The 41,216-nt window shown below is 73.9% G+C and carries 34 protein-coding genes and 3 pseudogenes; 24 read left to right on the top strand and 13 right to left on the bottom strand.

The window, feature by feature from the left end:
• From IO40_RS0131085 to egtD, 5 genes are all read left to right on the top strand, one after another.
• On the top strand, positions 1–296 hold a 296-nt coding region (locus tag IO40_RS0131085), incomplete at its 5' end, for a hypothetical protein (protein ID WP_244190327.1).
• Between the two features lie 170 nt (positions 297–466).
• Positions 467–1,870: an ergothioneine biosynthesis glutamate--cysteine ligase EgtA gene (gene egtA / locus IO40_RS0131080; RefSeq protein WP_016471470.1), complete on the top strand. Its 1,404-nt coding sequence runs from the start codon at positions 467–469 to the stop codon at positions 1,868–1,870.
• Entirely contained in the window at positions 1,867–3,219 is a 1,353-nt protein-coding gene (egtB, locus tag IO40_RS0131075) for an ergothioneine biosynthesis protein EgtB (protein ID WP_016471469.1), read from the top strand. Before egtA ends, egtB begins: the two co-directional genes overlap by 4 nt.
• A 67-nt stretch (positions 3,220–3,286) precedes the next feature.
• Positions 3,287–4,033 carry an ergothioneine biosynthesis protein EgtC gene (egtC, locus tag IO40_RS0131070; protein ID WP_016471468.1) on the top strand — a complete coding sequence of 249 codons (747 nt, stop codon included), beginning with the start codon at positions 3,287–3,289 and terminating at the stop codon, positions 4,031–4,033.
• A gap of 68 nt (positions 4,034–4,101) precedes the next feature.
• Positions 4,102–5,073 (top strand): L-histidine N(alpha)-methyltransferase, encoded by a 972-nt coding sequence (gene egtD, locus IO40_RS0131065; RefSeq protein WP_016471467.1) that lies wholly within the window; start codon positions 4,102–4,104, stop codon positions 5,071–5,073.
• A gap of 22 nt (positions 5,074–5,095) precedes the next feature.
• Here the strand turns inward: egtD and IO40_RS39535 are convergent.
• Positions 5,096–7,812 (bottom strand): annotated as a pseudogene (locus tag IO40_RS39535) (SpoIIE family protein phosphatase).
• Positions 7,813–7,943: 131 nt separating this feature from the next.
• On the opposite strand from IO40_RS39535, the gene IO40_RS0131055 reads away from it, so the two are divergent.
• Positions 7,944–8,348 (top strand): tautomerase family protein, encoded by a 405-nt coding sequence (locus IO40_RS0131055; RefSeq protein ID WP_016471464.1) that lies wholly within the window; start codon positions 7,944–7,946, stop codon positions 8,346–8,348.
• Here the strand turns inward: IO40_RS0131055 and IO40_RS0131050 are convergent.
• The 3 genes from IO40_RS0131050 to IO40_RS38120 all read right to left on the bottom strand — a co-directional run bounded on the left by IO40_RS0131050 (position 8,341) and on the right by IO40_RS38120 (position 13,288).
• A complete protein-coding gene (locus IO40_RS0131050; protein ID WP_016471463.1) occupies positions 8,341–9,783 on the bottom strand; it encodes a lanthionine synthetase C family protein in 1,443 nt (480 codons plus the stop codon). The two genes, IO40_RS0131055 and IO40_RS0131050, sit on opposite strands and share 8 nt — an antisense overlap.
• Entirely contained in the window at positions 9,780–12,986 is a 3,207-nt protein-coding gene (locus tag IO40_RS0131045) for a lantibiotic dehydratase (RefSeq protein ID WP_051719328.1), read from the bottom strand. The genes IO40_RS0131050 and IO40_RS0131045 overlap by 4 nt, the downstream gene beginning before the upstream one ends.
• A 137-nt stretch (positions 12,987–13,123) precedes the next feature.
• A complete protein-coding gene (locus IO40_RS38120) occupies positions 13,124–13,288 on the bottom strand; it encodes a hypothetical protein (RefSeq protein WP_016471461.1) in 165 nt (54 codons plus the stop codon).
• 192 nt (positions 13,289–13,480) lie between these two features.
• Between IO40_RS38120 and IO40_RS0131035 the strand changes: the two genes are divergently transcribed.
• The 7 genes from IO40_RS0131035 to IO40_RS0131005 all read left to right on the top strand — a co-directional run bounded on the left by IO40_RS0131035 (position 13,481) and on the right by IO40_RS0131005 (position 21,200).
• On the top strand, positions 13,481–13,945 hold the full coding sequence (locus IO40_RS0131035) for a hypothetical protein (protein ID WP_016471460.1): 465 nt from the start codon (positions 13,481–13,483) through the stop codon (positions 13,943–13,945).
• 257 nt (positions 13,946–14,202) lie between these two features.
• Positions 14,203–15,321, top strand: coding sequence for an ROK family transcriptional regulator (locus IO40_RS0131030; protein WP_174500711.1), 1,119 nt, complete (start codon positions 14,203–14,205; stop codon positions 15,319–15,321).
• 201 nt (positions 15,322–15,522) lie between these two features.
• Positions 15,523–16,857 carry an ABC transporter substrate-binding protein gene (locus IO40_RS0131025; protein ID WP_016471458.1) on the top strand — a complete coding sequence of 445 codons (1,335 nt, stop codon included), beginning with the start codon at positions 15,523–15,525 and terminating at the stop codon, positions 16,855–16,857.
• An 11-nt stretch (positions 16,858–16,868) separates the two neighbouring features.
• Entirely contained in the window at positions 16,869–17,864 is a 996-nt protein-coding gene (locus tag IO40_RS0131020) for a carbohydrate ABC transporter permease (RefSeq protein ID WP_031176572.1), read from the top strand.
• A gap of 3 nt (positions 17,865–17,867) precedes the next feature.
• Positions 17,868–18,806 (top strand): carbohydrate ABC transporter permease, encoded by a 939-nt coding sequence (locus IO40_RS0131015; protein ID WP_031176571.1) that lies wholly within the window; start codon positions 17,868–17,870, stop codon positions 18,804–18,806.
• A gap of 7 nt (positions 18,807–18,813) precedes the next feature.
• Positions 18,814–20,079: a 6-phospho-beta-glucosidase gene (locus IO40_RS0131010; protein WP_031176570.1), complete on the top strand. Its 1,266-nt coding sequence runs from the start codon at positions 18,814–18,816 to the stop codon at positions 20,077–20,079.
• Positions 20,070–21,200 carry an N-acetylglucosamine kinase gene (locus IO40_RS0131005; RefSeq protein WP_031176569.1) on the top strand — a complete coding sequence of 377 codons (1,131 nt, stop codon included), beginning with the start codon at positions 20,070–20,072 and terminating at the stop codon, positions 21,198–21,200. Before IO40_RS0131010 ends, IO40_RS0131005 begins: the two co-directional genes overlap by 10 nt.
• Before the next feature lie 105 nt (positions 21,201–21,305).
• Here IO40_RS0131005 and IO40_RS34355 read toward each other — a convergent pair.
• Positions 21,306–22,164: pseudogene (locus IO40_RS34355) on the bottom strand (maleylpyruvate isomerase family mycothiol-dependent enzyme).
• A gap of 71 nt (positions 22,165–22,235) precedes the next feature.
• Positions 22,236–23,006: a GNAT family N-acetyltransferase gene (locus IO40_RS0130995; RefSeq protein ID WP_030405678.1), complete on the bottom strand. Its 771-nt coding sequence runs from the start codon at positions 23,004–23,006 to the stop codon at positions 22,236–22,238.
• A gap of 334 nt (positions 23,007–23,340) precedes the next feature.
• Between IO40_RS0130995 and IO40_RS0130990 the strand changes: the two genes are divergently transcribed.
• The gene (locus IO40_RS0130990) at positions 23,341–23,856 is read left to right on the top strand and encodes a DUF6083 domain-containing protein (RefSeq protein ID WP_051719327.1); all 516 of its coding nucleotides are present in this window, start codon (positions 23,341–23,343) and stop codon (positions 23,854–23,856) included.
• A gap of 161 nt (positions 23,857–24,017) precedes the next feature.
• Here IO40_RS0130990 and IO40_RS0130985 read toward each other — a convergent pair whose 3' ends face one another.
• A complete protein-coding gene (locus IO40_RS0130985; RefSeq protein WP_031176567.1) occupies positions 24,018–25,529 on the bottom strand; it encodes a hypothetical protein in 1,512 nt (503 codons plus the stop codon).
• Between the two features lie 554 nt (positions 25,530–26,083).
• Between IO40_RS0130985 and IO40_RS34350 the strand changes: the two genes are divergently transcribed.
• From IO40_RS34350 to IO40_RS0130970, 3 genes are all read left to right on the top strand, one after another.
• The gene (locus tag IO40_RS34350; RefSeq protein ID WP_016471449.1) at positions 26,084–26,581 is read left to right on the top strand and encodes a hypothetical protein; all 498 of its coding nucleotides are present in this window, start codon (positions 26,084–26,086) and stop codon (positions 26,579–26,581) included.
• A 124-nt stretch (positions 26,582–26,705) separates the two neighbouring features.
• Complete coding sequence (locus tag IO40_RS0130975) at positions 26,706–27,350, top strand: DUF5134 domain-containing protein (protein WP_016471448.1); 645 nt, start codon at positions 26,706–26,708, stop codon at positions 27,348–27,350.
• A gap of 185 nt (positions 27,351–27,535) precedes the next feature.
• A complete protein-coding gene (locus tag IO40_RS0130970; protein ID WP_016471447.1) occupies positions 27,536–28,474 on the top strand; it encodes a M56 family metallopeptidase in 939 nt (312 codons plus the stop codon).
• Here IO40_RS0130970 and IO40_RS0130965 read toward each other — a convergent pair.
• Positions 28,471–29,289: an alpha/beta hydrolase family protein gene (locus IO40_RS0130965; protein ID WP_016471446.1), complete on the bottom strand. Its 819-nt coding sequence runs from the start codon at positions 29,287–29,289 to the stop codon at positions 28,471–28,473. The genes IO40_RS0130970 and IO40_RS0130965 overlap by 4 nt on opposite strands.
• Before the next feature lie 242 nt (positions 29,290–29,531).
• Between IO40_RS0130965 and IO40_RS0130960 the strand changes: the two genes are divergently transcribed.
• Positions 29,532–30,182 (top strand): phosphatase PAP2 family protein, encoded by a 651-nt coding sequence (locus IO40_RS0130960; RefSeq protein ID WP_016471445.1) that lies wholly within the window; start codon positions 29,532–29,534, stop codon positions 30,180–30,182.
• Between the two features lie 38 nt (positions 30,183–30,220).
• On the opposite strand, the gene IO40_RS0130955 is transcribed toward IO40_RS0130960, so the two are convergent.
• The gene (locus tag IO40_RS0130955; RefSeq protein WP_016471444.1) at positions 30,221–31,027 is read right to left on the bottom strand and encodes an SAM-dependent methyltransferase; all 807 of its coding nucleotides are present in this window, start codon (positions 31,025–31,027) and stop codon (positions 30,221–30,223) included.
• 249 nt (positions 31,028–31,276) lie between these two features.
• Here IO40_RS0130955 and IO40_RS0130950 point away from each other — a divergent pair, with 249 nt between their 5' ends.
• Positions 31,277–31,996: a TetR/AcrR family transcriptional regulator gene (locus IO40_RS0130950; protein WP_030405673.1), complete on the top strand. Its 720-nt coding sequence runs from the start codon at positions 31,277–31,279 to the stop codon at positions 31,994–31,996.
• Here IO40_RS0130950 and IO40_RS0130945 read toward each other — a convergent pair.
• Positions 31,987–33,474: an LVIVD repeat-containing protein gene (locus tag IO40_RS0130945; RefSeq protein ID WP_374117458.1), complete on the bottom strand. Its 1,488-nt coding sequence runs from the start codon at positions 33,472–33,474 to the stop codon at positions 31,987–31,989. The two genes, IO40_RS0130950 and IO40_RS0130945, sit on opposite strands and share 10 nt — an antisense overlap.
• Before the next feature lie 195 nt (positions 33,475–33,669).
• Between IO40_RS0130945 and IO40_RS0130940 the strand changes: the two genes are divergently transcribed.
• Positions 33,670–34,452: a DUF305 domain-containing protein gene (locus tag IO40_RS0130940; RefSeq protein ID WP_016471441.1), complete on the top strand. Its 783-nt coding sequence runs from the start codon at positions 33,670–33,672 to the stop codon at positions 34,450–34,452.
• Between the two features lie 16 nt (positions 34,453–34,468).
• On the opposite strand, the gene IO40_RS0130935 is transcribed toward IO40_RS0130940, so the two are convergent.
• Positions 34,469–35,104 carry a DUF6214 family protein gene (locus IO40_RS0130935; RefSeq protein ID WP_016471440.1) on the bottom strand — a complete coding sequence of 212 codons (636 nt, stop codon included), beginning with the start codon at positions 35,102–35,104 and terminating at the stop codon, positions 34,469–34,471.
• A gap of 236 nt (positions 35,105–35,340) precedes the next feature.
• Between IO40_RS0130935 and IO40_RS34345 the strand changes: the two are divergent.
• The 4 genes and pseudogenes from IO40_RS34345 (at position 35,341) to IO40_RS0130915 (ending at position 39,551) form a co-directional block, all read left to right on the top strand.
• Positions 35,341–36,439, top strand: a pseudogene (locus IO40_RS34345) (WD40/YVTN/BNR-like repeat-containing protein).
• Between the two features lie 142 nt (positions 36,440–36,581).
• Positions 36,582–37,259, top strand: coding sequence for a uracil-DNA glycosylase (locus IO40_RS0130925; protein ID WP_016471438.1), 678 nt, complete (start codon positions 36,582–36,584; stop codon positions 37,257–37,259).
• Complete coding sequence (locus IO40_RS0130920) at positions 37,256–38,338, top strand: N-acetylglucosamine kinase (RefSeq protein ID WP_016471437.1); 1,083 nt, start codon at positions 37,256–37,258, stop codon at positions 38,336–38,338. The genes IO40_RS0130925 and IO40_RS0130920 overlap by 4 nt, the downstream gene beginning before the upstream one ends.
• 217 nt (positions 38,339–38,555) lie before the next feature.
• Positions 38,556–39,551, top strand: coding sequence for a sirohydrochlorin chelatase (locus IO40_RS0130915; RefSeq protein WP_106963764.1), 996 nt, complete (start codon positions 38,556–38,558; stop codon positions 39,549–39,551).
• A gap of 145 nt (positions 39,552–39,696) precedes the next feature.
• Here IO40_RS0130915 and IO40_RS0130910 read toward each other — a convergent pair whose 3' ends face one another.
• Together IO40_RS0130910 and IO40_RS0130905 are read right to left on the bottom strand one after the other, a co-directional pair.
• Complete coding sequence (locus IO40_RS0130910) at positions 39,697–40,788, bottom strand: lactonase family protein (protein ID WP_030405666.1); 1,092 nt, start codon at positions 40,786–40,788, stop codon at positions 39,697–39,699.
• A gap of 107 nt (positions 40,789–40,895) precedes the next feature.
• Positions 40,896–41,081 carry a hypothetical protein gene (locus tag IO40_RS0130905; protein ID WP_234336606.1) on the bottom strand — a complete coding sequence of 62 codons (186 nt, stop codon included), beginning with the start codon at positions 41,079–41,081 and terminating at the stop codon, positions 40,896–40,898.
• Positions 41,082–41,216 lie beyond the last annotated feature (135 nt).

Genomic DNA, 41,216 nt, shown 5'->3' with positions numbered 1-41,216 from the left:
ACCCGGACAAGGCTCAATTCGACCTGATCTACGAAGACGCGAAAGCCGGCGTCGCCGAGGCGCGGCAGCGCGTCCTGGACGCCTCCGCCGGCGGCCCCGACAGTCCCCGGCTGGCGGAAGCCCTCGACGAACTGGAGGCCGCGCTGGCGCACCGCGAGGCCGCCCGGCTGCGCACCCGCGACGACGCCTGGCTGCTCACCGCGCTGGGCGCGGCCAACGCCATCGACCCGCAGTACCACGGGGACTCCCGCTCCGTCACCGGCCGGTCCAACGGGGAACAGGGCCCGACCGCCTGACCTTCCCGGCCCGCCGCTGCCCGCCCGGGGCACCGGCCTGGCCGAGAACCGCCCCCCGTGGGGCGTGCGTGCGCCCGGCGGTCTTGAACGGCGGACGGCTTGTCGGTTTCAGTGGAACCGAGGAGCTCACGTCCGGTACCGCATGACCGCTTGGGCCGAGGGGGCGGGCGATGACCGTCATCGAGTCGCACGGGACACGGGAACTGCTGACGGAGGAGGCCGCACTGGCCCGGGTCCGCGGCATCTGCTTCAAGACCGGCCCACCGCGCCGGGTCGGCGTCGAACTGGAATGGCTGGTCCACCCCCACACCGGTACCGCACCGGCGTCGGGGACGGCACCCCCGCACAGGGGTGTGCGGCAGGACGCGGCAGTCGGTGCGGCTGCCCTGGACGCGGCGGTGGCCGAGCTTCGCGGGCTTGAGCTGTCGTCCCTGATCTCCCTCGAACCCGGCGGCCAGGTCGAGTTCAGCTCCCGGCCGGCGGAATCCCTCCCCGCGTGCGTCGAGGCGGTCGGCGCCGATCTGGCCGCCGCCCGGGCCCGGCTCGGCCGGCACGGCATCCGGCTGGTGGGCCGGGGCCTGGACGACCGGGGCGGCACCCGGCTGCTGGACGATCCCCGTTACCGCGCCATGGAGCGCTTCTTCGACCGTACGGGCCCGGCGGGCCGGATCATGATGTGTTCCTCCGCCTCCGTGCAGGTCTGCCTTGACGCCGGTACCCCGGGGCCCGGCCCGTTCGGACTGCGGCGACGCTGGTTCCTCGCACATGTGCTGGGCGCGGTGCTGTTGGCCGCCTTCGCCAATTCGCCGCTGCGGGAGGGCACCTGGGCCGGCTGGCGATCGGGACGGCAGGCCGTGTGGGCGGCCCTGGACGGCTACCGCAATCTGGCCCCGGCACCGGTGGGCCGGGGCGACCCGCGCACCCTGTGGGCCCGGCACGCGCTGGACGCCCCGGTGCTGTGCGTCCGCTCCCCCGACGGCCCCTGGACGGTGCCCGCGGACGGGATGACCTTCCGCCAGTGGGTCCGGCGCTGGTCCGCGCCGCCCCGGCCGGGCGGCGTACGGCGTCCCCCTGGGCCGGGCGGCGGCAGGCCGCCGCGTCTGACGGACCTCGACTACCACCTCACGACCCTCTTCCCGCCCGTACGTCCACGGGGGCATCTGGAGCTGCGGATGATCGACGCACAGCCGGGCGACGACGGCTGGATCGTGCCGCTGGCCGTGGCGACCGCGCTGTTCGACGACGCGGTCGCCAGCGAGACCGCCTACCGGGCCGTGCGTCCGCTGGCCGCCCTGGGCGGCGCCGGGCGGGCCCCGCGCAACACGCTGTGGGAACGTGCGGCCAGGAGCGGGCTGAGCGACCCGGAGCTGCGCGCGGCGGCGGGGGCGTGTTTCGCCGCCGCCCGCGAGGCACTGCCCCGGCTGGGTGCGGGCCGGTCGGTGGTGACGGCCGTCGAGGAGTTCACGGCCCGCTATGTGGCACAGGGCCGCTGCCCGGCCGACGACACCCTCGACGCGGACTGCCCGGCCCCGCCCCCTGTTCCGGCAGCCGTGGGAAAGGAGGGCACCCGATGACCGCCGGCAGCACGTACGACGCCGCCCGGCTGCGCGCCCGCGCGCTGGAGGCTCTCACCTCGGCACGCGACCGCACCCTCGGCCTGGCGGACTGTGTGGCGGACGGGGAGCTGACGGCCCAGCACTCGCCCCTGATGTCCCCGCTGGTGTGGGACATGGCCCACATCGCGAACCAGGAGGAGCAGTGGCTGCTGCGGGCGGCCGGCGGCCAGGCGGCGATCCGCCCGGAGGTGGACACGCTGTACGACGCCTTCGAGCACCCCCGCGCCGAGCGCCCCTCCCTCCCGCTGCTGCCCCCTGATGAGGCCCGGGGCTATCTGGCGCAGGTGCGCGGACGGGTTCTCGGCGTACTGGAACGGACGCGGTTCACGGGGTCGGGGCCGGGGGCGGGGCGGCTGCTGAGGGACGGTTTCGCGTTCGGGATGATCGCCCAGCACGAGCAGCAGCACGCCGAGACCATGCTGATCACCCATCAGCTGCGCCGCGGCCCGGCGGCGCTGACCGCTTCCCCGCCACCGCCGGCCCCCGCCGACGTGGCCGCGCTGCCCGCCGAGGTGCTGGTGCCGGCGGGTCCGTTCACCATGGGCACCGACGACGATCCGTGGGCGCTGGACAACGAACGCCCCGCCCACCGCCGCGAGCTGCCGGCCTTCCTCATCGACACGGTGCCGGTCAGCAACGGCGCCTACCTGCGGTTCATCGAGGACGGGGGCTACCGCCGGCCGCACTGGTGGCACCCGGAAGGCTGGGAGCAGGTGAACCGCCACGGCTGGCGGGCCCCGCTGTTCTGGCACAGGGACGGGGCGGGCGGCTGGTGGCGGCGCCGGTTCGGGGTGCGCGAGCCGGTGCCCGAGAACGAGCCGGTGTGCCACGTGAGCTGGTACGAAGCCGATGCGTACGCGCGGTGGGCGGGCCGGCGGCTGCCGTCGGAGGCCGAATGGGAGAAGGCGGCCCGCCTCGATCCGGCGACCGGACGCAGCCGCCGCTTCCCCTGGGGCGAGCAGGAGCCCGGCCCGCACCACGCCAATGTGGGGCAGCGCCATCTGGGCCCCGCCCCGGTGGGCGCTTTCCCGGCGGGCGCCTCGGCGGTGGGGGCGCGGCAGCTGCTGGGGGACGTGTGGGAGTGGACGGCGAGCGACTTCCTCCCCTACCCCGGTTTCCGCGCCTTCCCCTACCGCGAGTACTCCGAGGTCTTCTTCGGGTCCGCGCACAAGGTGCTGCGGGGCGGGGGTTTCGGGGTGGGAACCGTGGTGGCCCGGGCGACGTTCCGCAATTGGGACTACCCGGTACGCCGCCAGATCTTCTCGGGTTTCCGGACGGCCCGCTCGCTCCGCCGGGAGGAGACGTGAGGGCCGCTGTGCCGGGCCGCGGCACGATGGGCGCGGCCCGGCACGGTAGCGCGGGGGCCGGCCGCTGATGTGCCGGCACCTGGCGTACCTCGGTCCGCCCTGTCCGCTGGGCGAGGTGCTGGCGCGGCCGGAGTTCTCCCTCGTACGGCAGTCGTGGGCGCCGCGCCGGCAGGGACACGGCACGGTGAACGCGGACGGTTTCGGCGTCGGCTGGTACGCCCCCGGCGACCCGCGGCCGGCCCGGTACCGGCGCACCGGGCCGGTGTGGGCCGACGTCTCGTTCCCGGACCTGTGCCGGGTGGTGCGCTCGGGCGCCCTGCTGGCGGCGGTACGGGACGCGACCGACGGCTGCGCGGGCGGGGAGGCGGCGGTCGCCCCGTTCGGTGCCGGACGCTGGCTGTTCAGCCACAACGGCGCGGTCACCGGCTGGCCGGCCTCGGTGGCGGCGGTGGCGGAGCGCGTGCTGTCGACGCGGGAGCTGCTGGAGGTGGAGGCCCGCACCGATGCGGCGCTGGTGTGGGCCCTGGTGCTGCACCGGCTGCGGGCCGGCGAGCCGCCGGCCGGGGCCGTGGCCCGGGTGGCGGCCGAGCTGGCCCGGGCGGCGCCGGGCTCCCGGCTCAATTTCCTGGTCACCGACGGCCGGAGCATCGCCGCGACGGCGGCCGGTGAGTCCCTGTGGTACCTGCCGCGTCCCGGGGTGTCGCTGACCGTCGCGTCCGAGCCGTACGACACCGACCCGGAGTGGCGGTCCGTGCCCGAGGGCCATGTGCTCGCCGGGGATTCCGGACACGTCGGGCTGACCGCCCTCGCCTGACCCGCGGGCCGCCGCCCGCCCCTCATCCGCAGTCCGCCGCATGTGCGGTGAAGCGAACGGAGAGACATGTGAGTTCGTCCCGTTTCATCCTGACCCGTGCCCTGCCGCAGGGGGCGACGGCCGCCGCCCTGGCCTCCGATGTGGCCGACGGCTTCGCGGCCGTCCCGAAAGCACTGCCGCCCCGGTGGTTCTACGACGCGCGGGGCAGCGAACTGTTCGAGGAGATCACCACACTGCCCGAGTACTACCCCACCCGCGCGGAGCACCGGATCCTCACCCGGCACGCCGGGGACATCGCCCGGCTGACAGGAGCGCGCACCCTGGTGGAGCTGGGATCGGGCTCGTCGCTCAAGACCCGGCTGCTGCTGGACGCGCTGCCCGGCGGGCTGCTGTACGTGCCGGTGGACGTGAGTGAGAGCGCGCTGGAGGCGGCCGGGCACGCCCTGCTGACCGAGCGCCCCGGGCTGCGGGTGCACGCCGTGGTCGCCGACTTCCAGACACGTCTTCGGCTGCCCGCCTGCCCGGGCCCGCGTCTGGTGGCCTTCCTCGGCGGCACGATCGGCAACCTGCTGCCGCCCGAGCGGGCCGCGTTCCTCGCCGCGCTGCGCGGCCTGCTCGACCCGGATGACGCGCTGCTGCTGGGCACCGATCTGGTGAAGGACCCGCGGGTGCTGGTGGCCGCCTACGACGACGCCCGGGGTGTGACGGCCCGGTTCAACAAGAATCTGCTCCGTGTACTCGCCAGGGAACTGGGCGCGGACTGCGATCCGGACGACTTCGACCATGTGGCGCTCTGGGACGCGGAGCACGAGTGGATCGAGATGCGGCTGCGCGCCCGCTCCGCGCTGAGCGTCAAGGTGCCCGCGCTGAACGCCGGATTCGACTTCCGGCCGGGTGAGGAGCTGCGTACCGAGATCTCGGCCAAGTTCCGCCCCGAGGGGGTGCGGGACGAGCTGACGGCCGGCGGCTGGCGGCAGGCCGGGTGGTGGACGGACCCGGAGGGCAGGTTCGCGCTGAGCCTGGCGTTCCCGCGCGCGTGAGCACACCCACCCTGCGGCGGCCTCAGACGGGTGCGTCGTCCGGGCTGTCGGGCAGGGGAAGCTCCGCCCAGATCGTCTTGCCGTGCGGCCCGTAGCGGGTGCCCCAGTGCTGGGCGAGCTGGGCGATGAGGAAGAGGCCCCGGCCGCCCTCGTCGGCGGAGGTGGCCCGGCGCAGATGCGGGGCCGTGCTGCTGGCGTCGGACACCTCGCACGTCAGATACCGGTCACGCAGCAGGCGGACGGTGACGGGGGGGGCGCGCCGTGGCGGACGGCGTTGGTGATCAGTTCGCTGAGGATCAGCTCGACGGTGAAGGCGGTCTCCCCCAGGCCCCATGCGGTCATCTGACGCACACAGGCCGCCCGTACGGGCGCCACCGCCTCCGGGTCCAGGGGGACGTCCCACTCGGCCACCCGGTCGGGCGGCAGCTTGCTGGTCCGGGCGACGAGCAGGGCGATGTCGTCCCGGTCGCTGAGCGAGCGGTCGGGCAGCAGCGCTTCCAGCGCGGCGGTGCAGGTCTCCTCCGGCGCGTCGTGGACGTGTCCGACGGCGCTGCGGAGCAGGTCGATGCGCTCGTCGAGGTCCCGGTCGCGCATCCGGATGAGTCCGTCGGTGTAGAGCACCAGCCGGCTGCCCTCGGGGAGGGTCACCTCGCGCATCTCGAAGGGTGAGGTGCCCAGCCCGAGCGGGAGGTTGGCGGGTGCCTCCAGGACGGTGGTGGTCCCGTCGGGGTGGGCGAGGACGGGCGGCGGGTGCCCGGCCCGCGCCAGGTGGCAGCGCCCGGAGGTCGGGTCGTAGAGGGCGTAGAGCACGGTGGCACCGGTGACCGGCTCGGTGTCGGCGCCGCGGGTGGGGTCCTGGTCGATGCGGGCGACCAGTTCGTCCAGGTGGGCGAGGAGTTCGTCGGGCGGCAGGTCGAGGGAGGAGAAGTTGTGCACCGCGGTGCGCAGCCTCCCCATGGTGGCGGCGGCGTGCAGCCCGTGGCCGACGACGTCCCCCACCACGAGGGCGACGCGGGCGCCGGGCAGCGGGATCACGTCGAACCAGTCGCCGCCGACTCCGGCCTGTGCGGGCAGGTAGCGGTAGGCGGCGTCGACGGCGTTCTGTTCGGGCAGCCGGCCGGGCAGCAGGCTGCGCTGGAGGGTGACGGCCATGCTGTGTTCCCGCGCGTAGCGCCGGGCGTTGTCGACGCACACCGCCGTGCGGGTGACCAGCTCCTCCGCGGAGGCCAGGTCCTCGGGCTGGAACGGCTGCTGGTCGCGGCGCCAGAAGCCGGCGAGCCCGAAGACGGTGCCCCGGGCCCGCATCGGTACGGTGATCCGCGAGTGGAAACCCGCCGCGAGGATGCGCTCGGCGCGTTCCGGGTCGGTGGCACGCCACTCGTCGGCCGCCGCCAGGTCGGGTTCGAAGACGGTCACCGTCTCCCCCTCGTCGTCGACCGCCACGGGTGGGACGCGGGGGCGGCTGCCGACGTCCTCCAGCGGGTGGGCGCTCCCGGCGGAGCGGAGGGCGACACGGCGGGCGGTGGCGGGGCCGGGCAGTGGTTCCCGGCCGTCGATGACGGGGTCGAGCAGGTCGATGGTGGTCACGTCCGCGAACCGGGGGACCGTCACGTCGGCGAGCTCTTCCGCGGTGCGGACCACGTCGAGGGAGGTGCCGATGCGCAGTCCGGCCGTGTAGAGCAGGTCGAGACGCTGGGCGGCGCCTTCCGCCTGTCCGGCGATCTCACGCAGCTCGGTGGTGTCGCGGAAGGTCGCCACGGTGCCGGCGGGTCCGTCTCCGTGGCCGGTGGGACGCTGGTTGACGGCCAGCAGCCGCTCGCCGACGGCGTGCACCTCGTCGTCGGCCGCACGGCCGGAGGCGAGCAGATCGCCGACGCCCGGGGCGAGGCCGAGCGCGCCCACGTGCCTGCCCAGTGCCTTCTCCGGCAGGCCGAGCAGTCGTTGGGCCTCGTCGTTGGCGAGCAGCAGCCGCCGCTCGCCGTCCAGGACGAGGACCCCTTCACGGACCGCGTGCAGGACCGCGTCGTGGTGTTCGTACATGCGGGTGACCTCGGCCGCGCCCAGGCCGTGCGTCTGGCGGCCGAGCCGCCTGCTGACCAGGGCCGCCCCGCCGCCGGCCAGCAGGAGAGCGATCGCGGCTCCGGCGGTCACCCAGGGCAGTTCGTCGTCCAGTTGTGCCGCGACGGTGGACAGATCGACCCCGGCGGTGACGATGCCGATGACTCGGCCGTCGGCATCGCGGACGGGGACCACGGCACGGGCCGAGTCGGTGGGCTCGCCATGGAATTTCTCCGTGTAGGCCTTTCCGTCCAGCGCCCTGCTGAAGTCGCCGGAGGCGCGGGTGCCGATGAGGTGTGGGGCGGGGTCGGAGAGGCGGACGCCGGCGCGGTCCAGGACGGTGACGAAGTCGACGCCGCAGGCGCGGGTCGCCCGCAAACTCAGCGGCTGCAGTCCCGCGGTGGGATCGGGCGAGCGGAGGGCGGCGGCGGTGGAGGGGGTGGCGGCGACACCGCCCGCGCAGGCGTGTGCCTGTTCGCGGGCGTTGCGGATGTCGGCCTGGTGCGCCCGCCAGGCCAGGATGAGGGTGGCGGCGACGACCAGCAGCAGCAGGATCGCCAGCTGGAGGAGGAACACCTGTCCCGCGACGCTGCGCAGCGCGAACCGGGAGCCGCCCTTGCCGGTCCGGGCGTCCCGTCGCCGGGCGGGCCGTTGAGGCCCGTGCAGCCGCTTCGAAGCCATACGACAATGGTCTACCGCCCTTTGTCCAGGATTGCGGGGACGCGCCTCGGACGGCGGGGTCGCGCGCTGCGGTGCGGCCGAATGCCGGTACTGTACCTACTGGTATGTACAGACCAGGGGAGGCAACCGCCATGCCGTTCGTCCGTATCGACGCCTACCGGACCGACAGCGACCGGCTCGACGCGCTCGGCCGCGCCGTGCACGACGCGCTGGTCGAGACGCTCGCCGTCCCGCCGGAGGACCACTTCCAGGTCCTCACCGGCCACGACGGCACCCACTCCGGCCTGCGCTGGGGCGACTATCTGGGCATCCGGCGCGACGAGGGCATCGTCTTCGTCGCCATCACGATGCGCGCCGGGCGCACACCCGGACGCAAGCAGGCCCTCTACCGGCGGATCGCCGAACTGGCCCACGCCTACGCGGGCACCGAGCCGCGGAACGTGTTCGTCACGGTGACCGAGAACACCTCGGCCGACTGGTCGCTGGGCGAGGGGGTGGCGCAGTACCTCTCCTCGCCCGGGGCGAGCGTCAGTTGAGCAGCAGCAGCGTGTCCCAGCCACTGGCCGGGGCCCGGCCGGCGGCGTAGGAGTGCAGGGCGAGAGCGATCCCCGCGGCGCCGTCCAGGAAACCCGGCATGTCCAGGTGCAGCCGGGCGGCGGGCTGGTGGTAGCGGTACCCGAAGGGTGCGGCGGGGGTGAAGCCGCCGAGCAGCCGTGCGGCCATCTCGTCCGCCGCGGGGCCGAACCCGGCCTCGGGATGGTCCAGCTCGAACAGCGTCAGCAGGTGCAGCATCCCGGACCAGCCGTGGCACAGGGCGTGATCCTGGATGCCCCATGTGCCGGCGGGTCTGCGCAGCATGGCCCGCACCGCGTCCAGCCCCGCGCGGGTCCAGGCGGGCCGGTCCAGGGCGCGGCCGGCCATGCCGAGTGCGCGGGCGGTACCGGCGGCGCCGTAGCACCACGACGGCCGGGCGGGCAGCGGTGTGCCGTGGCCGTCGCGGTCGGCGTAGTACCGCAGCGGCAGATACGGGGTCCAGTACGGTCCGGCCTCATCGTGTTCGCGCCAGGCCAGCAGCCATTCGGCCATGGCCGTGATCGCCTCGGCCTGGCCCGGTACCCGCACCTCCTCCTCCCAGGCCAGCGAGAGCAGCCCCAGCGGGCCCGGTATGCCGTGCGCGAGGCCGAAGTTGACCTGGCCGTCGGCGAACTCCTCCGCGACTCGCGTGCGCGAGGTCGCCCCGTACCACCAGCCGGGCACCTGAACCCCCCGCACCCGCAGCGGTGCGTGCAGGGACACCAGGGAGGCGACCGCCGTACGCAGCGCGGTCCGCTTGTCCTCCCTCTCCTCGGCCGGGCCCGCGTCCCGCCGGTGCAGCAGATAGCGGGCGACGCCGCTCAGCCCGCTGAGCACGTCCACCACGGCGGGGTACGTGGGCTCACCCGCCTGGCGGGTGGCGGAGTGCAGGGCTGCCAGCCGGTGCGCGTAGGCGGCCATCCGGGCGTCGGTGCGGCGCAGCAGCGAGGTGTAGCCGCCCTCCCCCGCCGCCACCCGTACCGCCGAGGCCAGCGCCCCGACCCCGGCGAACGCCCCGTGGACCGGCTGCCGCGCTGTGGCGGCGGCGGTCAGCTCCAGATAGCGGTGTGCCGTCCTGCGGTGCGGCTCCGGATCGTGGCCCGCGCCGGGTCCCGTTCCGGTGACGGACGCACCGAGTTCGGCGTACAGCAGCGCCAGTGCGGGGTGGCCCCGGTTGAGGGAGCCCGCCTCCCACAGCGGTGACCGGGTGCCGCCGGCCTCCGCGTGGCTGCCCTGCGCCACGGTGGCGGCCACCACCGCGTCCGGGTCCCGCAGCCGCGCGGCGAGTTCGGTGACGGCCTCGGCGGCTGCCCGGCGCAGTGCCGTTCGCTCCGGGCCGGGAGCACGGCCGGCGGCTGCGACCGCGGCGGGGCCCTGTCCTGCGGGATCGGTGCTCACGTATGCCTCGCCCTCCCCTCGAAAGCGCGCACCATGCTGCGCAGGATGCCGAAGGCATGCCGTTCGGCCGCCGGGTCGAGACCGAGCAGGCGGTTGGCGTGCATGTGGAGGATTCCGGCGACGGCGGCCCCCCGCTCGGCGGACGGGCCCTGTGTGCCGATGCCGAGGGCCCGCCCGTAGTCCCTTGCGGCCCTCGCCAGCCCGGCGCGTTCGGCGGACAGGGCGTCGTCCGCACCGCCTTGCCGGCCGGCCAGCCGTACGGCGGCCCTGCGCCGGGCCGCGGGCACCTCGTGCTCCGCCTCCGGCGGGCATGCCGTGCGCACCCATGTCCACCAGTCCCAGTCGCCGAGCGCGTCGAGCAGCGCGGCGTGGTCGAGGGCGGCCAGCGTCTCGAGCGGTACCGGCGGACCGCCGTCGCCGTGTGCGCGGGCCGCCAGCTGCGCGGCCACCAGGCGGCTGTCGGCGTGGAAGAGCCGTTCGGCCCAGGGCAGGGCCGCGCTCCCGCCGTAACGTTCCGTCTCCGGCTCGTAGGTGTCGAGCACCAGTTTGCGCAAGCGTCCCTCCGCCATGGCGGCCTGTGCCCACTCGTGCAGGGCCGTCAGCACGCGTCCCCGCAGCGCGTCCGGCGCACCGTGCAGACGCAGCCGCAGATGGGGTGCGGGGTCGAGGTACCGGAGGAAGAACCAGCGGTCCACGTCCGTGCCGGCCCGCTCCAGCAGCGGGGGCAGATCCCGGACGAGCAGGGTGTCGAGCCGGTCGCGGGCCGCGTACAGCTTGGCGTACAGCCACTCGCCGCCGGGCGCGTGCCGCACCCGGGCGGTGGCCGGGGCGGGGGTGCGGGGAGCGGCCGGCCGGGGCCGGACGGGCAGCAGGGGGACGACGACCTCGGTGACGTGTCCGGCCGACCAGCCGAGCAGCTCGGGGTCCGACAGCGGCGACTCCTGCACCAGCGGCGCATGACGCCCCCTCAACTGGCCGCGCAGCACCTCCTGGTGCGCCGGTGCGGTCACGTCCAGGTCCAGATGGTGGTCGAGGACGCTGACCCGCAGCACGCGGGGCACATGGCAGCGGGACCGCCACTGTTCGAGGGCGCGCACCCATTCCTTGCCGTCGAGCGAGGGATCACGCAGTGCGGGCGGCGGGCGCCAGCGTGCGGGTGCCAGGATCGTGCGGCCGTACCGCACCCGGGGCAGGCAGGGCAGCGCCTCCAGCCGGCTCCACTGCCAGGGCGCCCAGGGCCGCAGCCCGCTGGTGCCGATCCCGGCGAGGAACCGGGCCAGGTTGGGGGCCTCGGTGACGATGTTCAGCATGCTGGGGCGCAGGATGGTCACCTCGCGCCCGGTGGCGGCCTGGACGAGGAAGAGCCGCTCCCCGTCGGCGGCGACGGCGAGCTCGTCCAGGGCGACGATGTCGGCGGGGCCCGCCTCGGGGTCGGGGAAACAGCCGGCGAAGACCGCGTGTCCGGTGAGGCGGGGCACCCGGGCGACGTTGGCGGACCGGGCGTGGCGCGGCTGGAAGAACAGCTGGACGGGCAGCGGGGGTTCGGGGCCGGTGCCGCCGTCGCCCGGCGCCTGACGGTGCAGGTCCGTCAGTTCCGCCTCCAGTCCGAGGGCGGCGGCGAAACGGCCGGCCATGGCGCCCGCGCTGTAGGAACCGTTGGAGACCAGCAGCCGGAAGTCGCCCTCCGCGAGCGCGGCGACCGACCGGGCGAGCGGCTGGACGCACAGGTCCAGCGTGCCCGGCGGCAGTGCCGCGCCCGCTTCCCGGGGTGCGAGCCGGTCGATCAGCGACTGGTCCAGCACGAGTTCGGCGCCGGGGCCCGAGACCAGCACCTCGTGCAGGGCCTCGCCCAGTGCTTCGTCCCGCGCTGCCGGGTAGGGCGTCGCGGGTGCGCTGTCGCCGCCGCGGTCACCGGCCGGCACCCGGTATCCGGCCGGGGCCCCCAGTCCGCGGTGGGCGTCGAGCACCTCGCGTACGGGCACGGGCCGCTCGGTGCCGTACCGGTCGAGGAACGCGCGGTGGTACTCGGTCAGCTGCGGGTACTGTCCGTCGGCCGGGGCGAGCCGCCACAGCACGCCGGCGGCCCGCGCCACCTCGTCGCGCACCGTCCCCGGCAGCCGGACGTCGCTGTCCGTGCGCAGGTCCACGTGCACGGGCGGCCGGGTGCCGGTGGGTGCGCCGCCCGTGGCGAGTGTGTACACCTCGCGCATCGTGTCCAGCGCCGCGTGCCATGCGGTCCGGCCGGCGCCGGGCGCGGCTGCGGAGTAGGCGGCGAGCCGTTCCTCGACGCGGCGCAGTCCCCTGGCCAGCGGTGAGGGCTCTTCGCCGCACGAACCGGCCCGCAGCAGCCGCCTGTTGACGTAGAAGAGCTGGTCGGGGTGGTCCTGGCGGGCACGTACGTCGGTGAGCAGCACCTCGCGGTCGATCAGCCCGGTCAGCAGGCGGTCGACGTCCTCGGCCCGCGCCTGGGGGAACCGGGCGCGCAGGGCCGCGCGCAGCTCGGCGAACGGCAAGGGCTGCCGGGCGGCCTCGACGGCCGCCTCGACGACGGGCCCGTTGCCGATCGTCATCTCGTGCGGCACCGGCTGCTCGGCGGGGGTGTCCCGCCCGGCGCGCACATACGGGAGGACGAGCCGGTCGCCCCGCCGGAAGCACAGGTTGTTGGTGACGACGAGCAGCCCGTCGCGCAGTGCCGGATCGTGGTGCAGCCGGGCGACGATGTCGTCCAGCCAGGCCGCGTCGGGGCGTGCGTGTCTGCGGTGCGCGGTGCCGATCCGCACGGCCGGCCGGTCGCCGAAGCGGGCGGTGCCCACGCCGGCCAGCAGTCCGAAGGGGGTGGGGCGTGAGGTCATGCGCACCACGTAGCGGGTGACGGCGAGGGCGGCCCGGCGCAGTCTGGCCGCGGGTACCGCGACGCCCGCTTCCAGCTTGGTGAGGGTGCCGGCCAGGGAGGCGCTGGAGGCGTCGAGGGCCTCCCGGACCACGGGGTCGGCGGCCACGTCCGTCACGTAGGAGGCCAGGTGTCCGGCGCTCTCGGGGCCGCCTGCCGGGGAGGGCGGGCCGCCCGGTTCCTGTCCGGTGGTCAGCGTGCGCGCCAGGCTCGGGTGGGTGCGCGGCAGCGCGGCCATCCGTACGACGCCGAAATCCGCCGCCCGGAAGACGTCCCGCGACTCCTCGTCCGGCGGCGTCCGCCCCGTTCCCACACCTGCCCCCTCGTCCGGCCCGGCCGCGGGCCGCCGCCCACCTCCGGCCCGGGCCGTGCGGTGGGCAGCGGTCGTTCAGCGGTCGTTCAGCTGTCGTTCGGTCGTCGCTCAGTGGTGCGTCGCAGCGGCTGGGAGTCTCAGCAGCACGGCACGCACATGGCGACGCCGAGGCCGTAGGTGTTGACGGTGGTCGGGGTCAGGGCGGCGTTCTCGTCGAGCTCCCGGGCGGCTTCGGGGTTCACCGTCTCCCGCTCGGTGGACTCCACGAGTTCGACGTCGAGATCGAACAGGGTGCTGGGCATATCGGACCTCCGTTGTGACGTGCACGAACGATGCGCCCTCATTGATGAAGACACGTCACGTTAAAGTGGGTGACTGCCCCGGAGCAATGGTCGGTGAGTGGGAAGAATCGTCCGCTGGGGCGGAAGTGAGCGCGGCTGCACGTGCGTTGCACGCGCCCGGGCGTCCGGTGCCCCGCTCCCTATGCTGCGGCAATGGACTGGTCCACCCTCGCGAGCACGGCGACCGGCGGTCTGATCGGCGTCGTCTCCACCCTCACCGCCGAATGGGTCCGATCCCGGCGCGACCGTGCGAGCGCCGACCACGCCGACCGGCGCCGACTGTACGGCGAGTACCTCGCCGCCCTCTCCCGCACCCGCTCCCAACTGCGCGCCACGGCCCGCGACACCGAGGCCCCGGCCGGCGACCGGTCGGCGCGCGCGTTGAGCGCCTTCCACGACGGCGGCGCCTACGAGCTGCGCTACCAGGTGGCCGTCACGGCACCGGACGACGTTGTCGAAGCATCGACCGCCGCCTTCCGGACCCTGCGCGACATGCGCGACCTGCTCCAGGCCGGAGCCGTGCGCACCGACCCGGCCTATGCGCGGCTGCGGGACCGCTGGGAGGACGCCTTCGCCGAGCTGCGGGCACGGATGCGCCGTGATCTGGGCCGCGAGTGAGCGCTCGGGCGTCCCCTGGAGAGAACCGGCGCGAGGTGTTCGTCAGGTCACGGCTCGGTTGCGGCCGTCGTCGGCCATTGACGTGGCCGTCACCGGAGTTCTAGGTTCCCGCCATCGATAGGAAAGTTTCCTAACGAACCCGCCACCCGTGCACCGTCGCCCGGGTGGCCCGGACGGACAGGGGCACCACCGTGGCCACACACGCCGACCCCGGCGGGATATCCGGCACTCCGGGCACCCCCCGCGTGCTGCGCGCGATGAACGACCGCGCCGCACTCGACCTGCTGGTGTCCCACGGGCCGCTCACCCGCACCCGCATCAGTGAACTGACCGGCCTGTCCAAGCCGACCGCCTCCCAACTACTGGGCAGGCTCGCGGAGATGGGCCTGGTACGCACCCGCAGCAAGGAGCGCGGCAAACCGGGCCCCAACGCGCTGCTGTACGAAATCGAACCGTCGGCGGCCCATGTGGCGGCCCTGTCGGCCGATCCGCACGGCATCTCCGCGGTCGTCGCCGACATCACCGGCGCCGTCGTGGGGCGGGCCCGCGTCGAGGCGGACTCCGTGGCCGACGACGTACGGCACCGCACCGCGCAACTGGTCAAGGAAGCCGTGGACACCGCGCTGTCCGCGGCCGGGCTGGGCCCGCGGGACCCGCACACCACCGTCATCGGCACCCCCGGCGCCCTCGACCCCCGCACCGGGGAGCTGCGCTACGCCCCGCACCTGCCCGGCTGGCACTCGCGCACGCTCCGCGCCGAGCTGGCCGAGGTCCTGGGCACGCCCGTGACGATCGAGAACGACGTCAACCTCGCCGCCATGGCCGAACAGCACGAGGGCGCCGCCCAGGACCACGACGACTTCGCCCTCGTGTGGGTGGACGACGGCACCGGCGCCGCGATCGTCGTGGACGGCATCCTGCTGCGCGGGGCGACGGGCGGCGCCGGCGAGATCGGCTACATGCCGCTGCCCGGCGCCCCGCTGGCCCGCGGCGGCCCCGGCGAGTACGCCACCGAGCACGCGGGCGGCGGGTTCCAGAGCCTGGTGTCCGTCCCCGCCGTGCGCGCCCTGGCGGGCGGCGCCCCGCTCGCCGACGCCCTGGCCGATGCCGAGGTCCGCGCCGAGACGGCCCGCCGGCTGGCGTCCGGCATCGCCGCGGTGGTCGCCGTGGTCGATCCGCAGCTCGTCGTCCTGTCGGGCGCCGTACCGCAGACGGGCGGCGAGGAGCTGCGCGCCCTGGTGGAGGCCGAGCTGACCGGGCTGGCACTGCCGCGCCCGCTGCTGCGGCTGAGCGACGTGGAAGGCGACCCCATTCTGAGCGGCGCCCTGCTGTCGGCCCTGGCGCAGGCCCGCGACGACGTCTTCGACACCGCCTGAACGACTTTTTCCCCGCATGCCCGCCGACGGCCTCCGCACCTCGCGGCGGCCCTCCTCGGCGGCGCCGGGGCAACCGGGTTGATCGCCCGGAAGGCCCCGGCCGGCCGTCACCGGCCCGCCCGGCGGGGCTTCGCCCCGCCCCTCCCCTGCCCCTTTGCTCCCCCTTCTTCCGTTCTCCCTGCCCCCCGTGAAGGAGTCACCATGCCGCCTCCGCGACTGCGCGCCTGGTCGGCCGTGCTGCTCGCCGTCGGACTGCTGCTGACCGGCTGCGCCAACCCGAGCGTCGGCAGCGCCGACGACGATCCCGAAGCCCCCGTCACCCTGCGGTTCTGGCACGGCTGGTCGGAGCCCGGCGAGGTGAAGGCCATCGACGAGAGCATCAAACGCTTCGAGGAGCAGCACCCCAACATCCACGTGGACACGACCGGGAACGTCAACGACGCGACGGTCAACCAGGCCCTGCGGGCGGGCGGCGACAAGGCGCCCGACGTGGTGTCGTCGTTCACGACCAACAACGTGGGCCAGTACTGCGACTCGGGGATGTGGGCCGACCTCGACCCGTTCCTGAAGAAGAGCGGCATCGACAAGCGGAAGCTGTTCCCGAGCACCCTGCTGGACTACACGCAGTACAAGGGCACCCAGTGCGCCCTGCCGCTGCTGGCCGACGCCTTCGGGCTCTACTACAACAAGGACGCCTTCGCCGAGGCCGGCATCAGGCGTCCGCCGCGCACGATGTCGGAGTTCGTCGAGGCGGCGGCCAAGCTCACCGAGCGCGACGGCAACCGCGTCGAGCGGGCCGGTTTCATGCCGAACTTCCGGCTGTACCAGAACAGTCCGGACCGGATGTTCGCCCAGTGGGGCCCCCGCTACTTCGACGCGCACGGCAAGGCCCGGCTGGCCGAGGAACCCCGCACCCGGCAGTTCTTCCGCACGATGAAGAAGCTGTCCGACGCGCAGGGCGGCTACGCGGCCCTGGAGCGGCTGCGGCAGAGCTTCGGCGACGAGATGTCCAAGCAGAGCGGTTTCATGACCGGGAAGCTGGCGATGCACCTCGACGGCGAGTGGCGCGGTCTGATGCTCAAGGAGAACAAGCCGGACTTCGACTGGGGCGTGGCACCGCTGCCGGTCCCCGACGACCAGGCCGACACCTACGGGCGCGGCTATCTGACCGGGACGGTCGCCGGGATCGCGCACAGCAGCAAGCACCAGAACGCGGCCTGGGAGCTGCTGAAGTTCCTCACCACGGACACCGGCCAGGTGGTGTCGTTCGCCAACGCGATCCACAACGTGCCCTCCACCAAGCCGGCCCTCGCCTCGCCGAAGCTGGACGCGGACCCCGAGTTCCGCACGTTCCTGCGGATCGCGAAGAACCCGCACAGCCAGGCGCTGCCCCCTTCGACGACCGGCGGCATGTACGTGACGGCGTTCCAGGACTTCGCCTACTCGGTGGAGTCGGGGAAGTCCGGTGATCTGACGGCGGGGCTGCGCGAACTCGACCGGCAGATCGACGCCGACACCCTCCAGGCCCAGAACTAGGAGCCCCGGCCATGGCACTCTCCCTCTCAGGCGCCGGTGCCCGCACCGGCGACCGGACCCCGCGCGGCGGGGACGCGCTGCTGCGCCGCAAGAAGACGCGGGACAGGCTGCGCACCCTCGGCTTCCTGTCGCCCTGGCTCGTGGGGTTCTCGGTCTTCTTCGGCTACCCGCTGATCGCGACCGTCTACTTCTCCTTCATGCACTACAACCAGATCAAGGAGCCCGAGTTCGTGGGGCTGCGGAACTGGTCGTACGTGTTCACGCAGATGCCGCTCTTCGGGCCGGCGCTGTGGAACACACTGTGGCTCGTCGTGGTGATGGTGGCGCTGCGGGTGGTCTTCGGCATCGGCATCGGGCTGCTGGTGACCAAGCTGAAAAGCGGCGTCGGCTTCTTCCGCACCGCCTTCTACGTCCCCTATCTGGCACCGCCGGTGGCGGCCACCGTGGCGTTCGTCTTCCTGCTCAACCCGGCGACCGGCCCGGTCAACGAGGTGCTGGCCGCGATCGGTATCGACGGTCCGAACTGGTTCAACGACCCCGCCTGGTCCAAGCCGTCACTGGTGATGCTGTCGCTGTGGGGCATCGGGGACCTGATGGTCATCTTCATGGCCGCCCTGCTGGACGTGCCCAAGGAGCAGTACGAGGCGGCCGAACTGGACGGCGCCGGGCCCTGGGCCAGGTTCCGCTACGTCACCTGGCCGAACATCACGCCGATCGTGATGTTCGCGGTGGTGACCGGCGTGGTGCAGACGATGCAGTACTACACACAGGCACTGGTGGCCGGCAAGCTCGCCTCCGGCGTCACCATCGGCCCGGGCACGGTCATCCAGCCCGGCTACCCCGACCACTCGACGATCACCGTGCCGCAGCTCGTCTACCAGCTGGGCTTCCAGAACTTCAACACCGGTGCGGCGTGCGTGCTCTCCCTCGTGCTGTTCGCGATAGCGATGGCCGTCACCATCCTGCTCATGCGCCGCAAGAGCGGCCTGCTGTCGGCGGAGGACTGACCGATGACGACCCCGACGACCTCGACGGCGACCCTGCCGTCGCCCGGCGCCCGGCCGGTGGGCGGCGCCGCCCGCAGAGCCTCCCACAACTCCCCCGCGGCCGGCCGCAGAGCCCGGCGCACCCGGGTCCTGCACTGGATCGCCGTGCACTCGGTGGCCCTCGCCCTGGCCCTGGCGTTCGTCCTGCCGTTCGTCTTCGTCTTCCTCACCTCGGTGATGAGCGACAGCCAGGCCATGAGCGGCGAGTTGTGGCCCGCCTCCTGGCACTGGGAGAACTACGCGAAGGTCTTCCACACCCCCGGGTTCCTGGAGTGGTGGCGCAACTCGCTGATGTACGCGCTGCTGGGCACGCTGTTCACGGTGTGCTCGTCCATCCCGGTGGCCTACGCGCTGGCCAAGTTCCGCTTCCGGGGGCGGCGGACGGCGATGCTGCTGGTCATCTCCACGATGATGCTGCCGCCGCAGGTGATCGTCATGCCGATGTACCTGGTGTGGGCGCAGCAGTTCCATCTGTCGGGCTCGCTGTGGCCGCTGATCATCCCGATGGCGTTCGGTGACGCCTACTCCATCTTCCTGCTGCGCCAGTTCCTGCTGACGATCCCCAAGGAGTACATGGAGTCGGCCCGGGTGGACGGCTGCGGTGAACTGCGCACTCTGCTGCGGATCATCGTGCCGATGGCCAAGCCGGGCATCGCCGCCGTCGCCCTCTTCCAGTTCTTCTACTGCTGGAACGACTACTTCGGCCCGCAGATCTACGCGGCGCAGAACCCCGGCGCGTGGACGCTCAGTTACGGCCTCGAATCGTTCAAGTCCGCGCACAGCGTGGACTGGAACCTGACGATGGCGGCCACATTGTTGATCATGGCACCGGTCATCATCGTCTTCTTCTTCGCACAGAAAGCCTTCGTCGAAGGCGTCACCCTCACCGGAGTAAAGGGCTGAACGACACATGAAGCTCGCAGTGGTCGGCGGAGGCTCGACCTACACCCCCGAACTCATCGACGGCTTCGCACGCCTGCGGGACGTGCTGCCCATCGACGAACTCGTCCTCGTCGACCCGGCCACGGACCGGCTGGAACTCGTCGGCGGCCTGGCCCGGCGGATCTTCGCCCGCCAGGGCCACCCCGGCGCCGTCACCACCACCTCCGACCTGGACGCCGGCGTGGACGGCGCGGACGCCGTGCTGCTCCAGCTGCGCGTGGGCGGCCAGGCGGCCCGCAACCAGGACGAGACCTGGCCGCTGGAGTGCGGCTGCGTCGGCCAGGAGACCACCGGCGCCGGCGGCCTGGCCAAGGCGCTGCGCACCGTCCCGGTCGTCCTCGACATCGCCGAACGGGTCCGGCGCAGCAACCCGGACGCCTGGATCATCGACTTCACCAACCCGGTCGGCATCGTCACCCGCGCCCTGCTGACCGCCGGGCACAAAGCCGTCGGCCTGTGCAACGTCGCCATCGGCTTCCAGCGCAAGTTCGCCAAGCTGCTGGACGTCACCCCCGCCGAGGTACACCTCGACCACGTCGGGCTCAACCACCTCACCTGGGAGACGGGCGTACGCCTGGGCGGCCCCGAGGGCACCGACGTGCTGCCCCGGCTGCTGAGCGAGCACGGCGACGCCGTGGCCGAGGACCTGCGGCTGCCGCGCACCCTGGTCGACCGGCTCGGCGTCGTCCCCTCGTACTACCTGCGCTACTACTACACGCACGACGCGGTGGTACGCGACCAGCGGGAGAAGCCCACACGGGCCGCCGAGGTCGCCGCACTGGAGAAGCAGCTGCTGGAGATGTACGCCGACCCGGCACTGGACACCAAGCCCGAGCTGCTCGCCCGCCGCGGCGGCGCCTACTACTCCGAGGCCGCCGTAGACCTGGCCGCCTCCCTGCTGCGCGAGGGCGGAAGCGCCCACCAGGCCGTCAACACCTTCAACGACGGCACCCTGCCCTTCCTCCCCGACGACGCGGTGATCGAGACCCAGGCCCGCATCGACCGCAACGGTGCCCACCCGCTGGCGGTGCCCGCGCTCGACCCCCAGTTCACCGGACTGATCGCCCACGTCACCGCCTACGAGGACCTTGCCCTGCAGGCCGCGCTGCACGGCGGGCGCGACCGCGTCTTCAAGGCGCTGCTCGCCCACCCCCTCGTCGGCCAGATCGAGTACGCCGAGCAGCTGACCGACCAGCTCCTCGCGCACAACAAGGAGCACCTGGCGTGGGCCTGAGCGAACAGCCGTCCGGCGGCGCGGCGGCGCACCCGTCCGCCGCCGGGCACGCCCCGGCCGTCCTGGCCATCGACGCGGGCAACAGCAAGACGGACGTGGCACTGCTGACCGCCGACGGCGAGGTGCTGGCCACCGCACGCGGCGGCGGCTTCCGCCCGTCGGCCGCCGGTGTCCCGGCAGCCGTCGACGTCCTGGCCGAAGCCGTCGGCCGGGCCCGCGCCGCGGCCGGCGGCCAGGCCCCGGCCGCCCCGGTACGGCAGGTGATGGCCTGTCTGGCCAACGCGGACCTGCCCGTCGAGGAGGAACAACTGGCCGCCGCCCTGACCGAACGCGGCTGGGGCGGCCAGGTCACCGTGCACAACGACACCTTCGCCGTGCTGCGCGCCGGAATCGCCGCGCAGGAAGGCGATGCAGCCCCGAGCGGCGTCGCGGTCGTGTGCGGCGCGGGCATCAACTGCGTCGGCATGCTGCCCGACGGCCGGACCGCCCGCTTTCCCGCCCTCGGGCGGCTGTCCGGCGACTGGGGCGGCGGAGGCGGGCTGGCCGACGAGGCGCTCTGGCACGCGGCACGCGCCGAGGACGGCCGGGGCGAGCCGACGCTGCTGCGCACCGCGCTGCCCGCGCACTTCGGGCTGGAGACGATGTACGCCCTGATCGAGGCGATGCATCTGGGCCGGATCCCCTACGCGCGGCGGCTGGAGCTGACCCCGGTGCTGTTCACCGTGGCCGCCCAGGACGACCCCGTCGCCGCCTCGCTCGTGGCGCGCATGGCGGAAGAGGTCGTCACCATGGCCGTGGTGGCGCTGCGCCGCCTCGACCTGCTCGACGCGCAGGTGCCCGTCCTGCTGGGCGGCGGCATCCTCGCCGCCGGGCACCCGCTGCTGAACGACCGCATCGTGGACCTCCTCGCCGAACGGGCACCCCGCGCCGTCCCCCGGGTGGTACGGGCCCGCCCGGTCCTGGGCGCCGCCCTGCTCGGCCTGGACGCGCTGGGCGCCCCGGTGGCCGCCCATGCGAGAGCCCGCCGCCACTTCGAGCCGCAGCCCGACGCCGGCCCCTCCGCGGGCGCCGGCACGCCCGCCCCGGCGGCGGCACCGGGGGGCGGGCCGGGCACGCTCTGAGAGCCGCACCCTGCCGCCGGCCGGCCCCCGCAACCGTGTGGGGGCCGGCACCGGGTGCGGCGGCGAAGCCCCTCACCCACCGTCCCGGGGCCCTTCGCGGGCCGCTCAGTGGATGACGGACACGATCCGGCAGACGGCGTCGGCCAGCGACCGCTCACCGTCGGTACGGGCACGAGCCCGTGCGGTGTCCGGCTGGATGCCCCGGGTGCACAGACGCCAGGCGGTCTCCGCGTCGAGACGGACGGTCGCGGCCGGGCGGCCGGCGTCCGCCTCGGCCAGGGACCAGCGGCCCCCGGCCGCGGTGACGGTCCACGCGCCGCCGGCCGGGCCGTCGATCCGTACCCGCACCTGCGTACCGGCAGGTGCGTCGATGTCCCGCAGGGTGTGGGGCAGAGCCCGCATGAAGGTGTCCAGCACCACGGACAGCAGCCGCGGATCGGGGTCGGTGCCCTGGCCGGTGGCGTGCCGGATCTGCTGACGGTGGGTCCAGAACTCGGTCAGGTCGCGAGCACTGTCCAGCCACATCGGCGCCGGATCGGCGCCGGCCCAGGACACGCCGAGCGAGGGGGGCGGCGGGGTCGGCCGTCTCGAAGAAGCGGGCCACCTGGGGGCCGATCAGCTCCAGGGTGTCGACGAGTGCGGCCGGACTGATGCGGCGGCAGGCCGCCACCCACTCCTGGTTGCTGCGGTGGATGAACGCCTCCAGCGTCTCGCCCGGGGCGAAGGCGGGGCCCTCGTCGTGGCCGTCGCGGTCGCGGGCGAGGCGCCCGTAGAAGTCGCCGAGCAGGTGCGCGGCCACATCGCGCACGGTCCAGCCGGGCACCGCCTCCCTGCGCCAGTCGGCTGGTGCCAGAGCGCGCAGCGTCGCCGTCAGCGCGGTCTGCTCGGGGGCGAAGAGGGGGCGAGCGTCGATCGGGGCGCCGAGCCAGGAGTGGCCCGGCGGGTCGGTGAGCCGGGAGTTCATCGGTACAGCCTGCCAACCGGGCGGGCGGAGGGCCACCGCATATCCGTACCGTACGGCCGGGCCGGTACGGGTCAGTTCCGCAGGGTGAAAAAGCCCATCGGCGAGTTCGGCACGAAACCGATGCGCGGGTACACCGGTGCTCCGGCGGCGGTCGCGTGCAAGGTGGCCCGGGCCAGGCCGGTGGCGCGACCGCCCTCGTGGAGCGCTTTGCGGGTCACCGCCTCGCCGTAGCCCCGGCGCTCCGCGCCCGGTTCCGTGGCGACGAGGAGGACGAAGAGGCGGCCCTGGGCCTCCACGGTCGCGGCGCACGTCACCGGTGTGCCGTCGCGCAGGCCCAGGTAGGCGTGCACCCGCTCCTTCCACAACCGCGAACCGAGGAGCCCGTCCCGGCCGTCTTCCAGGTCGAAGCCGTAGGCGCGCGCGTTGATGTCCGCGTAGGCGCGCAGCAGTTCATCGCTCGTCGCACGCACGAACGTCAGTTCGGGATGTGTCGGCTCCGGGAGCGGCAGCAGGTCCCCGGCCATGCCCGTGCCGGGGAAGGCGTACCGCAGCCCCGCTCGTTCCGCCGCGGGCCCCAGGGCCGCGCGTCCGCTCTCGTCGAGGAGCCCCTCGAACACCCACAGGAAACCGGGTCGTTCCTTGTCCCGCATGATCCCGGCGGCCTGCCGCAGCCGTTCCCCGACGAGCTGCGCGCCCGCGCCCACATCGGTCAATGTCACGCAGTTCCAGAACGGGAACCGGCAATCGGCCCACCGTACGGCGATCCCGGGAAGGTCCCGGACATCCGCCCCGGCATCCCGGTCCAGCACCATCTGCCGCCACACCACGGCGAGCTGCTCCATCGACTCGACGGACTCCGCAAGCCCCACTGCCCTACCCCCCACGCAACGCCCCGACCGGTCCGGTGCCTGACGCCGCCAGCGTATGCCCCGGCCCCGCCGCGCGTGAGGGGAAGACGCCATCTCCCGGGGCCCGTCCCGTCGCCGGGTGAACCGGCGGTGACGCCGGTGCGGCCGGCCCAAGAAGCCCCGGCCCACGGCGGGACGGCATCAACGGGACCAGGAACACCGCTCCGCCTCACCGGTACGCAACCCGCCTCACCGCGCCCGCCGTACGCTCCCGGTGCGACCGGCACGCGCCCTGCCAGCACCGACACCGGCGCCGCACCCTGCCCCCATGGGCGACCCCCTCCGCTGCCGCGCATGCCGACGTCCCGATCCCACCACCGTCGACCACGACATCCCCTTCGGGCCGCAGTGCGCACGCTGCTGGGCCGGCGCCGAGATCCGCTGCGCCAACCGGCAGGCCCTGGACGAGTACGCCGCCGCGCCGCCCCCGCCCGCCGAACCGCGCTGCCGGCACTGCGAAACGCTCCAGGACCGGTACGAGACCGGCTACGACCGGTGGGTGCTCCTCGAACCCGGCACGGCCGTCCCCTGGCACCTCATCCCCTTGGGGCACCGCTGGACCCTCGCCGGTGACGGCAAAGCCGTCAACCTCGGCACCCGGCGGCTGCCCGGGGGCGTCCGCTGCCGCTTCCCGCACGCCCTCGTCTGCCCCTGTGACGAGCAACCCGAGGTCCTGCGGCCCTTCTTCACCGCCTTGTGGGAGGAGGACGAACACCGCTACCGGAGTCACCGCCCACCCGGCATCGACGACTTCCCCGGCACCGACCCCCCTGCGTACGGCTGAAGCCCTCCCCGCCTCCGCCGGGCAGGACGTTGCCCCGGGCGCTCCCTCAGGGGCGCAGGAGCGGGGACGCCAGCCCGTGGGCGCGTCCGTGCGGACCGTCCGCGGTCCGGCCGGGCCGCCGGAGCGGTGGGCGGCCGGGGTGGAGGCCGGATGCCGTCGGGCTACTGCTCGACGCCGCCCAGCAGGCGCTCCGCGCGTTCCTCCAGGATGCGGAGCGCCCCGGGCTGGCGGCCCGGTACGCGGCGGCGCAGCACGACGAGTTCGGGCGCCAGATCGCGGGCCGTCTCCTCGTCGTCGAGGCGCTGCCACTGGTGGTGGGCACGGTCGACCGCGCCCTCCACCTCCGGTGCGTTCTCGGCCTCGCCACGCTCCAGCCGGCCGCGGGCGACCCACATCCACAGCTCGCAGCTGCGGGCCGCGTCACCGGCCAGCCGGGCCAGGTCCGCACGGACCTCCACCCAGTGCAGCACGCCCTCCGAACCGGGACCCTCCGTCTGTTCCGCGACGTTCTCCCAGGAGAGGGCGATGGCCTCTGCCTCGTCGTGACGGCCTGCCCGGGCGGCGGCCATGATCGCCTCGTGCGGGTCCTGGCCGCTTCGGCCGGCCGGCTCCCGGTCCGCCGGCGGGGGCGCGGCCGGCTCGGCGGCGTGTGCGGCGTCCGCCTCCGCGGCACCGGCGCTCTGCGCCCCGTCGGTATAGGCGGTGTTGGGCTGGGGAGGGGTGGCCGCCTGCGGCGGGGGCACCGCGCCGTTCACGGGCTCCGGCACGGCGGCGGGACCGCCCATGGCGGGGTGCCCGTTGTGGGGCGTCCAGGGAGGCTGGTCGGCGCGGGAGTGCTGTTCCCAGCCCGGGTGCGGGAGGGGGCCGGGACCGGGGGGCAGGGCGGTGGCCTCGCGCAGGGACGGCTGCCCGCCGGGGACGCCGGGTCCGGGCGCCGTCGTCAAAGTCACCGGAGCCGTCGGTGTCACGAAGACCGCCTCGGGATTCTCGCCGACGCTGGCGGTGGCGGCCCTCTCGTGCAGTTCGGCGAACGATATCCGGCCCCCGGCCCGCCACAGCCGCACGCACTCCAGGAGATAGGCGGGTGCCACGGGTTCGGCGGCGGCACCGCCCCGCAGCCGCCGCCATCTGGACTCGCGCCCCTGCCGCACCACCCGTCCGAAGACGCCGACTCCCGGCACCTCCGGCAGCCCGCCCGTACGGACCGCCTCCCACGCTCCGGCCTCGGCGGCGACGTCCAGCAGCACGGTGGTGCTGCCGTGCGGGCGGACGGCCAGCTCTCCTGTCAGCCACTCCCACGGCAGCCCGCTGTAGCGGACGGCCGCCGAGCCCTGTCCGGGCGCTCCCAGCCCGATGTGCAGTCCGCCCTTGCGGGGGTCCTTGCGCAGCTCTCCCACGAGCAGGACCAGGAGCCGTCCGGACACCCCGGCGGTGAGCCGGACGCGGCCCAGCACGACCTGCGGGTCGACGGGGCCGACCAGTTCGACGACCCCGACACCTCCGGCGTGCGGTGCGGCTGCGCCGCCGTCGAAGGCTCCGGCGAGGATCCCGCTCCAGGACACCCCGCCCAGGCCGGCCACGACGACGCCCACGTCCATGAGACCGCCGCCGACGCCCGCCACCACCAGCACGCCGTCGCCCGCGGCCTCGGAGCCCACACCCGGTACCGACACCAAAACCCCCCACACACCAAAAACAACGAAACATCGGACAGTTCCCAGCCACGGCTCCGGTGAGTGGCGGGGCCCCGGCCTTGCCGGCAGCGACCTCCAACCCTCCGGCGGCGGAGTCCAATTCAACACGACCGCGTGCGGCTCGGCGATCCGGATGGCATCGTCGCGCCCGACGGCGGGGCCGTCGAAAGCTGTTCGGACGAGGCCCCGGTTCGCCACCCCCTCGGGTGAAATCTGCAAGGAGGACCCTTTCGGGGCCCTCATCGGCGGCTCTGGCGACGGGCGCCGAACGAGCGAACAGATGCGAACTCACAACGATCGAAAATGGCCGCACTCCAAGGTTTTCGAAACACACACGAAGAATTTCCGTCATTCTTTACGCCCACCAGTTCGATCAGCTACCGAAGATCGCCCGTGGCGTCCGCCGCGTGCAATTGCCGATGAAAATGCACGTGCGCGACACGCATGGCGTGAGCCCCGTCGCTGCCTGTAGCTTCCGGCCAGAGGGGCCGCGACGGAGGGGATGGGAGGGGAAGAGAACGTTGAGCGTTCGGATGCCCTTGCCGCGCGAAGAACACTGCTCCGCGGAAGGTCAGGAACACCGCTGTGCGGACTCCGCCACAGCGGAATCCGGGCTGCGGCACGACAGCCCGGACCGGGAAAGCGACCTGCCCGTCGAGTTCGCCGCGTTCTGCGCGCTCTACCGCGGCCGGTATCTCCAGTACGCGAACAGCCGGCTGTCCGATCCCCGTACGGCCGACATCGCCGTGCACCTGGCGCTGACGGAGCTGGCGCAGCAGTGGCAGGAGGCGTTGCGCAGCCCGCACACCAACGCCTACGCCTGGCGGCTGCTCAATCGCCACATCAGCATCCACGCGTGTTCCACGGACGGGACCGTGCCGGAGGACGGGGGCGGACCGGGCGGGCGCACCGGGATGTCCCTGCTGACCGACCACACCAACGAGACCCGCATCCTCCACCAGGACCTCGGTATGCCGTTCGACGAGGCGACCGAACTGATGGGGCACGCCTCTCCGAGGCCGCCCCGCTAGACCGCCGACGAGGGGCTGCCCGACGGGGGTGGGCAGCCCCTCACGGTGCTCCCCCGGTGCGTCCGTGCGCTCCCCGTGTGACGGGCCGGTACGGGCAGTCTCCCCGGGAGCGAGGGGGTGGACGATGCACGGCTCTGCCACGGTCGGATGGCTGGTGGCCGCGCTCTGCGCGGTGACGGGTGTGTGGTGCGTACTGCGGGCACGCGGCGGATCTCCAAGGCAGCGTGCGGACGCGGGCGCCGAGGCCACGATGGGCTTCGGGATGGCGGCGATGGCGGTTCCCGCCCTGTGGGACGGGGAGCCGGTTCCGGCCGTGGTGCCGGCCTGGTGTTCCGTCGTCTTCTTCGGCGGGCTGCTGGTGCGGGAGTCGGCCGCGGCCGTCCGCGACCGCGGTGCGCCGGGCGCCCGGCACGGACACGCTCACCATGTGATCGGCGCGGCGGCGATGGTGTACATGGCACTGGCGATGGCGGCGGGCGGCGCGGGCGCGGCCGGGGCGCACCACGGGCAGCACGGCGGGGTGCCGTGGGTGACGGCCGCCCTGCTCGGCTACTTCGCGGGCTACGTGCTGTGGGCCGGCACCCGGCTGATGCCGTCCGCGGCGGCCGGGGCCGGGACGGCGGGAGGCGTCACGGCCGGCCCCGGTCATGGCGGACCGGGCGCCCTGGGGGCACCGGTGACCGCTCTCCTGGCCCGGCAGTCCGGCGTGGTGGCGGGGTGCCGGCTGGCCATGGCGGCGGGCATGTTCGCCATGCTGCTGGGCGTGTGAAACCGAGCTGCTGGGGATGTGACACCGAACCGCCGGGCGCACAGCGGGCGCACACCATCGGCTGTGGCGATTGGGGCCCGAGTGACTGCCGTGAGTGCGAGCAAACCCCTCCGCGCCGTGATGCGCGTCACTTCTGTCCCACTGGGCGTATCACTGTCTCGTAACGGCCTCATAGGCTGAGCGGCATGACGGTCCCGCTCGCGCTGATGGTGCTCGCCCTGCTCGCCGCGGGCCTCGCACCCCGGGTACTCGCCCGCTGTTCGTGGCCCGACCGGGAGCCCGTGCTCGCCCTGTGGGTGTGGCAGTGCGTGGTCGGGGCGGTGCTGCTGTGCTGCCTGCTGGCGATGGCGCTGTCCGGCGCGACCGCCTTCGCCGTGGTCCGCGCCCACGTCTTCGCCGGGGCGCCCGACGGCGTCGCCGAGATGTACACCTCCGGCGGGTACGCCCCCTGGGCGGGGGTGCTGTGCCTCCTGCTGGCCTGCGGCGGCGCGTGGACCGGCGCCATGCTGCTGAGGGAGATCCGCGACGCGCGGGCCAGGCGCCGCAAGCGCCGCGCCGAACTGCGGGAACGCGCGCCCCGCCTGCCGGGCGAGGAGACGACCTCCAGCGACCGCCTGGTCGTGCTGGAGGAGGACAGGCCGGACGCCTGGTGGCTGCCGGGCGCCACACCGCAACTGGTCATCACCACGGGCGCGCTGCGGCGGCTCAAGGGACGACAGCTGGACGCGGTGCTGGAACACGAGCAGGGGCACGCGCGGGCCCGCCACGACTGGCTGCTGCACTGCTCCTCCGCGCTGGCCACCGGCTTCTCCCGGGTGCCGGTGTTCGCCTCGTTCCGGGACCAGGTGCACCGGCTGGTGGAGCTGGCCGCCGACGACGCGGCGTCCCGGCGGTACGGGCGGCTGACGATCGCCCTGGCGCTGGTCGAACTGAACGAGGACCGGGGCGTCTTCGGCCCCTGCCCGGCCTCGCTCGCGATGGTGCCGCAGCGGGTGCACCGGCTGCTGTCACCGGCCCCCCGGCTGCCGGTGAGCCGCCGGCTGCGGATGACGGCCGTCGCCTCGCTGGTGCCGGTGGTGCCCGTGCTGATCGCGTTCGCCCCCGGGCTCACGGCGCTGCGCTAGGAGTTGCCGCCGGCCACCGCGCCCGCTGCCGGGAGATGGCGCGCGAACCATGAAACGAGCCCGGCGTCCACCTCGCGGGCCGTCGGGAGTTGCGGGGCGGGTTCGATACCGGGCTCCTCGGCGAGCGGGTGGGCCAGCCCCGGGACCGACAGCAGTGCGGACCGCTCCCCCAGCGCGCCGACGAGGTCCAGCGCGTCGGCACGCAGCCCGGGGTGGTCCAGCTCGCCGCTGACGACCAGCAGCGGCGCACGGGCGGCGATACGGTCGGCCCGTGCGACGAAGTCCAGGCTGTCGACGGCCTTCTCGGACTCCGCGTCGTAGGGGTAGTCGCCCGGGAACAGTTCGACGACGGACCGCATCCGGACGGCTGCGTTCACCACGGCGCCGGCGAAGACCGGAATGTCGCTCTCCGCGAGGACCCGCAGCGCGACGGCGCCGCCCAGCGAGCCGCCGAGCACACCGATCGGGCCGTCGTCGAGAGGCAGTTGTGCGCGCAGTGACGCCAGCGCGGCCGGGAACTCCTCGGTCGCCTGCCGGACGAACGGGTACAGGTAGGCCATCAACGGGTCTTCGCGCATCAGCGCCGCACCGGCGTCCATGCTGCCGTCCACCATGCGTGCCCCGCACATCGGCATGCCGAGGTGGACCCGCCACGCCGGCAGACCGTGCATCGGCAGCGCGGCGGCGAACGCGGCGTCCGACCTCGGTGCGTCCAGCATGTGCCAGGTGACGATCAGCGGCGCGGGGCCCTCGCCTGCCGGTGGCAGCGCGGTGAACGGCACGCCTGCGGCCGTACCCGTGAGCGGTGAGTCCATGGGGGCAGCGTAGGGAGGCGTCCGCACGCAGGTGATGGGTTATCGCTCCCGGCGAAACCCGCGCGGCGCGCTGTCGGGGGCCGTCCCGCCCGGCCGTCGCCGCCCGGGGCGCCGACGGCCTTCCGCGGCCCGACAGCGCTCGTCCGCGCGGGACTTGTGCCTGCACGGGTGGGACGGGCGATGATCGGCGTATGCGAGGTCCGTTCCGTCGAGAAGTGCCCACTCGAACGCTGCGGTCGGTGATGGCCGCCGTGCTGGGGGCTGCCGCCGCCGTACTGATCCTTCTGGTGGGCCTGCGCTGGCAGCCCCTGGCCGCGCTCGACCGGAACGTGGCGACCGGACTGCACACGATGGCCCTGGAGCACCCCGGGCTCACCCGTGCCCACCGGATCCTCAGCGACTGGGTCTGGGACCCGTGGACCTTCCGGCTGCTGGTGGCCGCCGTCGTGCTGCGGCTGCTGTGGCTCCGCGAGCGGGCGGCGGGCTGGTGGCTTGCCGGTACGGTGCTGGCCGGTTCGGCGGTGCAGCAGGGGCTGAAGGCGGCGCTGGACCGGGAGCGGCCACGGTGGCGGCAGCCGGTCGACTCGGCGGAGTACGCGGCGATGCCCTCGGGCCACGCCATGACAGCCGCGCTGGTGTGTGTGGTGCTGCTGTGGCTGTGGCGGGAGCGTGGCGGGCCCGGTGGCGACGGCGGACGGCGGTGCGCGGTGGTGGTGGCGTGCGTGTCCGTCCCGGGCGTGGCGTTCACCCGGGTGTGGCTGGGCGTGCACTGGCTGACGGACACGGTGGTGGGGGTGCTGCTGGGGGCGGCGCTGGGCTTGGCCTCGGCGGCGGTGTGGGCGGCGCTGAGGACCGCCGGGCAACTGCCCGCCCCGCCGGTCCGGTTCCGGTAGCCGGGGGGCGGGGCGCCCTTGCGGAGGGCGGCGGCGCCTCAGTTCTTGCGGGCGACGCCTCCCACGTTGTCGACCTCCGCCGGCTCACCGAAGGGCAGCGCTTCGGGACGCCAGCGGGTGACCGAGACCAGCCCTGGTTCCAGCAGTTCCATGCCGTCGAAGAAGCGCAGGATCTGCTCGCGGGTGCGGTTGACGCGCGGGTTGTCGCTGGTGCTGTTCCACTGCCGCACCATGGCCCGGACGGCTTCCGGGTTGACGACCTCGGCCGAGTCGCTGAAGACCAGGTGGCTGCCTGGGGGCAGGGCCGCCATCAGCCGGGCGACGACGTCGTAGGCGCTGTCGTCGGTGATGTGGGCGACGACGCCGAGCAGCATGAGGGCCACCGGACGGTCGAAGTCGAGGGTGCCGGCCGCGCCGCGCAGGATGGCGTCCGGGTCGCGCAGGTCGGCGTCGATGTAGTGGGTGACGCCCTCGGGCGTGCTGGTGAGCAGGGCCCGGGCGTGGGTGAGCACGAGGGGGTCGTGGTCCACGTAGACGATGCGGGCGTCGGGTGCCACCCGCTGGGCGACCTCGTGGGTGTTGTCCACGGTGGGCAGCCCGGTGCCCACGTCCAGGAACTGCCGGATGCCCGCCTCGCCGGCCAGGTACCGCACCGCGCGGCACAGGAAGGCACGCTGGGCCCGCGCGGTGGTGACGATGCCGGGGTTGCTGCGGGCGATTCCGTCGCCGACTTCCCGGTCCACGTCGTAGAAGTCCTTGCCGCCGAGCCAGTAGTTCCAGATGCGGGCCGAGTGCGGCACCGTGTTGTCGATCTCTTCGAGGTCCGGCTCCGGGCCGTCGGTCATCGCTCCCCGCCCTCCGCGTGTGCGTTGTCGGCTCTGTGCGCGCACCAACGTACCCGCATACGCACGTTCGAGCGCGTCGGAGAAGCAGGACGAGGTGGAACCGATCGCGGTGGGCGCCGATATCGGGGCGATCCCCCGCGTCGCCCCGATATCGGCCGCTGAACCGGGTGTCCGTCCGCGGGGCGGCGCGGACGCCCGAAGTCGTGCTGAGTATATTGGCTGCCAGCCAGCCAACGCAGGAGTTACAGGATGTCCCCTCGGAGCGCATCGGTCAATGAGGAGTTGCGCCGACGCTCGCGCGAGCGGCTGCTCCAGGCAACCGTCGAACTCGTCGCGGAGCGCGGTTACGAGGCCACGACGCTCGGGGCCATCGCCGACCGGGCGGGCTCCGCACGCGGGCTGATCTCGTACTACTTCCCCGGCAAGCGACAGCTGTTCCAGTCGTCGGTGCACCGGCTGATGCACCTCACCCTGGCCGAGGCCCTGGAGCGCGCCCCCGTACCGGAAGGGCCCGGCAGCGGGCACGAGACGCTGGCCCGCGCCATCGACGCGGTCCTGGGACTGGCCCGCGACCATCCGGTGCTGATGCGCGCCCATATGGCGGGCATCCTCCAGCAGGAGGGCTTCGTCCAGTGCGACGAACAGCAGCGCCTGGCAGTGCTGTTGCGCACGGCCGTGACACGTTACGGCTCCACCGATCCGGACCGCGACTACCCGCTGCTGCGGGCGAACCTGATGGGCGCCGTCGTCGCGGTGCTGCTGCCGGGCGCACCGATGCCGCTGGAGCGGCTGCGCGGTGAGCTGTTCGCGCGGTACGGGCTGGAGTGGGAGCGCGGCGTGCCCCCGAAGGAGGCGGCACGCCGCGCGGAGGGTGTCTCGTCGGTGGAGCTCGTCCGGCGGCTGGGCGGCGGCACACCGTGCGCCGGGAAGCAGTTCCCCGGGGCGCACGGCACGCCGGCTCAGCGGTAGTCGGGCTGGGTCTGGACGTTGAGCTCGCGCATGCGGACCTTCGCGGCGCTGTCGGTACGCCGGTCGTCGAGGCGCAGGACGTCGAAGCCCTTGGCCATGTCGTTCGAGTAGATGTGGCCGTTGTAGTAGTACGCGGACCAGGAGCCGCCCGTCACCAGTGAGGTGGTGGACAGCGGCCCGCGCTCGAAGTAGGCGATCTCACGGGGCTTGTCGGAGTCGGTGAAGTCCCACACCGAGACACCCCCCTGGTACCACGCCTGGACCATGATGTCGCGGCCCTTCGCGGGGATGAGCGACCCGTTGTGGGCCACGCAGTTCTCCGTCTCGGCCTGGTGGCGCGGGATCTTGAAGTAGGAGCGGAAGACCAGCTTGCGCTTGTCGCCCTTGCCCTTGATGTCGTAGATGCCGTCGGCGCCCTTCTGGTCGCCGGTCTCCGCGTTGCAGGTGGGGGCACCGCCGCCGCCGAGTTCGTCGGTGAACACCACCTTCGCGCCGTCCTGGCTGAAGGTCGCCGAGTGCCAGAAGGCGAAGTTCTCGGTGTCCTCGACGCGGTCGATGACGCGGGGTTTGGCCGGGTTCCTGATGTCCAGCAGGATGCCGTCGCCCATGCAGGCGCCCGCGGCCAGCTTCAGCCTCGGGTAGGAGGTGATGTCGTGGCAGCCGGTGGTCTCCACGGCCCTGGGCTTGTCCGGGTCGCCGGGGAAACCGCCGTCGGGGAAGAGCACCGGGAAGTCGATGACGGCGGCCTTCCCGGGCTGCGAGCGGGGCACCTTGACGATGGAGATGCCGTCGTGCGGGGGCCGGCAGTCGGGGAAGGAGGCGTCCGGCGCGTAGGAGGAGACGTAGATGTAGACGTTCTTCCTGTCCGGCACGAGGGTGTGGGTGTGGGAGCCGCAGGAGGTCTCGACCGCGGCGACGTACCGGGGGTGGCGTATGTCGCTGATGTCGAAGACCTTCATGCCCTCCCAGGAGTCCTTCTCGGTGGCCGGCGCGGTGGTGCTCGCGCACGAGTCGTCACTGCGCGAGCTGTCCGTGGACAGGAAGAGCAGGTTCCCGGAGACGGAGACGTCGTTCTGCGACCCGGGGCACAGCACCTGGCTGACGATCCTGGGCTCGGCCGGCCTGCTGATGTCGTAGACGGTGAACCCGTCGTAGTTGCCGGCGAAGGCGTACTTCCCCTGGAAGGCCAGGTCCGAGTTGGTGCCCTTGAGCGCGCCCTTGGGCAGATTGGCGAGATGCGTGATGTTGTCGCTGTGCACGATCTCGTCCTGGCCGGGGATGTCGCCCTTGCGGATCGCCTCCCTGGTCTGCGCCCGGTCCTGCTCGGTGACGTCCCGCGGTGCGCGGGGCGAGTCCCCCGGGTCGGGGATCGCCGCCGCGGGGACAGCGGTCAGCAGCGCGGCCAGCAGGCCGAGCACCACCGCCGCGACGGCGCCCGGCCGCACGGCGGGCCGGGTGGGTCTGTGGTTCGAGGTCACTGCTACCTCCCTTGGCGCCGCCCGCCCTGGTGTGTGGGGCGGTGACGGACGGGGGCAGTATGCCGCCGTGCATGTACATATCAACAGAGGGCGATGAGACGACTCGGGCCGTCTTTACGCGCGCCCGGCCACCCCTCACTCTCGTACCAGGCTTCGCCGCTCGTGCACTTGTCCCCGTCCGCCCCGGAGGACCATGTGAGAGACCGTCACAGAGCCCGTACCCGCCGCTCTCCCGCGGCGGTGGCCGCCCTCGCCCTCGCCGCCGCGCTCACCGCCCTGCCGGCACTGGCCGGATGCACCGGCGGGACATCCGCAGCACGGTCCGGGGAAGCCAAGGACGGGCCGCCCGTCGTGGCACCCGGAAAACCGGGCGAGGCGGCACGGACCCTCTCCCCCCGCAAGGCCCGGGAGAAGGCCGGCAAGGACACCGAACCGAACGCCGCCGACGTCGAGTACGCCACCATGATGATCGAGCACCACCAGCAGGCTCTGGTGATGACGAGGCTGGCCCCCGACCGGGCCGCCGGCAGCGCCGTACGCAAACTCGCCTCCCGTATCGGCGCCGGACAGGGACCGGAGATCAAGGCGATGCGCGGCTGGCTCGCACAGCACCGGCGGCAGGACGGCGGCAACGGGAGCACACGGAGCCACGAGGGACACGGGAGCGGGCACGGAGCCCACGCACACGGCGGTCAGGGAACCGGGCACGGAAGCGGGCACAGTACCGGCGGGCAGCACGACGGCCACGGCACGATGCCCGGTATGGCCACCGAGGCGCAGCTGGCCCAGTTGCGCAAGGCCGAGGGCAAGGCGTTCGACCAGCTCTTCCTCACCCTGATGACCACCCACCACAAGGGGGCCGTCACCATGGCCGTCCAGGTCCTGGAGAAGGGCAACGACGTGCGCATCGAGGAGATGGCGACGGACGTCATGGCCCAGCAGCGCGCCGAGATCGCCAGGATGCGGAAGCTGCGCTGAGGGCGTGCACGGCCGCTCAGCGGCGGGCGTGCCGTGGAGCCAGCAGACCGGCGTCGCGGGCCTGTGCGATGGCGCGCAGGGCCCTGCGCCGGCTGTGCCCGGTCACCCGCATGACGGCCAGCACGGCGTCCTCCCCGTCCTCGCGTGCCGCCGTGTACGCCTCGGCCACGACGTGCCGGGCAGCCCGGCCACGCGGCCCGGGAGGGCGTCCGCGGCCCCGCACCGGCGCCGGTGGCGGCGCCTCGGGCAGGACGCACGAGCCGGTGCCCCACGCGGTGGCCGCCGTGAGCGGGGGGCGGACTGCCTCGGGGCAGATGTCGGTCAGCGGGTCGCCGAGCCAGGGCGCGAGCGCGGCCACGTCCTGCGCCGTCAACGGCGGCTCGGCGCGCATCTCCTCGACCCGGACCTGGCCGTCCACGACGGCTGCGAGCACATCGACGCGGGCACCGTCGGGCAGGTCCAGCGTGACGGCGAACCAGGGCGCACGGGCGTTGACGCCTTCGGAGTGGGGGCCGGCGCCGCTGCCGTGGCCCTGGAGCTGCCAGCAGGGGAGCAGCGGCTCCGGCGGGTCCGGCCGGTCGCACGGCGGGAGGTCACCCCGGGCGCGGGAGGGGGCGGGCGGGCAGTGGGGGGATGAGGGTCTGTCCGACACGTCGCGGCACCGTAGTCAACGGCTGCGCCCCCGGGGAGGGACGGCACGCGCGGGCACCTTGACGGCGCCCCGATCGACGGAGGGCGGGCAGCCCGAACGGCTCACCCGTGCCGCCGTACGGGCGTCGGGACCGCACATCGGCACGCACGCGCCGCCGCGGGCCCTAAGGGATTGTCAGTGGGCGGAGGCAGACTGATGCGCACCTTGGACAACGACGTCTCGAAGGCGGTGCCGTCATGGCCGAAGTACTGCTCGCGGTGGGTACGAGGAAGGGGCTGTTCCTGGCCCGGCGGCGGGGGTGGTGGCGGCTGGGAGTTCACCGGCCCGCACCTGGGCGCGCAAGCGGTGCTCTCCGTCTGTCTGGACCGGCGCGGGCCGGGAACGCCCAGGCTGCTGGCGGCCGGGGACAGCGCGCACTGGGGCCCCTCCGTCCTGCACTCGGACGATCTGGGCGCCTCCTGGACGGAACCGCCGCGGCCACCCGTGCGCTATCCCGAGGACACCGGGGTGTCACTGGAGCGGGTGTGGCAGTTGCAACCGGGTGGTGACGACGAGCCGGGAGTGGTGTACGCCGGTACGGAGCCCGGCGGCCTGTTCCGCTCCGAGGACGGCGGTGAGTCCTTCGCACTCGTCCGCCCCCTGTGGGACCACCCCACACGCCGGGACTGGGTGCCCGGCGGAGGCGGGCTGGGGCTGCACACCGTCCTGGTCGACCCGCGGGACTCCCGGCGGGTGACGGTGGCCGTCTCCGCCGGCGGCGCCTACCGGACCGCGGACGGCGGCGCCGGCTGGGAACCGTGCAACCGCGGGGTCTCCGCGGTGTTCCTGCCGGAGGGCCGGCGCTACCCCGAGTACGGGCAGTGCGTCCACAAGATCGCCCGGGACGCCGCGGACCCCGACCGCCTCTACCTCCAGAACCACTGGGGCGTCTTCCGCAGCGACGACGGCGCCACCGGCTGGCGCTCGATCGGGGAAGTCCTTCCCTCGGACTTCGGCTTCCCGGTGGCGGCCCATCCCCGGCGGGGCGGCGTGGCCTATGTCTTCCCGCTCAACGCGGACGCCGACCGGGTTCCCGCCGAACACCGCTGCCGGGTGTACCGGACGCAGGACGCGGGCGACAGCTGGGAGGCGCTGACCGCAGGGTTGCCCGAGGCGGCGCACTACGGTCCGGTTCTGCGGGACGCCCTGTGCACCGACGACGCCGATCCGGCGGGCGTTTACTTCGGCAACCGCAACGGCGAGGTGTACGCCAGCGCGGACGAGGGCGACAGCTGGCAGCAAGTGGCCCGGCATCTGCCCGACGTACTGTGCGTACGGGCGGCGGTGATCGGCTGAGTCCCCGCCAGGCGCCCCGGAGGGCGAGGGCCCGCTGTGCGGAAACCCGGTCCCGGACCGCGGGAACGCGAAGAGCCCGGGGCGCAAGGGGAAGTGGACGGGAGGAGAGGCGGGCGCGGCTGAGCCAGTAGAGTGACGGCTCGTGGCTGCACGACCGTTGAACGAGATTGTCGAACCAGGCTGGGCGAAGGCGCTGGAGCCGGTCGCCGGACGGATCGCCGCGATGGGCGACTTCCTCCGTGCGGAGATCGCGGCGGGGAGAACCTATCTCCCGTCGGGCGCCAATGTGCTGAGGGCGTTCCAGCAGCCCTTCGACGAGGTGCGCGTCCTCATCGTCGGACAGGACCCGTATCCCACGCCGGGACACGCCGTCGGCCTGTCGTTCTCGGTGGCGCCCGACGTGCGTCCGCTGCCGGGCAGCCTGGAGAACATCTTCCGGGAGATGCACAACGACCTCGGCCTGCCCCGGCCCTCGAACGGCGATCTGACGCCCTGGACCAAGCAGGGTGTGCTGCTGCTCAACAGGGCGCTGACGACTGCTCCGCGCAAGCCCGCCGCACACCGGGGCAAGGGTTGGGAGGAGGTCACCGAGCAGGCGATCCGCGCACTGGCGGCGAGGGGGCGCCCGCTGGTGTCGGTGCTGTGGGGCCGCGACGCGCGCAACCTGCGTCCGTTGCTGGGCAATCTGCCCTCCGTCGAATCGCCGCACCCCTCCCCCATGTCGGCGGACCGCGGGTTCTTCGGCTCCCGCCCCTTCAGCCGCGTCAACCAACTGCTGGAGCAGCAGGGGGCCGCGCCGGTGGACTGGCGTCTGCCGTGAGCGCGGAGCCGGCCCGCGCGCGGGTGTGGGTGCTCGGCGTCGACTCGGGCGGGTCGGGGCTGCGGGTCGCACTGGGGCGGCAGGATGCGGACTCGGGGGCGCCGCCCGTGCCGGCGGGCACCGTCACCTGCCCGGAGCCGGTGCGGACCGGCAGCGCGGGTATCGACGCCGCGCACATGGCCGAACTGCTGCTGCCCGCCGTACGGACGCTGCTGGCGGACGCACACGGTGGACAGGACGGCGAGGAAGACGACGGGCACGGCGGCGGGGCGCGGATCGCGGCGGCCTGCGTGGGCGCCGCCGGGATGGCCACGCTCGGCGACGGGCTGCGCGCCGAGCTGCCCGGGATACTGGCCGCCGGATGCGGTGTGCGCCGGCTGGCACTGGCGGCCGACGCCGTGACCGCTTACGCCGGGGCGCTCGGCGAACGGCCCGGCGCCGTCGTCGCGGCCGGCACCGGGATGATCGCCATGGGTACGGACCTGATGACGTGGCGGCGCGCGGACGGCTGGGGCCATCTGCTGGGCGACTGCGGCAGCGGTGCCTGGGTCGGCCGGGCCGGACTGGAGGCGGCGCTGCGCGCGCACGACGGACGCTCCGGTGGTTCGCCGGTGCTGCGGGCCGCCGCCGAGGAGATGTTCGGGGCACCGCTGAGCGGGCTCCCGGCCCAGCTGTATCCGCGCACCGACCGTCCCGCCGTGCTCGCCTCGTTCGCGCCCCGGGTGGCCCGGTGCGCCGGGCAGGATCCGGTGGCCGCGCAGATCATCCGTGCGGCGGCCCGGGAGATCGCGGCCAGCGCGGTCGCCGTGTGCCCCGAGGGGAGCGGGTCCGACGGGGACGCCGGACAGGGCACGCCGCACGCGGACGTGCGGATCGCGTTCACCGGGGGGCTGTTCAACCTCGGGGAGCCGCTGACCGGGCCGCTGCGTGCGGAGTTGGCGAAGCGGCGGCCCGGTGTCGTGGTGACCGAGGCGGCCGGCAGTCCGCTGGACGGTGCGCTGCTGATCGCGGGCCGGCTTGCCGCAGGCGGGCTCTCGCTGCCCCGTGACCCGGCGCTGCTGTCCGTCTCGGAGACGTAGGAACCTGACCTGCCGGGTTTCCGCCCCCGGGCGCGCGGCAGGGCAGGAAGGCCCCTGTCGGTCACGTCCGGCGGCCGGATGCGCGTCCGGGGATGAACGCCGGACAACCAAAGAAACAGATAATCAGCCCACTTGGGGTCGGGCGAATCGGGACATACACCCATCCCTGCGACCCGGCCGAACAGCAAAGCTCATCAAGGCATTAGCATGCGGGCGCATGAGCTCCCCCACAGGACCGGACAATGGCCTGCCCGTACGAATGCCACGTCCCCGCCGGCCCGGACGGCACCGGCGGCCGGAGCCCGTCGTCGCCCCCGAGGGCGCGCCGGCGCTGGTACTCGCCGTCCCCGGCACACCTTCCGGTGCCACGCGCGCGCTGGCGGAAGAGACGCTGAGCATCGCCCGCTCGGAGCTGCCCGGTCTCGACGCGCGCGTCGGCTACGCCGAGGGTGACGACGAGGAGTTCCCCACCATCCGTACCGCGCTCGGCCAGGCGGTGGCCGACCGGGCGACGCGCCTGCGATACGCGCGCGAGGCGCGCGAGACGGCCGCCGCCGCAGCGGACGGGGCGGCGACCGAGGAGCACGGCGGCGGGGTGGCCGCCCCGGCGCTGGACGAGGCCGACGACGGACTGCCCGCCGTGGTCGTCCCGCTGCTCGCGGGGCCGGACGCCGCACATCTGCGGCGCATCCGCCAGGAGGTGCTGAACAGCGGCTCGGGCGCCGAGCTGACCGATGTGCTGGGCCCGCACCCGCTGCTCGCCGAGGCAGTGCACGTACGGCTGTCCGAGGCGGGGCTGGCACGCGCCGACCGGGCGCGGCTGTTCACCGTCGCGACGGCGGCCGACGGCATCATCCTGGCCGCCGTCGGCGGCGAGGAGGCGGTGCAGGCGGCCGGTATCACCGGCATGCTGCTCGCCGCCCGGCTGGCGGTCCCGGTGCTGGCGGCGGCCCTGGACAACGAGGGCGCGATCGCCCGCACCGCCGAACAGCTGCGTGAGGCGGGCTCGCAGCAGCTCGCGGTCGCCCCGTGTCTGATCGGCCCGGAGATCGCCGAGGGCCTGCTGGAGGCCGCGGCCGAGGAGGCGGGCTGCCCCGCGGCGGAACCGCTGGGCGCCTACCCCGCGCTGGGCAAGCTGGTGGCCTCCACGTACGCCGCCAAGGCCGGGATCGCCCAGCCGGAGGCGGCACGCGCGGGGATGCCGGTGCGCTGAGGCCACGCACGTACAGGCGGTGCCGGGGCACGTCCGGATGTTTCTCCGGTACGTGCCCCGCCGCCTGTCCGGCCCCGGGCTTCCGCTCCCCCTACGAGCTTCCCCGGGCGGCAGCGACACCTCCGGGCGGAGAGCGGGATCCCGGTCAGTCGAAGACGACGCAGGAGGCGGCGGGTGCGGCAAGCGCGCCCGCGCGGTGCGGCGTCCCGGTGTCGGGATCGACGTCGAACCAGGTGACGTCGCCCGACCGTTCGTTGGCCGCGTAGAGCCTGCGTCCTGTCGGGTCCAGCGCCAGGTCGCGCGGCCAGTGGCCGCCGCAGGGCACCGTGGTGAGGAGTTCCGGCAGTTCCGGCGCGGTCAGATCGAGCACGGCGATGCTGTCGTCGCCCCGGTTGGCCACCCAGGCGCGACGGCCGTCGGCCGAGAGGACCAGTGCGGAGGGGTAGGTGCCGGCCGTCCGTGCGCCCGCCGGGAGTACGCCCGTCTCGCCCAGCGGCTCCAGCTCTCCCGTCGCGGGATGCCAGCGGCAGGTCGTGAGGGTGGGGTCCAACTCGTTGATGATGTACACGCGCCCGACGCCGTCCGGCTCCTGGTGGCCGTCCGGGCCGGCCGCCGGCGCGGCGGCGAAGGCCAGATGGCGCGGCCCGGTCCCGGCACGGAGCCGGACCTCCCGGTGCGGGTGCAGTCCCGCCGCACCGTCACGCAGGTCGTAGCTCCACACGGAGTCGGTGCCCAGGTCGGTGCACAGGAGCCACCGTCCGGTCGGATCGGGGACGACGGCGTGCGCGTGCGGGCCCTCCTGGCGGTCGGTGACCGGGCCCTGCCCGTGGTGCTGGTGGGTGAGGGGGCGGGCCTCCAGGCCGCCGTCCGCGCGGAGCGGCAGCCGGGTGACGCTGCCGGAGCCGTAGTTCGCGGTGTACAGGTGCCCCGCGGCCACCGTCAGATGGGTGGGTGCCGCCCCCTCCACCGCCACGCGGTCGCCCAGGAGGGCCGGGTCCGCCGCAGGGCCGAGGGTGAACGCCGCGGCGCCGCCCTGGTCGGTCTCGCTGACGCAGTAGAGGACCCCGCCCTGCGGCGCCAGGGCAAGGAAGGAGGGGTCCGCGACGGTGTCGTCCGTGTTGTGGAGGGGCATGAGCGCCCCGGTGGCCGGGTCGACGGCAGCGGTGGTGATGCCACGGCCGCCGTCCGAGGTGAACGATCCGATGTACGCCCGCCGGGGGGTGGTGCCGTTGGTCATCGCGCTGCGCCCTTCGCCGCTCGGATTCGGGCACGACGGTAACAGCTCCCCCGCTGGTCTGGACCAGACGTCCGTGTGGCGTCGCCCAGCGGCCGGGGGGCGGCGCCTCAGACCGAACGCAGCGGGCTGTGCAGCGGGGCGGCGAGCTGGTGGAGGGCGTCTTCCAGGGCGTGCAGATGGGCCAGGGCGCGGTCGCCCGGCGACTGCGGCTCCCCCTCCCCCGCGTACGCCCCGGCCGGGCCGGCCGCCGGAACGGGCACCGGGGAGGGCGCCGGCGCGGCGAGGCGGTGCACAGCGGCCTCCACACGTTCGCAGGCCGCGGTCAGGCGGGCTCTACCTTCTTGATCGGGTTGATCGAGCCATTCGTAGGGTTGGGTCGCCCAGGGGTGCTGGGTGTGGCTATCAGGCGGCTGCCGTCTCGTGGCATA

This window comes from Streptomyces albus subsp. albus (assembly GCF_000725885.1).
GTDB classification, from domain to species: Bacteria; Actinomycetota; Actinomycetes; order Streptomycetales; family Streptomycetaceae; genus Streptomyces; species Streptomyces albus.
This window is presented reverse-complemented; position numbering and strand designations above follow the sequence as displayed.

What these genes read in the sequence shown, in the direction of transcription:
- IO40_RS0130955 (WP_016471444.1), bottom strand. Translation starts at nt 31,027, where the DNA reads ATGACCGACGGCCCGGAGCCGGACCTCGAAGAGATCGACAACACGGTG.
- IO40_RS38120 (WP_016471461.1), bottom strand. Translation starts at nt 13,288, where the DNA reads ATGCCCAGCACCCTGTTCGATCTCGACGTCGAACTCGTGGAGTCCACC.
- IO40_RS0130990 (WP_051719327.1), top strand. Translation starts at nt 23,341, where the DNA reads ATGGGCGACCCCCTCCGCTGCCGCGCATGCCGACGTCCCGATCCCACC.
- IO40_RS0131015 (WP_031176571.1), top strand. Translation starts at nt 17,868, where the DNA reads ATGACGACCCCGACGACCTCGACGGCGACCCTGCCGTCGCCCGGCGCC.
- IO40_RS0131010 (WP_031176570.1), top strand. Translation starts at nt 18,814, where the DNA reads ATGAAGCTCGCAGTGGTCGGCGGAGGCTCGACCTACACCCCCGAACTC.
- IO40_RS0130965 (WP_016471446.1), bottom strand. Translation starts at nt 29,289, where the DNA reads ATGGACTCACCGCTCACGGGTACGGCCGCAGGCGTGCCGTTCACCGCG.
- egtB (WP_016471469.1), top strand. Translation starts at nt 1,867, where the DNA reads ATGACCGCCGGCAGCACGTACGACGCCGCCCGGCTGCGCGCCCGCGCG.
- IO40_RS0131055 (WP_016471464.1), top strand. Translation starts at nt 7,944, where the DNA reads ATGCCGTTCGTCCGTATCGACGCCTACCGGACCGACAGCGACCGGCTC.
- IO40_RS0131030 (WP_174500711.1), top strand. Translation starts at nt 14,203, where the DNA reads ATGAACGACCGCGCCGCACTCGACCTGCTGGTGTCCCACGGGCCGCTC.
- egtA (WP_016471470.1), top strand. Translation starts at nt 467, where the DNA reads ATGACCGTCATCGAGTCGCACGGGACACGGGAACTGCTGACGGAGGAG.
- IO40_RS0131035 (WP_016471460.1), top strand. Translation starts at nt 13,481, where the DNA reads ATGGACTGGTCCACCCTCGCGAGCACGGCGACCGGCGGTCTGATCGGC.
- IO40_RS0130995 (WP_030405678.1), bottom strand. Translation starts at nt 23,006, where the DNA reads ATGGAGCAGCTCGCCGTGGTGTGGCGGCAGATGGTGCTGGACCGGGAT.
- IO40_RS0130960 (WP_016471445.1), top strand. Translation starts at nt 29,532, where the DNA reads ATGGCCGCCGTGCTGGGGGCTGCCGCCGCCGTACTGATCCTTCTGGTG.
- IO40_RS34350 (WP_016471449.1), top strand. Translation starts at nt 26,084, where the DNA reads ATGCCCTTGCCGCGCGAAGAACACTGCTCCGCGGAAGGTCAGGAACAC.
- IO40_RS0131025 (WP_016471458.1), top strand. Translation starts at nt 15,523, where the DNA reads ATGCCGCCTCCGCGACTGCGCGCCTGGTCGGCCGTGCTGCTCGCCGTC.
- IO40_RS0131020 (WP_031176572.1), top strand. Translation starts at nt 16,869, where the DNA reads ATGGCACTCTCCCTCTCAGGCGCCGGTGCCCGCACCGGCGACCGGACC.
- IO40_RS0130950 (WP_030405673.1), top strand. Translation starts at nt 31,277, where the DNA reads ATGTCCCCTCGGAGCGCATCGGTCAATGAGGAGTTGCGCCGACGCTCG.
- egtC (WP_016471468.1), top strand. Translation starts at nt 3,287, where the DNA reads ATGTGCCGGCACCTGGCGTACCTCGGTCCGCCCTGTCCGCTGGGCGAG.
- IO40_RS0130975 (WP_016471448.1), top strand. Translation starts at nt 26,706, where the DNA reads ATGCACGGCTCTGCCACGGTCGGATGGCTGGTGGCCGCGCTCTGCGCG.
- IO40_RS0130910 (WP_030405666.1), bottom strand. Translation starts at nt 40,788, where the DNA reads ATGACCAACGGCACCACCCCCCGGCGGGCGTACATCGGATCGTTCACC.
- IO40_RS0130970 (WP_016471447.1), top strand. Translation starts at nt 27,536, where the DNA reads ATGACGGTCCCGCTCGCGCTGATGGTGCTCGCCCTGCTCGCCGCGGGC.
- IO40_RS0130915 (WP_106963764.1), top strand. Translation starts at nt 38,556, where the DNA reads ATGAGCTCCCCCACAGGACCGGACAATGGCCTGCCCGTACGAATGCCA.